Consider the following 57384-nt stretch of genomic DNA (forward strand, 5'->3'; position numbering starts at 1 on the left):
CATGCCCGTTTCTTCAGCAATCCGATGATCCGTAACAGGTTCACCATCAGATGCATTCTCAAGTTTTGAAACTGCATTCTCAATTATTTTTGCTTTCTGTCGCACAGAACGAGGTATCCAATCCATGTTCCTTATCTGATCAATGACAGCACCTCTAATGCGAATTTGAGCATATGTTTCAAATTTAACATTTTTATCTGGATCAAACTTTTCAATAGCATCTATTAAGCCAAAAATACCATAGCTCGCCAAATCATCAAACTCCAAATGATTTCCGTAGGTCGTGTAAAGGCGACCTGCGACAATCCTAACCAGTTCTATGTAGATTTCAATCAACTGATTTTTAGCTTCTGCTGATTTGTTCTTTCGATACTCCTGCCATAGGACATTTTGATCCATAGACAATCCCTCCTGGCATCAGGTATTAAAGTTCTTTTTTCCCTTTTCCAATTGCTTTAATTAGTAACACGCCTGAATCCGGATAGATTTCAATGGTTCTACCAAAATTTCCTCCCGTATCTTCCGCTAACAGTGGGATATTATGTGTTTTTAATAAGGATTTTGTCGCCAGCACATTTCGAGCTCCAATCTTCATCATATCTGATTGATTATCAAAGGAAAACATCTGTGCTCCACCAGCAATTTTAGCGACTAATTTATTTCGACTTACACCTTTTTTTACTAATTCATCTAACAATACTACCATTGCTGTATCAGCAAATTTCGCTTTATTGGCATTGTTTTTTATTTGGGTGCTATCTGGCAGCATAATATGAGCTAGTCCAGCTATTCCCTTGCCAGTGTCATAAAGAGCAATCCCAACACAGGATCCTAATCCTAGAGTTGTCAAAACTTGTGGTGATTTTGCAACTTTAAGATCTGCCATGCCTACCTTAATTATATCCTGCATTCATCCACTCACTCCCAGGCTCTGTAATAAGACATCAAAAGAGTTTGCGTCTGGGATCAGAAAGAAATTCGCTTTCATCTCCTGATGACCATCAAACAGGGTATTTTCAATCATTAATACTCGATCACTGATAGTACCGAACTGGATAGCTGGAACACTCAATATTGCTCCTGCCATATCAATGCATAGAGAAGGTGTGGTTAGCTCTACTCTCAAGTTCGTTAGAGAAGCCAAGGATGAAATATAGGCTCCCGATAATATGTTCCCTATTTCCTGGAGAGCAGATTGCTCCATTTCATCTAATTTAAAATTATCTTCAGTGGCTATGGTTTCTGCAGGCTTTCCCATCATAAAACCAGTAAGATTTCTAGCTGAGCGTGTATCTAGTAATACCATAATATTACCTACGATCTCACCTTTCATTCCAAAATAGATTCCGGCAACAATGTTCTCCTCTCCACCTAAGATCATTGGAACATCTTGAATATCAAGGATTTTTACAACCGGTACCTGCATATCGACTTTTTTTTGAATCATTACCGCTAATGAAGTCGCAGCATTTCCTGCACCTATATTTCCAATTTCTTTTAAAACGTCTAGATGTAAACTATTTAAATCATCAACCGAAAAATTCAAAGAAGTAAACTCCTTTCTTTAGCTCTCAGATTTCTCCAAACCTAGCATAGCATGAATATCCAAAAGAATAATCATTCGATCATCGACTTTCCCAATGCCTTCCACACTGTCTTCGTCAACAATACTAAGCACTGTACCAGTGTTTTCAATCTGACTTTTTGGAATGTTTAAAACTTCCGATGAGCTATCTGTTAGTATACCTACGGTCATTTCTTGAACTGTCAGAATAATAATTCTGGATTCATCAGTAATAGGTGATAAAGGAAGGTTAAAACGCTTTCTCAAATCAATTACTGGCACTATTTCTCCACGAAGATTGATAACTCCCAAAACGTATTCTTCTGAATTAGGAACTCGTGTGATAGACGTTACTTTTTCAATTATTTCTACATAATGTATCGATACCCCATAAGATTCTTCAACTAATCGGAATATAACAAATTGATCTACATCCTTATGCACTTCCTGCTCCTGTACGTTCATGCTTATCCCTCCTAAAACAAAGAGTTTGTATCGACGATCAGTGCAACCGTACCATTACCAAGAATGGTTGCACCGGCAATTCCACGTATTGCATTCAAATATTTACCCAATGATTTAATGACAATCTCTTGTTGTCCAATTAATTCATCCACCACTAATCCAAAAGTGCGATCACCATGGCTAACTATGACAACGGTGTATTCATGGCTAGCGATTTTTTCTTCAGATGGAGGAACTGTCAAAATTTCTGATAAACGAAGAATGGGCAAGGTGGATTGTCTGAAAAGGACTACTTCTTTGCCTTGTATCCTACGAATTTGGTTTTCTTGAATCGTTGATATTTCACGTATATTGTTTAATGGTACTGCATATTTTTCGTTTTCAACATTGACAAGCAATGCTTGAATTATAGCTAAGGTTAATGGCAATCTTATGGTAAAGCGACTACCTACATTGGGTTGTGAGTCAACCTCCACTTCTCCCCCTAGATTTTCTATCTTTGTTTTCACAACGTCCAGCCCTACACCTCGGCCAGAGAGATCCGAAACCTTATCCACTGTACTAAACCCAGGATGAAATAGAAACTGAATCAACTCTTTTGATTCCATTAATTGACTTTGGGATTCTGAAATCAAACCATTGGCAATTGCTTTCGCTTTCACTCTTTGAGTGTCAATGCCTTTTCCATTATCTTGCACTTCAATCACTACCGTATTGCCATCTGGAAATGCAGTTAAGTTTAGGGTACCAGAACGTTCTTTATGATTTTGAATTCGCACATCAGGTTCTTCTATTCCATGGTCCATTGCATTACGTATCAGATGAATTAATGGATCTCCAATTTCATCTATGACAGTTCGATCTACTTCCGTATCTTCACCAGTCATAATAAGATTGATTTCTTTGCCTAGCTCCTTAGAAAGATCACGTACCATTCGAGGAAAACGGTTAAATACACGTTCTATAGGAACCATTCTAACTTTCATGACTGCATCATGCAAGCTAGTTGTAATACGTTCTAACTGTTCAGTTGTATCACTAATGGACTTTTCTTGAGTCATTTGGTGTGCATCTTCTAAGCGAGTTTTAATAATGATGAGTTCGCTGACTAGATTCATTAAATTGTCAAGTCTTTCAATGTCAACACGAACTGTCTTACCTGTGCGAGTTTTTTTAGAACTTTCACCCTCTTTATCAGCCTTTTTGGGCGAGGCCTCTATCAATTCAGGTGCATTAACAGACTCTACTTCCACATCTTCTACTTTTGATGATTGAATATTTTCGGAATTAAGCGCTTCTATGACAACTGTATCTAACTCTGAAATACTGTTGAGCTGATCTTTCATTTCTGATTCTTCGTTTTGAGTAATAATAATTAGTTCAAAACTCTGGTCAAATTTTTCATCTTCAATATCTTCAATGCTAGGCTCAGAATGAATAATTTCGCCATTATGTTCCAAGGTACTAAAAACTATATACGCCCTTGCTGATTTGAGCATACATTTTTCATCTAATGTTATGAATATACGAAACACATTATAATTTTTTTCTTCTGCTTTCTCAATCATTTCCATCACGTGCTCATCAGCTTTAAAGGCAGCTTGTTCTGGAACCGACAAAGAACTGCTTTGAGTTGATTCTTCCTCCTTGAGTCCAACAATAGATTCGCCACTTACTTTCTTTTTTAACTCCCGGGTTAACTCCTCAGAAATATTTTCTCCTTCTAACTGATCAGATTCAATATGGTTGACATACTGTTCTAATTGATCTAAACATTCAAATAGCAAATCTACCACTGACTCGTCAATAGCAATAATATCATTGCGTACTTGATCCATCAAGTTTTCCATTTCATGGGTCAATTGCAAGACATGGTTAAACCCCATTGTGCCAGACATGCCTTTTATTGTGTGTGCGATACGAAATAATTCGTTCAAATGCTGCTTATCCGAAGGGTTTTTTTCCAAAATCAAAAGAATTTCATTCATCTTTTGTAAATGCTCTTTTGACTCATCAATAAACACATCAAAATATTGACTAATTTCCATATTACAGACCTCCTGTTCTGTTTACAATCGCTTGCGTAATTTTGCTGAGTGGTATGACTTCATCCACTACGCTGGCTAAAACGGCACTTTTAGGCATTCCGAATACAACGCAACTGTTTTCATCTTGAGCAATGACAAAACAATCCTTAAGCTTCCTTAGGTCCTTCAAACCATTTGTACCATCAGACCCCATACCTGTCATTATAACACAAATCGCTAGATCGTAGTTATTTTTGGCTAGGGAACGAAACATTGGATCAGCCGATGGTCTATGTCCATTCACCTGATTCTCTTGATGTAGTTTTATTTTCTGTATATTATTAATTGTAGACACTTCCATATGGTAATCCCCTGGAGCTATGTATACTGTTCCAGGTTTAATTTGCTCTCCATTTTGTGCCTCCTTCACGTGAAGGACAGAAGTTTGATCCAATCGATCTGCTAATGATTTAGTAAAGCCAGGTGGCATATGCTGAACCACAAGAACTGGTAAAGGAAAACCAGCAGGAAGGTGAGGAATAACAGATTGAAGGGCTTTAGGACCACCTGTTGATATTGCAATGGCAAGAATCCCATTGTCCCCCCTAGAAATCATAGTATTATGTTTTGGGATGACCGTTTTGAACAAGATTGAATTTTTTTTATTTTCAATCACTTTAGCTTTCAAGGGTTTTAAATTGGCTTCAGAGGCTGTTTTCAGTTTCTGGTATAAATCATTCTTAAACTGATTTCCACTAATAATTCGAGCAGCAGCAGGTTTTTCTATGAAATCAACCGCACCTATTTCTAGTGCTCTTAAGGTTTCAACAGCACCGTCCTTCGTCAAGCTACTAACCATAACGACGGGCGTATGAAATCGTTTAATAATTATTTCAAGAGCATCTAGGCCATTCATAATTGGCATTTCAACATCTAGTGTAATGACATCAGGTTTTAACAACTCCGCCTTTTCAATAGCTTCAGATCCGTTCCGTGCTTTACCAATCACTTTAAATGTTGGGTTGACATCTAGTAAATCTGAAATAATCTTACGCATAAAAGAAGAATCGTCTACAACTAGCACTCGAATCTGCTTATTTTGTGTTTTCATTCTAGATCAGTCCTTTTTTTCTCAATTCACCTTGTTTCTGGAATATAAATGCAACTAGCTTATTTCGATTTTGTTCTCCAATGTCATCAAAATGTATACCCATTTCATACCTATTATCCTCAATTCTTCTATGAATTCTAATAATAATAGCAGCCACCGAAATAATTTCTTCTTCCATAAATAAGGTGCACTCAATTTTTTCACCGATATAAAATGACTGATCCGATAATACCTTGATACCTCCTCCACTTAAATCCAATGTAAGCGCAGAGGATTCCGTATCTTTTTCCAGGCTCTTTATCTTTACTTTTATCATATAGTGCAGTCTAAAAAAGTCTCTTCGTTGTTTCTTTTTCGGTTCAGCTAGTCGAATTATTTCAAAAGCATCTAACCTTTCAAGTTTCGTTTTTCTTAAACATTCTGCTCGAAAAGTATATATACCATTTTCGTTAAAGAAAATAATATTTATTTTTTGATTTTTTCTTAAATGATATTCCAGTCCTTTGTTCATTGGAACGGATATGTAAACAGATTCCTCTCCAATTTCCAATACCTGGGAATAAAGAACTTTGGTATCATCTGGATTGTTTCTGTTTTCAATTTCTATGTCTATTTTATCTCCTATGGTCAACAATTGCTGCACTCAGTGCCACCTCCTACTTAAAGATTCCAATAAATTTTTTGATAAAGCTAGGTTCCTGCTCTATCGAAGATAAATCCAGTGATGATGAATCAATAAGTTTTTTCGCAATTAATTCAATACAACGGGATGCGTTGGATTTTGGATACATCACTAAAAACGGTGTTTGTGCTTGTACGGATTTCTTAATTCGATGATCATCAAAAACAACGCCTAAAAAATGAATTGTAAATTTCAAAAATTTATTGCTGGCATTTGACAATTTTTCAAAGTTAAAGGTTGCTTCTTCATGACTCTCTGCTCTATTCACCACCACTGAAACTTTAGTTTGATTCGATTCTTTAGATATTGCTTTGATCATAGCATACGCATCTGTTAAAGAAGTTGGCTCCGGAGTCGTTATGACTATCGTTTCATCGCTTGCATTTACAAAAGATAAAATATTTGTATTCAGACCAGCGCCTGTATCAATAATCACTACATCAAAGAGGCTGTTAAGCTCATTAAATCGGTGAATAATTCGTTGCATTTTCTCTTCAGACATTTCCAGTACATTCATAAGACCAGAACCACCAGAGATAATTTTTAAGCCTTCTGGTGCCTCACCAAGGATTTTTTCCACAGGAAGGTTTTCGTCCATAAGGTTCATGAAGGTGAATTTTGTTACGGTTCCAACCACAACATCTACATTGGCTAAACCAAAGTCAGCATCAATCACTACAGTCCTTAAACCCAAACGCGAAAGTGCAATCCCTGCATTAATAGAAAAATTTGTTTTTCCAACGCCTCCTTTACCACTAGTGACGCAAATATATCGCGGTCTACTATTTGGTTGAGGATTAAGCTCATCGATCTCAACAATGGACTTTTTTTCTTTAATTCTATTTTCCACTAAAGCTCTTAATTTGCCTGCCTGATCTGTCATTTAAAAGACTCCTTGATAAGTAGTGTAATTACTTTGTCAATGGTCACCACTTCAATATCATCCGGTACACTTTGACCTGTCGTCATGAAAGAGATAGGTTTTTTAGTAATGGCCGGAACATTCAAAATAGGTCCATATGCAGTTGCTTCATCAATTTTAGTAATAATAATCTTATAATCTTCAAGGAATTCATAATGCTTTAATATTGATTGTATGTCATGGTTCCTAGTTGTGCAACTTAATAGTAAGTATACATCTTTTTGAGGCAAACAATCCAAGAGTTTTTTAAGTTCCTCAATTTGACTTTCTTCTTTGTGATTTCTGCCAGCCGTATCAATAAAGATTGTATCTTGATCCTTTAAACGAGATAAAGCTTCGTGTATTTCATCTGTTTGGTAAATGACTTCAAGAGGTATGTTAAGAATATCACTGTAAGTTTTCAGTTGTTCAACAGCTGCAATACGATAAGTATCCGCACTTATCATTCCAACTTTTTTCCCTTCGTTTAAAGTTGCTCTTGCTGCAAGTTTTGCAATGGTTGTCGTTTTACCAACCCCTGTAGGTCCAACAAAAACAATGATTTTATTTTGTGGATCATACGGCATTATTCGCACATTTTCTTCCACAAAGCGGCTGAAACCTTCCGCTATTTGACGATCTGATGCAATATCGTCTGAACACAAGTGCAAAGGCTCAATTTCCTCTCTAATTTGGGCAGAGATTTGTGGATCTATTTCTTGATTTTGTAATAAAACTTCTAAAATATTTTCTTTAATTTCCTCTTTTTGATCATGGATATTTTGAGGGATACTTATAGATTTCTCATTATTTTCCATGATTTGAGATAACATTGTTTTTATGCCCTCCAGTTCATTTTCTAGTGATGCTGGCTGATTATGAACTTTTTGTCTAGAGGTAGTTTGGGATGATGACTCTCGGATTGATTCTTTCTTTCTTGTAACTGGATTTGGATAGGCTATTTCACTCTGTTCTTCTCTAGCCGCCACAATTTCAATCACAGGTTTTCTAAATAAACCAAAAATCCCTTTTGGTTTTATTTTGCGTTGATGAATAATCACCGCATCTGAACCCAGCTCCATCCGTACTTTCATTAGAGCTTCTTGATTATCTTTGGCTATAAATCGTTTTATTTTCATTATAGGCTCACCACCCCTACAGACTCAATTTCTACAGTTGGATCTATTTCGTTATAAGATAATATAATTAGATCGTTGGATAACTGTTCTGATATCCGTTTAAAATAAAGTCGAACGATAGGAGCTGTCACCACTATTGGCTGTTCTCCCATAGAAATAAGCTTTTGTACTTGTTTGGATAAGCTGTTAAGGATTTGTTGAATTAAATCTGGTTCTAAGGAAACATAAGTGCCACTTTCCGTCTTTTTTAAGGAGTCCATAATTTTTTGTTCTAAATGCTTATCAACAATCACTACTCGGGATGGTCGAGCTGACATAAACTGTTTTGTGATAGCTCTACTAAGTCCTTGGCGTACATATTCTGTCAACATATCCGTGTCCCTAGTGATCGTTGAATGATCCGCTAAGGTTTCCAAAATTGTCACCATGTCCCTTATGGATATACTTTCTTTTAGGAGATTGATCAACACTTTTTGAATGTCACCTAAAGACATGAGGTTTGGCATTAATTCATCCACTAAGGCCGAATTCTCTTCTTTGACATTATCAATGAGTTTCTTAACATCTTGGCGGCCCATTAATTCAAATGAGTGTTTTTTAATAATTTCTGTCAAATGGGTTGCTATTATAGATGGTGGATCTACGACCGTATATCCTGCTGTTTCCGCTTTTTCGCGTTCTTGTTCCGTGATCCATTTGGCAGGGAGTCCAAAAGCAGGTTCTACCGTATCGATTCCTTCAATATCTCCTTCTGCCATTCCTGGATTCATTGCCATATAGTGATCAAACATTATTTCTCCAGATGTAATTTCAATCCCTTTTATTTTAATCACATATTGATTTGGTTCTAATTGAATATTATCTCTTAAACGGATCATTGGAACAATAATCCCAAGCTCTAAAGCACATTGTCGTCGGATCATAATTAAACGATCAAAAAGGTCACCACCTTGACTCGCATCTGCCAAAGGCAATATCCCATAACCAAACTCTAGTTCAATAGGATCTACGTTTAATAGAGGCATTACATTTTCTGGCTTTCTCTTTTCCTCTAATTCTTCTTCTACAGCATCAGCTGGTTCTTCAACTGGTAACTGGTTCATTTCACGCCGCAGACTTATTCCAAGAATTAAAAATACAATTGACAATGACATAAAGGGAAATGTTGGTAGAGGAGTGATGGCAAAGAAAAACAATACTCCTGAGATAATGAGCATGACGGTTGGTTGTTGGAATAATTGTTTTAATACATCGCCGCCCAAATTACCTTCAGATGCTGCTCGCGTAACCACAATACCAGTTCCTGTTGATATTAAGAGGGCAGGTATTTGCGTCACCAACCCATCCCCCACCGTAAGCATTGTATATACTTGAATTGCTTCGACAAAAGACATCCCACCGATGGCAACTCCAATCACAAATCCTGCAATAATATTAATTAAAGTAATTAATATTCCAGCTATAGCATCGCCTTTTACAAATTTACTAGCACCATCCATGGCACCGTAAAAATCAGCTTCTTGCTGTATTTTTTTTCTCCGGTCACGAGCTTGAATATCGTCTATTAATCCGGTATTGAGATCTGCATCAATAGCCATCTGTTTTCCTGGCATAGCATCCAAAGTAAAACGCGCAGCTACTTCAGCTACTCGCTCTGAGCCTTTCGTAATTACCAAAAATTGAACTAAAACGATGATGACAAAGACAATAAATCCAACAATGGCATTTCCTTGCATGACAAAATGACCAAAAGTATCGATAACACTGCCTGCATCCCCTTGAGATAATATATATCGAGTTGTTGTAATGTTCAAAGAAAGGCGAAACAAAGTGGTTACTAAAAGAATCGAAGGAAAGATGGAGAAATCCAGAGCTTCTTTTATGTACATGGATAATATAAGAATTAGTAAGGCTAATGATATATTTAAGCTGAGTAACACATCCACAGCACCAAGCGGGATGGGAATCACGATAATAACTACAATAGCAATAACTGCTAAAACAACAAAAATATCCCCTTTGTTCACCTAAGACCCCCCTTTTTTTGATTGATTTAGTTGATAAACATATGCCAGTATTTCAGCAACCGATTCATATAAGTCAGGAGGGATTGCATCACCAATACCTACTGTTTCGTACAAAGTTTTTGCTAGATAACGATTTTCCACCGTAGGAACGTCCTTCTCAAAAGCAATTTTTTTTATATTTTGCGCTACTAAATTTTGACCTTTTGCTAAGACCAACGGCGCAGTATGTTCACCTGGTGAGTATTTTAAAGCGATGGCATAATGGGTTGGGTTTGTTACCACTACATCTGCTTTAGGAACTTCATCCATCATTCGTCGCATGGATATTTGCATCTGTTTTTGCCTTATTTTCGATTTGATTTTCGGATCTCCTTCAATTTGCTTTTGTTCATCTTTTACTTCTTGTTTACTCATTTTCAACTTTTTTTCATATTCATATCGCTGATAAAAGTAATCTAAAATCCCAAGTAAAACCAATATTATTCCAGCACGAAACCCGATGTTAAAAGTAATTCGTCTAATTATAGCCACGGTTTGTTCCACATCAAGCATGGTAAGACTAAAGATTGTTTGTAGCTGTCCTGCTAAATAGACAACTACAATATACGTAATAAATCCAATTTTTACTAGAGACTTAAATAATTCCATAACCTTTTCCATGGAAAACAGTTTTTTTAATCCCTTTATTGGGCTTAACTTGTTCAGTTTTGGTTGCAATGGTTTAGTAGTCAATAAAAAACCAACTTGCATATAGCTGCACAGTAATCCAATAACTAATACAACCGCTGCCAAGGGCGAAATAATTATAATTAAATTTATAACAATCCCAAAAACTAATTGATGTATATTGGAAATACTATATAAATTTTGATCTAACATCAGATTTTCATATGTGTTAATGGTTAAAACACTCATCCTGCTTCCATAGTACCCAGAAAGCAAAAAAAGCAGGACAAACGCAGCAAGCAGAGTGAAAGCTGTGTTAACTTCCTTGCTAAATAGCACCTGTCCTTCTTCGCGTGATTTTTTTCTTTTCCGCGGTGTTGCTTGCTCCGTTTTTTCTTGATCAGCAAAAAGCTGAAGATCAATCAACAGTATCATGTAACCATCCCTATGCAAGGATTCGCATAAAATTATAAATCCCATAGAATATTTGCTCGAAAAAACTTTCTGAAAAAGGTATGATTGCTTGCAGTGTGATCCAAATTGTAAGAAGACCCACAATAATTCGTAGGGGCATCCCCACAACAAAAACATTAATTTGAGGCATTGTTTTAGCGAAAATTCCTAAGACTACGTTTGCTAGGAAAGCCGTCATCATCACAGGGGCGCTAATCACAAAAGCTAACACAGTAATATTTCTGAAAATGACTACCATAAATTCAACGACATTAAGGTCAATGGTTAGTCTGTGCCCTATCGGAAGAAACTGGTAGCTATCGTAGATCGCCCTTATAAACATATGATGCCCATTAATCCCTAGAAATAGCAAAATGAAAATAATGTTGTAAAAATTACCAAATATAGGAACTTCCATATCGGTCAGTGGATCAATAACATTCGCAAGAGCAAAGCCTGTTTGACGATCCATAATCGTTCCTGCTAAGAAAAACATGGCGAAATAAACAGAGCCTATAAACCCTATTGCGAGTCCTATAAGTAGCTCTTGAATCACATAATAAGCAAATAAGACAAGGTTTTCAAAAGCTACTAATGATGAACCACCCACCAACGGTAAGAGTATAAATGAAATCATTACCGATGCACCAATTCGTGCCATCATTGGTATATTCTCATTTCCCATTACTGGCATAATAGCAAAGAACCCAGTAACCCTCACCAAAATAAGCAAGAAAGTATCAATTTGTGTCAGCAGAAAATCTAAAATCATCATCAGAACCCTTCAGTATTTATTGAATAAAACGGCCCAAATCCGTAAATAATTCATTGGTGAAATTGATGATTAAGGATAATAGCCAGGGTGAAAAAATAATGACAGAGGCAAATACAGCCACTATTTTAGGCACAAATGTTAGAGTCTGTTCTTGAATAGAGGTGATTGTCTGAAAAATACTAACCGTTAAGCCTACAATTAACCCAAAGCCTAACATAGGCGCTGACATCAATAAAATAGTTAACATTGTTTGTTGGCCTAACTCAATAATCAGCCCTTCATCCATGCAACCCCTCCTTAATTAAAGCTTCCTACCAAAGAGCGAATAATAATGTTCCATCCATCCACCATTATAAATAAAAGTAATTTAAAGGGTAAAGAAATCATCGCTGGGGGAAGCATCATCATCCCCATAGATAGTAGCGTACTGGCAATCACCATATCTAAGACAATAAAGGGTATAAAGAGTACAAAACCCATTTGGAAAGCAGTTTTAATCTCACTAATAATGAAAGAAGGTATCAATACACTGTTAGAAATTGAATCCAGATCCTCTGTAGGAGCTTCTTCTGCAATCTCCATAAACATAGCTAAGTCACTTTCTCTGGTCTGTCTAAACATAAACTCTCTTATAGGTTGCATTGCTTCTTCAAAGGCTTCAATTTGATTAATATCCTCATTAAGATAAGGTTGAAATGCATTTTCATTAATATCTGCAATGACTGTTCTCATGGTAAATAGTGTTAAAAACAAAGCTAATCCTATAATAATTTGGTTAGGAGGCGTCGTCTGAGTCGCTAGTGCTCTTCGTATAAATCCGAGGACAATAACAATTCTAGTGAAGCTAGTCAGCATGATTAAAATGGCTGGTGCAAGGGATAACACTGTAAGCAATAAAAGAATTTGAACCGTTGCAGCAACTTCCTCAGGGCCTTCTGCTTCATTGAAGTTGATATCAAAACCTGGTATTGGGATTTGAGCAGCTTCTGCTGTAATGGGGATACTAAAAAAGGTTAGGAAAAGAATGAACGCTATTACTAGTATCATGGACGAGTATTCAAATCGATTTTGCTTTTTTTTGAGGGTGAATTCTCTAATCCTTATCACGCTTGTGTTCATTCTCCTTTCTACCTATCCAGCAGCTTCTTAGACTATCTACGATAGCGTAGGGTCCAGATCTATTTGAATATCCTTGATTTTTTTCTTGCTCCAAATCCCATCTGCTCGTTGATTTTTTCCACTCTTCGTAGCTCATACGATCAAGCTGTTCGAGATTTTTTCCGTTAGTTGCCATCACATACACATGCTGTCCGATTTTCACCACAGAGATCACTATACCACCTGGCAACTGGGTCCTCTCTAGCATACTAATACGACGCCCTTTAGCTAAGCTGCTGGTTTTTTTTCCAATCCAAACCGTCGTATAATAAGCAGCTAAAATAATTCCAACAGTTGTTATGAGGTATAGGAACATTGAACCAATAAAATTAGCACCCAAATCCAACACCCATTCTGTTATCCAATAACTTTTTGCACAGCTTCCAGCACTCTCTCCGCTTGGAAAGGCTTAACAATAAAATCTTTTGCACCTGCTTGTATGGCTTCTATAACCATACTTTGCTGACCCATGGCTGAACACATAATAATCTTAGCATTCGGATCGATTTCTTTAATTTTTTTTACTGCTTCAATACCGTCAACCTCAGGCATGGTTATGTCCATAATGGTTAATTCTGGTGTTAGTTCTTTAAATTTTTCAATGGCAATAGCCCCATTTTCAGCTTCCCCTACTACTTCCATGCCATTCTTCGTTAAAACATCTTTGATCATCATTCTCATAAAAGCTGCATCATCAACTATTAAAATTCCATTTGCCATTCTTGTTCCTCCTTATGTTTTGTTCTTAGTGATCGGAAAGATCAAAAACAATTAACTGATCTTGGTCAGTTATTATATCATATCTAGCCGTAAAAATAATCTATCAAATTTTAGAAAAGCGTTTATTGGGGTTTACAATATCTGTAATTCGAATTCCATAGTTCTCATCAATCACTACAACTTCGCCTTTAGCTACATATTGACCATTCACCATAATATCTAAGGGCTCCCCTACAATACGATCTAGCTCAACAATGGTTCCAGGACCAAATTCCAATACTTCGTTGATTTTCTTAACAGTTCTTCCTAGCTCCACGGTTACTTTTAGTGGTACGTCCTGAATGAGAGAAATATTCTCTGGTATGCCCCTTCCAGCAGGTTCCTCATCAAAAGACTGAAACTGAGCTGGTTCAACATTTACATTCTTTTTGACCTGTCTTGGTGGTTCTGGTTCTTCATCAAAATTAAGATCAAAATCTTGACTCTTTTCATTCGCTGCTACCGACTGAGTTGGAGATGGTTTTTCATAGGATGGTTCTGGAGTAGATTCCGGTGGTGCTGCTACAGATTCATCACCACTCTCTGGCATAAGTGTTCTTACCATTTCCCTGGCGAAATCCAAGGGAATCAGTTGCATAATCTCACTATCGATTAAGCCTTCAATTTCCATTTTAAAAGATATTCGAATAAGATTTTCATCGAGATTAGAAAAATATTCATTTAAATCAGGAGTTTTCATATCCAAACGAAAAGGTTTTGGTGGGCTTATATCGATTTTTTTCATAAACATTTCAGACAACGAAGTGGCAGAAGAACCTACCATCTGATTCATAGCTTCTGCTATAGCGCTCAAATGCAAATCTGAAATTGGTTCATCGGTTTTTTCAGGTTCTTGACCCATCATCAGGTTTGTAATAATTTTGACATCATTTTCTCTTAAAACCATAAGATTAGTGCCTTCAATACCCTCTTTATACCCTACTTCCACAGCAACAAAAGGTACTGGGTACTCTTCAGATATTTCCTTTAAAGACATCAGTGAGACTTTAGGTGTCGTAATGACTACTTTATGATTTAGCAATGTCGATAGGGTTGTAGCAGCAGTTCCCATACTAATATTGCCAATCTCACCTATCGTATCTTTTTCCTGATCTGTAAATCGCACTTCTTCCGTATTTTTTTCCTTATCTTGATCCGACGACTCATCACCACCACCATTAAGCAGCGCATCTATTTCTTCCTGGGATAACATATCACTCATCGTCTTCCTCCCCTTTCAATTCCTTGCCCACAATCTTGACTGCTAGCTTGTTGCTACTCGTACCTGGCACGGCCGTATATTTCGCTTTATCACCAACGTAAAGCAATACTTCGCTTTCCACCGGAGTGTCAAGTTCAATCACATCGCCAATCTGTAATTGAATAAAATCTTTTACTGTAATATGGGTATGAGCAATTTCAGCGATAATATCCACATTGGTTTTCTCTATCCGATTTTGAAGTTTTTGTCGATCTTCTTCCGTCACAGTCTTGCTAACGCTAGCAAACCAAAACTTTGTACTGAGCTTGTCAATAATTGGCTCTAAGACGATATGCGGCAGGCAAATATTAAGCATTCCTTCAACATCACCGATTTTCAGGTTTAGTGTCACTAATGCAATGGTTTCATTAGGTGAAACAATTTGAGCAAACTGTGGGTTTGTTTCAATTTTTTCAAATCGTGGGCTCAATTCTATTACATTTTCCCAAGGGTCAATTAATAATTCTGATACCTGGCGTTTTAATCTTTTAAGCAGTGTTAACTCGATTTCTGTAAAAGTTCTACTTTCATTAAAGGGTTTTCCGCTGCCTCCCAAAATACGATCAATAATATTAAATGCAATGACTGGCGATAAATCAATGATGACCTGTCCTGAAAGCGGCTCAAAATTCACAATAGATAATACGGCTGGATTCACAACAGAATTACTGAATTCGTAATACGTAATTTCTTCTACATTGATAACTTCTGCGTGAATGTACGTACGCAAATAGCCAGAAAGAAATGTATTAAGTGCTCTAGCAAAATTCTCATGAATGATTTGCAATGTTTTCAGCTGGTCTTTTGCAAGTTTTTTCGGGCTCCTAAAGTCATATAATTTTACTTTCGACTCTTCTTTTTCATCCCTCATTTCATCTGCATCTACTTCACCGCTACTTAATTGAGACAGCAACGCATCTATTTCATTTTGGGACAGTACGTCTGCCAAAGTTGCCACCTCCTACTGAACGATATAGTCAATAAAGTAAACATTGGTAACTTCATCAGAATCAACAGCTGCTGAAATTATTTCAATTAATTCCTGTCGAAGAGCTTGTTGTCCATCAGGCGTCAAAACATCATCTGGCGATTTGTTAATGAGCGTTTTTATAACACGATCTCTTAATACTGCATTCTTCTCTTCAAAAACTCCAATCAAATTTCTATTGGTTGTTTCTAGCACAATTTCGCCATTAAAGAAACTACGTTGATTCCCTAAATTTGTTGAAAACTCGCCTATATTATGTTCATAAGTTGGTAGGGGTTGGTCGTTATCTGTGCTTCTGAAAACAAATAAATAGAGCAATGCCCCCACCAAAATAGCCGTGATTAAAAAAGCAATTAGGGAAATGATAACAATTTTTTTCAGTTCCATAAATTCAACTCCTTGTTGTTACATATCATTATAAAGTACCACTGGAAAACTCTGAACGAAGCACTACCAAGTCCACCCTTCGATTTTGCGCCTTATTCTCTGGTGTATCATTAGGCGCCACTGGCTGGTATTCTCCATATCCTGCAGCTCTGAAGCGTAGGGGCGTAAGATTAAGTTCTTCAATCATATGCCGTACCACCGTAGCAGATCTTGCAACAGATAACTCCCAATTCGTTGGAAATGCAGCGCCAGGTCTTAGAGGATCCGAATCTGTGTGGCCCTCGACACTAATTCCTTTGTCTAAAAACTCAGGTTCAGAAAGTACCTGTCCTATAAAAGCTAAAATTTCTTCCGAAGCAGGTTTAATCTCTGCTCTTCCAGAATCAAACAAAACATTGTCCTGGAATCGAAGTACTAACCCTCTTGTTTGAAGTGTTACTAATACGTCTGCCTGTAGCTCCCTTTCTTCCAGAAACTCTTCCAATCTTTCTTTTAAATGCCTAAAATCCTCGAGTTCTTCTAGCTCTTTTAGGGTTAAATCATCCATAGCTGCTTCAGAAAGAACTTCACTAGGTTCAATGGTTCGACCTGAATCCAACACCCCTACAGCTCCTTGAAAAGATCGCACAAAAGCATCCAGCTTCGCAACATCTATTTCAGAAAAAGCAAACAAGAGAACAAAAAAGCAAAGCAGTAATGTGACCATATCTCCATACGTAGTCATCCACAATGGTGCGCCTGGTTTTTGTTCTTCTTGAGGTTTTTTGCGAGCCATTATGTTTCCTCACCTTTCTCTTTCTGTTGATTAATTTCTTCTCTGATTTTAGGAGGTAAGAAAGCCTTGAGTTTTTCTTCTATGATCCTCGGATTTTCACCAGCTTGGATTGAAAGCATTCCTTCTAACATAATTTCTTTCAAAAGCACTTCTTCTCTACTTCGGATTTTGAGTTTATTGGCTATGGGTAAAAACAAAAGATTGGCCAACAAAGATCCATAAAACGTTGTAATAAGAGCAACCGCCATGGCAGGTCCAATTGTAGAAGGATCATCAAGTTGACGCAACATGTTGATCAAGCCAATAAGGGTACCAATCATTCCAAAAGCCGGCGAAAACGCCCCTAAGGTTTCGAAAATCCCTTGACCTTCTTTGTGTCTTTCTTCTACAAAAGAAAGCTCTGTCTCTAAAAGATTCCGAACAAGTTCTGGATCCGTACCATCCACTACCAACATAACGCCTTTTTGTAAAAATGCATCGTCTATTTCTCCAGAAGCTTCTTCCAGGGCTAGCAATCCTTCTTTTCGAGCCGTATTTGCCAACTCGATGATTTTTTCAATAATAGATCCAGCTTCTAAAGTATTTGTAGAAAAGGCTTTTTTTACTACTTTCATTGCTTCTATTACTTTAAATAATGGGTAGGCTACAAAGGTAGCAGAAATAGTTCCTCCAACTACAATTAGTAAGGAAGGTAGATTAAGATATGTAATGATTTCTCCGTCCTGCATAATCCCCATAACAATAAAAATTAATCCAACGATTATACCGGCAATGGTTGCTAAATCCAAAACAGCACCTCTTTTCCTTTTTGCATTAAAAATCTTTTTTGAAATTTTGTTGATGTATTTTACGCTTGTACTCAATAACTTTATCTACCAAAGTGGTTGCGTTCTCCATTACTAGGATTTTACTCCCTGTGGTTAAGGTGATTACAGTGTCAGGAGTCTCTTCTACATACTGAATGAGTTCAGCATTGACAATCATTTCACTCTTATTCAATCGCGTCAATTTTATCATAAAATCACCCTATTATGTACTGGAGATTCAACAAGTTGGCTGAACCTCCAATATCAATTTTTATATTTCTTATCGTTTCATGTTTACTACTTCTTGTAACATTTCATCACTGGTCGTAATAATTCTTGAATTCGCTTGGAATCCACGCTGTGTCGTAATCATATTAGTAAACTCTCTAGAAAGGTCTGTATTGGACATTTCTAAGGCAGAAGGATTAAGTGCACCAAGGCCACCAGATCCAGGAGTACCCACCATAGCTTGACCAGAGTTGTTTGATGCACGATATAAATTACTCCCATCTTTTTCTAAGCCAGCTGGATTTCGAAAGTTCGCTAAGGCTACCTGCCCAATGACACGAGACTGACCATTGTCAAAGACACCTGTAATTTCACCACTTGAAGCAACACTAAAATCCACTAAACTCCCTTGCTTATATCCATCAATATCTAAAGCAGCTGCTGTTGATTCGTTTGCAAACATAGTGAGCTTAGAATAGTCGATACTAAAATCCAATTGGCCAGCTCCATTTGTAGCACCAGCACTTATCGATAAATCTTTATTAAAGCCACCCTCATGATTCACCATCTTCCCATCTTCATTAAAATAAACACGGTGCTGTGCTGGGTCACCTAAATTATCAGGATCCGGATCCAAAGGATCAGCCGCTCCAGTAAATGGATATAATGTGCCATCATCACCAACGTAAAAAGTTAATACATCAAAAGCACTCACGTTGATGTCTTCTCCATCCACTTCAACTTGATCCTCTTGTGGAGTTTTTATAAACACCTGCTTTATTTGATGTTCTCCGCCTAAATTATCATATACTTCAAAAGTCGTTTCTCTTGCCACATACTGTTCTTGGCCAGATCTTATGCGAAAGTTATCCTCATCATTTAAAACTCCGTTTTCTCCAACAATTTCAGCTCCTGTAAACGTTGACGTAGTACTATCTAGATTCCCTTCAAACCCTACATTGTTTGTTTGTTCTGCGTCAAATGTTTGAGCTCTTGAAATAACAAGCCCTTCTAAATTTGTTCCAAGCACACCATTTTCATCCGCCATATATCCTAAAACCCTCATGCCACCAGGGGTAACCAGGTTGCCTTGTCTGTCCAGGGCGAAATCCCCAGCCCGTGTATAACTCTTATCTTGAAAGTTCGGATCTGAAGAAACCATAAAAAATCCGTCTCCGTTAATCATCATATCCGTATTAACACCTGTCGTTTCAACGGCACCACGAACATGTAATGTATCCATTGAGTTAACAGTCATACCTAGGCCAACTTGCTGAGGATTGGTACCTCCTCGACCTCCCTGGGGAGATCCTGCACCCGCGAGAGTTTGGTTGAATACATCCTGAAACGTGGTTCTATTGGCTTTAAATCCTACGGTATTAACATTAGCAATGTTATTACCAATGCTGTCCATTCGCAGCTGATGGGCGCTCAAGCCCGAAACAGCTGAAAACATTGATCGCATCATATTAAATAACCTCCTGTATTTTGTTTCACTTCCTCTGTCAGTCAGAAGTGACAAGCCTCCACATGGTGGTCCAGCTTGATCATAGTTAATTTAAATTTTAAACAATTACTGCTCCATCAATATTGGTGAATGTTTGTTCCTTAAGTTGATCTTCCACCGCTGCCGTGATCACTGTTTTATTCTGAACACTAGCTATAAAAGCCCTGTTATCCATCATAATAAGGGTTTCACGAATGCCTTTTTGTGCTGCTCGATTCAAGCCTTGATCCAGTCGTTTCAATTCTTGTGCTGTTAATTGTATGTTGCGCTGCTGAAGTCTCTCTGCTGCATGCTTAGAAAACATGACACCTTCCTTTTGCTTTAACTGATTCGCTAAAACATCGCCAAACCCTTTACCATCGCAGATAGGCTTGTGAGTAGACCTCCCCTGTTCCGTATTAAGCGGAATAGGATTAAATCCTTTCTGTATCTTCATCCTGAAATCATTCATGATCTCGCCTCCTGGCTACCATCTGATCGATGGTCTATCTGCTGGTCTCATAGATCATCCTTTATTGTTTATTCTTCTTCTGGTGCCTCTATTTCTACTTCGACGTCCTCATCAGGTGCATCTTCTTCATCAACATTTCCTGGATTTTCTGCCAAGTAGGCTTCCAGAACTTCTGCTAAATACCCTATTTGAACAGCAACCGTTGCATGTCCTTCCACCATATTATTATTCATAATTTTCATATGCTCCATCATGTTTTCATGATTGCTTTTCATTGATTCATTCATGTTTTGCATTTGTTCTAAAGAACTAAATTGAGCCATTTGGGCAATGAATTCACGGTCTTCCATAGGGTTTAGTGGGTCCTGATTACTTAACTGAGTGGTTAGTAGTTTCATAAAGGCGTCTTTATCAAGATTGTCGTTATGCGTATTTTTTGTGGCCTTCGGGTCATAAATATTGGAATTCCCTATTCCTTGAACATTATTATTCGGCATTTTAAATCTCCTTTCATTCATCATTATCCCAAGCGATCAAAGCCTTCTGAACTGATATAAGGATTATGGCTAATGTCAGATGGATTTATTTTCCCAATCATTTGACCTGAAGATTCCCCCTCCGAAGAAATTCCTCGTTTGCGTTTTCCTTTAGCCATTTCATATTGGAATTCTCTTTGTTTTTCATATGCTTCAGGGTCTTTTCCAACAAACACTTCTAGTCCAAGAACATTAATTCCTTTACCTGCCAAAGCATCTTTTAATTGTCCAAAATTGTTTTCAATCATATCCCTAGCATAAGCAGTTTCTGCAAATATTCTAGCAGTCATATTTCCGTCTTGGCTGGTTAGTTGAACCGTAAGTTTCCCTAAATGTTCAGGAATCAACTGCATTTCTAGGCGGCTTTCACCCTTATCGTGAAGCATACTGATCTTTGTGACTAATTCATCCATCATACGATTTTGAATTTCTGTCTTTTCAGTTTTTACATCTTCTACCAACTGATGATTTTTTTCTAATAAAGCTTCGATTTCTTGGAAAGGAATCGTTATTTCATTATCTAGCTTATTCTCTGTTTGCACCAGTTTTTGCTCCGCCATAGAGATAAAACCATCTTTTTCTTGGGATCCACCCTGTTCTTTGCCTTCCTTCATCTCCGGGTCTAGGTTTAATTCCTTCGAGATTTTGGTTGTTTTTCCCTCCCCATCATTTTGATGAGATTCACTGACTTCTCTTAAAGGCTTTCCCTTATCCCCATCTTCTTTCAAAGATTTGATCTGTTGCACATTGTCACATGTTAATTGGTTAAAAATCTTTTCTTTACCAGATTCATCTGCGTCTAACCGATCTTGGATTTGTTGTAAACTTTTTGTTAAGGCATGAATAAATTCATTTAATTCGCTTTCCAAACTAATCTGATTTAAAGCATCTTTTAATTCCTCTAAACTTCCCGAAATCAACTCAACCACTTTTTCAAATGATTCAGAGTCAGACCATCCACCAGCTATATCCATTTTTTGAAAGACTTCTATAAGCTCTTCAAAAACAAACATTTTCTCAGAATCACCCTGGTTCAATAATGCCATCAACTTCTTTAGTTGATCATCGGTTAACCTTTCAAAAAGAGCTTCCAAGTCTATCTCTTCTGCAACATTATCACTGACTGAATCTAGTTTTTTCATCATCTGTTTAATGTCTTTTTCTGATATCGTTTTTTTTGTCTGTCCAATTGCTTTAGAAACTCGATTAGATGGAACACCTTTATGCGAATCATGGCGGCCTATGTTGTTAACCTTAGTCTCTGACGCAAACGAACTATCTTGTTGAAGCCAGCGACTAAAAGTTTCTTGTGCAGATTTGTTTGGCATTGAAAAGGATCTGTCTTCTTGCGGCTTCATAGTGAAATGAACGACATTCGATATTGAAACACCCATTTTTTTCACCTCCTTTCAGGTAGTTATCTATCTTACTCTCTATAAAGCTTCTGAGAGAGTAAAGCAGCTCGCGGGGTACTAAGTTCTCCCATTAAAGCTGAAACATCAGCTGTTCTCATGCCACGAAGAACATCTAGCACCAAGTTTTCTTCTGTCTTAACAATCTGTTCATCCTGAGAAAAAATCTTTTGTTCAATAATCGTATTGCTAACTAACATTCTCTCTACTAAGGGAGCAAGTTCCTCCATTTCCATCCTTTGGTACACATCCACCAAGTCCCGAACTTTTTGTTTGTAGTTCCGATGAAAAGTAACAGATTCACCTAACTGACCTGTTTTCCCTTGTCGTGCATCCACTAACTGTTCCAATTTCAACATTTCGTCATAGAGCGGTTGAATCAAATCAGCATCATCTACTTGAGAAAGAATTCGTCCCCCTTTTTCAAGTGGAAACTGATGGTATAAAAAAGCCAGTTCTTGAAGAGTGAAACTTTCTACTCCTCCCATAAGGGGTAGAATTTCTGCAATTGATTTTTTACTGTAAAGGTTTGCTTTTTCAAGCAATTCAGCTTCTCTCGATAGCTTATTTTCAATTTTACGATCAATTTCTGAGCGAAGACTAGATGGCATTCCAACCCTGGCTTGTTGAGCTAAGTTTTCGTCAAGATAGCGAAGATAATCAGCTGAAAGCTCCGTTGGAAATTGGTTGAAAATAGCAGCAAGTTCATGATTTCTTATTTCACCTGCGGCATAAAGACGCTCCATTTCTTTTATTCCTGCCGGGAGGGACTGAGAACTGAGATAATCAGCAATTTCCGAAGTAAAAGCCTCTTGATCTTGTTCAATTTCTTCTAAAATACGCTGCAAGCTACCATCTTGCAGAAGTGCTCGTTGCAGTTTTTCATTGATATTAGCCATTTTACGTGGGTTTTCACGACTCATCCTATGTCTAATTTCATGGTAAAGTTCTTCATCTTCCCCGCGTAGGATAAGTAATTTATCTACAATTCGATCTTCATCTAAGCCAATATAATATTTCGCTATTTCCTGCTTTAAATCATCCTGTTCGTCCAAGCTTGGAATAGAGCTAAAATGGTTTCCTACCGGGCCTGGGATATGAGAAAACACGTCATTCGTAGTATGACGAAATGTATCACTGGTGCTATAGAGGATGCCAACTGTTATCACTGGGATTAGCAAAACGACTAGTGCAATGATAATTATAATTTTATATGATCCAGATTTTTTTTCTTGCTCTTGGATTTCTTCAGCCATTGGAGCCTCCTTATTTGGTGGCGCTTCTATGTGATACAAACTGGTCTATTTGAGAAGCTTCCAGTTTTTTTTCTTCAGCTCTGTAATGTTCATAGTCTTTTTCCTTGATTTTTTCAAATTTACGCATTTCTTTTTTTGCTTCTACTAGTTGTAATCGGCATTTTTCAACGTGTTCTTCAGCTTTTAACAATGCTATTTTTTGAAGCTCTATCATATCCATCAGCCATTGTATTTGATTAGACTTCAACTGCATCTCATGAATTCGCTGCTGTTCACCAAGGTTTTGATTCCACTTATTAATCGCTACCGAATGTTGATTCTTTAGGGAGAGAAGCTTTTCTTTTTCCAATTCCATTTGCGTTACAGCTTCCCCCATCACTTGTTTCGCTTCTTCTTCTCGCTTTTCTTTGTATGACAGAATAACATCAAATCGGAACCGGAATCTGGAATCCATATAGTTCAGCTCCTTTTAAGCATTTAATAGACTTTTCAATTCATCTAATGTTTCTTCATAGTTGCTTTTGTCATTAACATCTTGCTGCAAAAAGGAATTAATAGCGTCAATTTTATCAATGGCAAAATCAATGTTTCGGTTAGAACCCCTGGCATACGCTCCTATACTGATTAAATCTTCCGCTTCCTGATAGGTTGATAACACTTCTTTCACGTCATTCGATGCTTTAATCTGTTCTTTAGAAACTATATTTGGCATAACACGACTTAAACTTGCTAGCACATCAATAGCTGGAAAATGTGTTTTATTAGCTAATTTTCTCGACAAAACAACATGACCATCTAGGATTCCCCTTACAGCATCAGCAATAGGTTCATTCATATCATCACCATCTACTAGCACTGTATACAAACCAGTAATTGAACCCTTGGAAGAAGTTCCGGATCGCTCGAGTAGCTTGGGTAGTACCGAGAAAACAGAAGGGGTATACCCTTTGGTAACGGGTGGCTCTCCAATGGCAAGCCCAATTTCACGCTGCGCCATAGAAAATCTCGTAATAGAATCCATCATTAGCATCACATTAAAGCTCTGATCCCTAAAAAACTCCGCTACAGCACTAGCTAGTAGGGCGCCTTTCATTCGTATTAAAGGGGGCTGATCCGACGTAGCCACAATAACAACCGATCGTTTCAATCCATCTTCTTGTAAATCGTTTTCAATAAATTCTTTGACTTCACGTCCACGTTCTCCAATTAGAGCTATTACATTGACATCTGCTTGGGTATTTCGAGCAATCATTCCTAGTAAGGTGCTTTTTCCAACACCACTCCCAGCAAAAATACCAATTCTTTGGCCCTTTCCACAGGTTAACATAGAGTCAATGGCACGAACCCCTAAAGGCAGTGGTTCCTTTATCCTGGTTCGCTCGAGGGGATTCAAAGGTTGACCCATCACTGGATAAGATTTAGATGCTTGTAGAGGTCCTTTATCATCCAATGGATTGCCAAGACCATCCAGCACTCTTCCTAATAAATGATGACCAACATTCACCTCTAGTGTTGCCCCAGTAGCCTCCACACGGCTTCCAGGACCAATTCCTTCCATATCACCTAAGGGCATTAGCAAGACTTTCTTTTCTTTAAACCCCACTACCTCTGTCAACAAAGTACTTTTTTTCCTGAAAGTGTCAATTTTGCATATTTCACCAATTTTCACAGATGGACCATTCGATTCAATTGTTAAACCAATTACTTGGGACACTTTTCCGTAATATTTAATCAGGTCCATATGATCAAGTGCTTTTTCATATTTTTTTAGTGAAATTGCCATGGTCTATTCCTCACTCTTCAATAAATCTAAGAAAACGGACTCAATTTTTTTAATTTGTGTTTCAACGCTGGCATCCACCTGTCCCGATACAGTCTCTATGACAACACTTCCAGGGCCAACAGATGGGTCACTGCGAATCTCAATATCACGAATTCCATCCGCCATCAGGTAAATTCGATTTTTATACGCATAAATTAAATCATAATCAATGTCACTGATGTGAATAATCAAGCTTTCTGTATAATTACACTCCTTGAGACCTTCTTCAATCAAATTAAACGTAAGTTCCTGGTTTTCTTGAAGCTCTGCTTGAATAACACGTCTAACGGTTTTGATAACAAGATTGACCAGTTCTTCTTCTAAATCCTTAAGCATTGCATTTTGCTCTTCAAAAACCTGGTGCTTTAAAAGAGCAGCTTCATCTACAAGTTTCTTCATTTCCTCATATCCATGCTGTTGACCTTTTTCGAAACCATTGTCATAACCTTGTTTGTATCCTTTATCTTTTGATTCTTCAATTATTTGGTTGCTTCTTTCTTGAGCTTCCAGTATTATTTGTTCCGACTCTTCTCTTGCTTTTTTTAACATCGTCTCTCTTTCGTCTTCTGCTTGTTCAACCATTTCATCTATTGCAGCCTGTTGATCTTCAATGTTCATAGCTATTTCTTCTGATTCTAGATCAGACTCTGAAGGTTCAGGCTTTCTCACAATAGAAGTCTTAACCTCTATTCGCCTCCCTTCACCAACCTGAATCTGATTAGACTTGTATATTTTAAACAATGATGTCATCTCCTCCACCACGAGCAATAATTAACTCGCCTGTTTCTTCCAGTTTTCTGATGACATTAACAATTTTTTGCTGTGATTCTTCTACATCTCTTAATCGGATAGGTCCCATAAATTCCATATCTTCTTTGATCATTTCAGCCATTCGTTTGGACATGTTTCCAAAGAATACATCAGCCAATTCTTCAGTAGCTCCTTTGAGAGCAATAGCCATATCATTATTATCAATTTCACGAATGAATCGCTGAATAGAAGCGCTATCAAGATTTATAATATCCTCAAACACAAACATACGCTTTCTGATTTCTTCTGCCAGCTCAGCATCTTGTATTTCCAGAGTATCCATTATGTTCTTTTCCGTTCCGCGATCTACAGCATTAAGAATATCAACTATCGATTGAATACCTCCAGCGCTTGTATAATCTTGATTCACTAACGATGAAAGATTCTTTTCAAGAACCATTTCTACCTCTTTAATCACTTCAGGAGATGTGCGATCCATGGTAGCAATTCGTTGAGCTACTTCTGTTTGTTTTTCTTGCTCCAAAGAAGAAATAATCTGCGATGATTGATCTGAAGGTAAGTATGCCAGGATTAATGCAATAGTTTGTGGGTGCTCATTTTGAATAAAGTTAAACAGATGGCTGGGATCTGCTTTTCGAGCAAAATCAAAAGGCTTTACTTGCAAGGATGCCGTTAGCTTGTTAATAATATCCATGGCTTTTTGGGACCCCAATGCCTTTTCCAGAACATCTTTTGCATAATTAATCCCACCTTCAGAAATATACTCTTGAGCCACACAAATCTGGTGAAACTCTTCCAAAATTTTTTCTTTCACGTCTGGTGGTACCCTTTTCATATTTGCAATTTCCAAAGTCAATTCTTCAATTTCTTCATCGTTTAAGTGTTGGAAAATTTTCGAAGAATACTCTGGACCCAAACTGATCAAAAGTGTTGCTGCCTTTTCTTTTCCTGTTAATTCAGCTTTTGATCCGCGTTTGCTCATACTCGACACCTCTAATCTTCAGAAAGCCAATTGCGCAGTAGGTTGGCGATTGCTTCTGGATTCTTATTCACAAGCTTTTCAATCGATTGCTTTACTTCAGAACCTGCCATATCCATGTCTACATCCTCATGTGAGTCTATGGCTGGTAATCCTTCTTCAATTTCTTCTTCTATATCTTTCTTTTTAATGAACTGACGATAAATAACGATGCCTATGGCCGCTACCAAAAGAGCCACAATCACCCATAGCCACCAAGGGATTAAGGTTTCTGGGTCCGCATCAAAATCTGGTAAGACTGGTGTTTCAAATTGCTGGACACCTACTTGCACGACACGAGTGTCTAGTCCAGCGGCAGCTGAAATAATATCCATCAGTTCAGTCCGTTCCTCATCTGTCATATCTCCATCTGGAAGGGCATCGCTATTAAGGTAAACAGCAACGGTAATATCCTGGACCTGCCCTTGTGCTCGAACAATTTGCTGTCTTAGTTCGTTGATCTCATAATTAATAGTCCTACTGGCTTCCTCATATGTTGAAGTATACCCGTCCTGTTCAACATATTGCACAATATCTTCGGTGTTTGGATCTGTACCAGGAACTTCTCCAGCTCCTACGGATTCCGAACGTATATCCAATTGTTGTAGGCTTCTTGCAATCCCATCTGTTTCATCTTCTATAGGGGGCGAAAACTCAATAATTTCTGTGACATCAGTATCAAATCCAAGTTTAACATTAGCCATAACCACTACATTCCCATATCCATATACCGTAGACAGAAAGTCAGTTACGCTGTTCTCTAAATTTTGTTGTACGGTTTTTTGTAGTGTTAATTGGTTTCCCACATCCATGCTAGCATCTGATGCGTCCCTATCTTGACTAAGAACACGTCCATCAGGTCCGTGAACGGTAACATTATTATGATCAAGCCCATCAACAGCGTTGGCCACTAAAACCGCAATACCGTTTATGCTTTCGGACTCAAGTTGGGTATTACTATGTAGATCTAAATATACAGAAGCACGGGCTTGTGTTTGTTCGTCTACTAGGACAAAACCAGAACGTTCTGGAATAGCAATATTAACCACAGCTTTCCTAACACCTTGAATTTCTTCTATAGTGGATGCTAGAAAATTCCTTTGCGCCAACTGCATACGCTGAGCCCTTTCTTCACTGGTCATCATGAAAGAACTCCCAGTAAACGCATCCTCAAATGAAAAACGAGAGGAAGGTAGGCCCTCTGTAGCAACTAACACCTGTGCCTTTTTTTCATCTTTTAAAGGTACTTCAATTATCCTGCTGGTCGCTCCATGGCGAGCACTAATGCCATTGGCCTCAAGGGTTTCCATGACTTCTCCCGCCTGTTGCGGATCCAAATCATTGTATAACACTGTGTAATCTGTTCGTGTAAAATATAGAATAAGACCCGTTAGCAAAACCAACACTAAAATCGCTACAATTGCCATTATAATTTTTTGTTTACGGTCAAACTTTTCAAAATACTCATTCAACTGCGAACGTATCTTCTCCAATGATTCTGCCATTTAAGTTCGTTTCACCTCAGCTTTTCTGGTGTTGCTAAATTTGCATTCGCATTATTTCTTGATATGTATCCATTATCTTACCTCTTACAGCAGACATCATTTGCATTGATATATCTGCCTTTTGAGAAGCAATCATAGCTTCATGAATGTTTTCAACCTCTCCAATAGCAAGCTTTTCTGAATACTCATTGGAATCTAGTTGTAATTGATTCACGTCATTCACTGCTTGTCCAAGAAAATCTGTAAAAGAGTTAGTCTGTTCCTTCGTATTTTGATGAAAAAGACCAAGGCCCTGAACATTTTGATTCAAAACACTGTTTATGTGCATCTACATTATTCCTCCTAACGTCCAATTTCTAAAGCCCTCATAGCCATGCTAACGGTTGAGTTCATGGCTGTTATGTTGGCTTCATAGGCACGTGAAGCCGATATCATGTTAGCCATCTCGGTTACGGTATCGACATTGGGCATTTGTACATATCCTTCTTCGTTAGCGTCCGGATGACCTGGGTCGTAAACATTTTTGTAAGGAGACGGATCATTGTGAACGCCTGTCACTTCAACCCCTTGCTGATTTTGAGCAGAGCTAATACTCTTTCTTAAATGGTGAGAAAATGATTTTTTATCTGCTTTTTCCTGAAAGGTTACTACTTGACGTCGATAAGGAGTTCCATTTGCTGTTCTAGTAGTATTTGCATTCGCAATGTTTTTAGAAATGATATCCATTCGGAATCTTTCAGCCGTCAGTCCAGTACCGCTAATATTAATAGAGTTGAATATACTCATCTTTAACGACTCCCTTCTGATATAACAGTTCGCAACTTTTGAAACTGTCCATTGACACGAGTGGATAAGGACTGATACCAAAGTTCATTTTTGGCTCTTTCTGCCATTTCTACATCGATATCTACATTGTTGCCATCCCGTCTTGTACTGTAATTTTGATGCTGAACCCTCTGATGTTTAACAGATAAGCTATCTGTTTGTCCAATAGGGATATGTCGTGGGTTTGTGATGGTCCCGACTAGGGTGTTTCTTTTTAGCGAATCTTTTAAAAGTCCCTCAAACTCTACTGTATCCTTTTTATACCCAGGAGTATTAACATTCGCTATGTTATTTGCGATACTCTCATTCCTCGCCCATGATGCATCCATGGCTTTTGCCATTAAGTTAACGTTATTATATAGATTATTCATTCAAGCACCTCCTTGAAAACGCACACAATTTCTTATCGTTAATTATACCATATTTTTTCACTAATCAAACTCAACACGCATAAAAAAATGTCATTAACACACTTTATTATTGTATCATAATTTCTAGTTCGTTTCTCTTTAAAACACTCAATCCTACTGGTTAAGGACTAAAGTATTAGTGCACGATCAAAATCCCTTGAACATTATTAAAACCTACTCATCGTCAGCAGGAACTTTCATTGATCCACTGGAATATTGTACCATAAAACCCCTATTGTTTCGCCTTATAATTCTTAATTAAATTGGTTCAGGACTATAGTATTAGTGATTCTTGAATATATCGGTTCTGAATAACAATATTAGAGATTCTAAAAAGTTCTTGATAGTAAAAAGAAGCCATCTAAGTGACTTCTTTTCCGTTAAATCAATTGCTCACTATCGCTTTAATTTTTGCAGTTCCTCGAGCAGGTTTTCGTTCAATATTCTAATATGTGTTCCTTTCATTCCTAAGGAACGCGATTCAATCACGCCAGCACTTTCAAATTTTCTAAGGGCATTCACAATTACAGAACGGGTTATTCCAACTCGATCCGCAATTTTACTAGCTACCAATAAACCTTCCATACCATTGAGTTCGGTGAAAATATGTTCAACAGCTTCTAATTCCGAATAAGAGAGCGTATCGATGGCCATTTTTACTACAGCCTTTTGCCGTGCCTCTTCTTCCATAACTTCGGTTTTCGCCCTCAATATTTCCATCCCCACTACCGTTGCGCTGTATTCAACCATCACTAGATCTTCATCAGAAAATTCTTGATCATGTCTTGCTAAGACCATAGTTCCTAAGCGTTTCCCACTTCCATCGATTGATACAACAGTAACCAGCTTATTGTAACTTTCTACATCATACTTAAACATTTTAAGTAAAGCATCTTTTGTAATATTCGCTTGAGTTTCAGACACTTGTAATAACTGATCATTGTATTCATCAGGAAATCTTTTTTCACCAGTTTGCTCATCCAAAATAATTGGACAATCCGATGTATCCGTCAAACTTACCCCTAACACTTTTCCACGAGCACTAGCCACATACACATTGGCATCCAGAATATCACTAAGTGTTCTACACAGTTCATTAAATGAAACAGCATTATCACTGGATTTCTGTAAGATTTGGTTAATTCTTCTTGTTTTTTGAAGTAATGCAGTTGACATTAAATAACCTCCTTCAATTCTCTTCTCATATATTTGATTTGTTATTAGTATGCACTAATGAAATCCTAACACAATAATTCAAAAAATTCAATTATATTTTTCTTGTTCTTCCATTGATATTTTTCTTTTGTATCCACAATCTTTGTCGGAACATACAAACTGATCGCCTTTTTTAAATCGTTTTAACGTCATATAAGAGGCGCATTCTGGACACTTCTCTTCTACGGGTCGACTCCAAGAAACAAAACGACACTCTGGAAAACGGCTGCATCCATAAAACAATCTACCTTTCTTTGATTTTCTTTCCACTACTTCACCTACTTCACAAGCAGGACAGGAAAGACCTATTTTTTTTATAAAAGGTTTCGTGTTTGTGCAGTCTGGATAATTGGAGCAAGCAAGAAATTTACCATAACGACCGTATTTAATCAACATAGATGCATTGCAAGTCTGACAAATTTCGTCACTTTCTTCAACAAAATCAACTTCTTCAACTTGCTGATCTGCATATTCAATCATTTCATCGAAGGGACCATAAAACTCTCTAATAATTTCTTTCCACTCTTCTTTTCCTTCTTCCACCGCATCCAGTCTTTTTTCTAGCCCAGCAGTAAAATGAACATCTATAATTTTGCTAAAATAATCTTCTAGCAAAGTCGTAACTAAAATACCAAGTTCTGTAGGTTTTAAGTTCTTTGCTTCTTTCTCTACATACCCCCTAGATAAAATAGTACTAATAGTCGGGGAATAGGTGCTGGGACGACCAATCCCCAAATCTTCCATGGTTTTAACCAATGAAGCTTCTGTATACCTAGCTGGTGGTTGGGTAAAGTGTTGCTTTGGATAATCCTTGACAATATAAAACAATTGGCCTTTTTTAAGTTCTGGTAACAGCTGATCTTTAGATCTGCTTGCAAAAGAATACACCTCTAAAAAGCCCTCAAACTTCAAAATAGATCCATTCGCTTTAAAGGAGCATCCTTCGATATTCAAAACAGCATTAATGGTGTTGAATACCGCTGGAGCCATGCGACTGGCAACAAATCGTTCCCAAATCATTTTATAGAGCTTGTACTGATCATTGCTTAAGCTGTCTTTAATAGCAGAAGGGGTTCTCCGTACATCCGTTGGCCGTATGGCTTCATGTGCATCTTGGACAGAAGATTCGTTCTTTTTATTTTTAGTGGTTTTTAATTCAGAGGTGTATTCAGCGCCATATTGATCTATAATAAAATCTAGTGCTGCCTGATGAGCATCGTCTCCTATACGAATTGAGTCTGTTCGTAGATAGGTTATCAATCCAACGGTTCCTTCTTTTTTCACATCGATGCCTTCATATAATTGTTGGGCCACCGCCATGGTTTTTCGAGTTGCGAATCCTATCCGATTCGATGCTTCCTGCTGAAGGGTACTAGTGGTGAAAGGATCTGAAGGATTTCTCTTCTTTTCGCCTTTTTTTACCTCTGCCACTATAAGGGGGTTTTCTTCAATAAGATTAAGGATTCTTTGCACCTCATCTTTATTTTTAAGTTCCTTGATCCCTTTTTCGTCTTTTTGAAACTGTACTGTCATAGAGTTTTTTTGCTTATCTATCACATCCAAATCCAAGCTCCAGTATTCTTCAGGAATAAATTGATTAATTTCATCTTCTCTGTCCTTAATCATCTTAGTTGCAACTGACTGAACACGTCCAGCGCTAAGTCCCTTGCGTAGTTTTTTCCATAGCAATGGGCTCAGTTTGTATCCCACTAGCCTATCCAAAACCCTACGAGCCTGTTGTGCATCCACCAGATTTAGATCGATTTTTTGCGGGCTTTTCACAGCTGCTTTGATAGCATTTTTCGTAATTTCATTAAATACAATTCGACAAGGTTCATCGTCATCAATATTCAAAGCATTAGCTAAATGCCATGAAATAGCTTCTCCTTCTCGATCAAGATCCGTTGCGAGAAAAATCTTTTTTGCTTTTTTTGCTTCCTTTTTGATTTCATTTAAAATTGGACCTTTACCTCGAATTGTAATATAGCGAGGTTCAAAATCATTTTCTGTGTCTACTCCCATTTTACTTTTTGGTAAATCAATAATATGTCCAACTGAAGCCTTAACCGTATAATGACTTCCGAGAAATTTTTTGATCGTTTTTGCTTTTGCAGGTGACTCCACGATCACCAGTGACTTTGCCAAACTAACACCTCATTTATCCTTGTTTAAAAATTCATGCTCGATTATATCAGTTTACGGGCAGGATGTAAACAGCTTGCCAGCTATGGGCTGTATTAGACCTTTAAGTTCAAGGATTGATATCAAACTATTCATTTCAGAAACTGGTAAGCCTGTATGAAAAACCAATTCATCTATGGAAATCGCTTTGTCTCGAATTAGTTCTACTACCACTGCTTCTTTTTTACTTAATTTCACAGAATCCGGCACTGGAGTTCGTTGATTTTGCATGATTAGTTGTTTACTATACAGCTCGTCCACAATATCCTCAGGTTTCAAAACCATTTTAGCACCATCTTGTATTAACCGATTGGTCCCTTGACTAAGACCATGATTAATATGACCTGGTAAGGCATAAATTTCTTTCCCTTGCTCCATAGCAAATTCAGCAGTAATCAGAGAACCACTTTTAATGCCCGCTTCCAAAATAAATACCCCGTATGAAAGCCCGCTAATGATTCTATTTCTAGCAGGAAAAAAGTGTTTTTGCGGAGGTGTACCTGGAGGGTATTCGGATATAATAGTTCCCACAGCCTCTATTTCTTGGTACATCCGTCGGTTAGCTGCTGGGTAGACTTGGTCGATACCACAACCTAATACACCTATCGTATAACCGTCTGCATCTAAAGCACCTTGATGACTAGCTGTATCCACACCAAAAGCAAGTCCGCTAACAATCCCTATACCAAATTGAACTAACTGTCGCGAAAATTCTCCTGCAGCCCACTTTCCATAGGCTGAAGCTTTACGAGCGCCTACCATCGCAATCAGAGGAATATCATTTTTATATCTTCCTTTTATATAGAGCACATAGGGTGGGTCATAAATATGATGTAGCTCAGATGGATATTCCTTATCAAAAATCGTATATATGGTGAAGTTCTTTTCAATGGTCTTTATTTTCTCCACATATTCATCAGCGTTCTTGAGGATTCTATGGATTCTCTTCCTTTTTTCAGATGCCATAGGAAATATCTCCCGCAAACAGGATTCATTTAACTGCCAAAGGTTCTGAAAACCCTCAACATAATTTTCAATATTAAGCAAATCTTTCACCGCAGTAATACCTTCCAGATTTAGGCTGATAAGTGCCAATCTTCTTTGATCCATCTTCCTCAGCTCCTTTGGACATATGGAATAGATCTGAATTGAAGAGCTTCCGCCAAGTGCTTTTCTTTAATTTCTTCAGAAAAATCTAAATCCGCAATGGTTCTACTTACTTTCATAAGCCGATGATATGCTCGAGCACTAAGTTTCATTTTTTCAAAAGCTATCTGCATTAATTGAGCAGCCTCAGGTTCCATATGACAATATTGTTTGATCTGCGATGGACTTAAATATGCATTTCGTATGTCTTTTCCTGCATAACGTTGGCATTGAAATTCTCTAGCTTTCATCACCCTGTCTCTTATAGTGGCTGAAGACTCAGCAAATTTTGGCATGACTAAATCTTCGTATTCAATACGCCGAGCTTCGCAAAACAGGTCCATTCGATCCATTAATGGTCCTGAAATTCGCTGAACATATCGTTGTACTTGATGCGGAGCACAATGACAAACCCGCCCTTTTTCTTCAAATCCATAATAACCACAAGGGCAGGGATTCATAGCGCCAATCATCATAAAACGTGCCGGAAATGAAAAAGTTCCAGCAGATCTAGAGACTGTTACATTACCATCTTCCAGCGGTTGCCTCAAAATTTCTAAAGTTCTTTTATCAAATTCAGGTAATTCATCTAGAAACAGTACTCCATGATGACTCAATGAAATTTCACCAGGCCTTGGCACACGTCCTCCACCCGTCAAAGAAACCGCTGATGCCGTATGATGAGGGTCACGAAAAGGTCGAGTCTTTAAAGATCTTACATTCTTTTTTAGCAATCCAGACGCACTATAAATCGCAGCTACATCCATAGACTCCTCAAAATTCAGTTCCGGCAATATGCTGGGAAGTCTTCTAGCAGCCATGGTCTTACCAGATCCTGGTGGCCCTATCATCAATAAATTATGACTTCCAACGGCTACAATTTCCATAGCTCTCTTCAAACTATCTTGACCACTTATATCACAAAAGTCTTCCTCACTTTCTTCTGTATGAATTTCATCCTCGATTGTACCACTGGTAACTCCAAAGGAAAGGCCTCTTTCTAAATCAGACACTAACTCCTTTAAGTGAGTAGCAAAGTAACATTGAATACCTTCTACTAACATGGCTTCCTGCCGATTACCCCAAGGTAGGATCATACACCGATAACCACGAGATTTCATTTCAAGTATCATGGGCAGTAATCCATTAACTTCCATCACAGTCCCGTCTAAAGAAAGTTCACCAATGACAACCGTGTCCTTCAGTAAGGCCCCTTTCACCTGATCTGTAGAGGCAAGAATTGCCATGGCTATAGGGAGGTCAAAATGAGTCCCCTCTTTACGAAGATCCGCAGGTGCTAAATTAACTGTGACTCTTTGCATAGGGAATTCCATATGGCTGTTGTCGATCGCCGCCCTTACTCTATCCCTAGATTCTTTAACAGCTACATCTGGCAATCCGACAATGTTTACAGCTGGCAGGCCATTAGCAGTATCTACTTCTACGTCAATTTTATCTGACTGTAACCCTATCAAATTGGCAGTAATTACTTTTGCTAACACGGTACCCTGTCACACCCTCTCCACAGTGCTTTTTTAGAATGCATTGAGAATATGTTGAATATACCATGGTTCTCTATCCTGATACACTTCAATCACATCGAAACGAATTTTGGTTTTTGTTTTTTTATATTGTTTTATGTATATCATCGCCACATTCCGAATGGTTAGCTGTTTTTGCGGTGTTACCGATTCTCTAGGAAGTCCATATTTTGATGATTTTCTGCTTTTCACCTCTATAAACACCAATGTATCCTCGTGAAAAGCAACTAAATCAATTTCACCTATTCGAGTGCGATAGTTTTCACAGAAGATGAAATATCCTCTTGATTCTAAATACTTCTTTGCTTTTATTTCGCCCATTTTTCCTAATGATTTCATCATTTCCTAATCCCTACTTTTCTGCTAGGATTTTTTTCAGAAAACTTTTTCGATGACCTTCAGATGGACCATATTTCAAAATAGCTTCCCGGTGTTGTTTTGTTCCATAGCCTTTATGTTTATCCAAGCCGTATAAAGGATATTCTTCATTCCATTGCTGACACCTTCGATCTCGATAGACTTTAGCAACAATTGACGCCGCAGCAATTCCATGGGATTTATCTTCGCCTCTAAGAAGGGATTCTTGAGAATATGGTAAATCCAAAGACTCTGCATCAATGAGCATATGCTCTGGTTGAATCCTAGTTCCTTCCTTTGTTTTGAGATTAAGAACTGCCATTTTCATCGCTTTGCGAGTTGCTTGTTTAATATTAATTTCATCTATTTCCGATGCTTCTACTGTTCCAATTCCAATAGCCAGTGCTTGACTTTGAATAAGGTCATACAGTAATTCTCTCTTTTTCATCGATAGTTTTTTGGAATCCTTAACGCCTTCGATATATAAATAGGGAGGTAAAATAACCGCTGCGGCTACCACGTCTCCAAACAGACATCCCCGACCTACTTCGTCACAGCATGCAATTTTTTGGTAGCCATTATCCCATAATTGTTTTTCAATCTTTAATTGTTCCATTAAGTCCTCCTGAAACTTTGGGTTCTTCGAGGGATATACGTCCTAATTTCCCTCCTCTAAACTCATCCAAGATGATATTAGCAACTCGTAAGTAATCAATTTCCTCAGCTTTTAAGATGCATCCTCTTCTTTTAGCAATAGTTTCCATCACCTTAACAGGCTCTTTTATATTCTCAAATTCTCCATAACGTTGAATTAAGAATTTTGGATAAAGCCTGAGTAAGTCTTCCAACAATTTATATCCAAGAGTCTCTACATCCAATATTTCATCCTTGATAGCCCCTGTTTGAGCTAGTCGAATTCCCGTCTTCTCATCTTCAAATCTTGGCCACAGGATACCAGGCGTATCTAATAGTTCTATCGTTGATTGAATTCGGATCCACTGCTTCCCTTTAGTAACTCCAGGTCTATCTCCTGTTTTCGCTCGTTTTTTACCTGCCAACAAATTAATTAACGTGGATTTCCCTGCATTAGGTACCCCCACAACCATTACTCTTACAGGACGAGGTATTCGACCTCTTTTTTTCAATTGTTCTGATTTTTCTTGATACAGAATTTGTAGATGTTGCATTACTTTAGAGGCCGTCTTATTCTCTATTGCATTCACGTCTACTGCGATTTTTCCATGTTCAGCAAAATATTTCAGCCAATTTTCAGTCGCTTTTTCGTCTGCCAGGTCAGATTTATTTAATAATACTAACCTTTTTTTATGAGCAACCAATTTTTCGATCTGAGGATTTTGACTACTTTCTGGAATACGTGCATCCAATATTTCCACCACAACATCAACCATTTTTAATTGTTCTTGCAATAATTCTTGGGTTTTTTTCATATGGCCCGGGTACCAATTTATTTTCATCTTGCCATCACTTCCATCATGTAAAATAGTCTTACAGTTTTAAAAGGGACTGATCAACAGTCCCTTTTAATTACTTCTTTTCTTTAATTTTAAAAGCTGCTTTACCAATACGTTTTCTTATATAGTGAAGTTTAGCTCTTCTCACTTTACCACGTTTTGCAACTTGAATTTTATCAATCTTAGGGGAATGAACCGGGAAGGTTCTCTCTACGCCAACACCTGATGCAATACGTCTCACAGTAAAAGTTTCACGAATTCCTCCACCTTGTCTTTTGATGACAATTCCTTCAAAAACCTGAATTCGTTCTCGGGTGCCCTCTTTTACTTTCACGTGGACTTTCACAGTGTCACCAGTATTAAAAACTTCCAGATCTTTTTTAAGTTGAACTGCTTCTAATGATCTGATTAATTCCATTATTTGTTCCTCCTTCCTATAAAGACGTTCATAAGCATTGAATGCCAGAGGAGCGTCTGTATTAACGGTGCTATTATAGCATTTACATTTGGGGATAGCAACTACATTTCACCTTTTTCCAAAGCTTCTTGAATTTTACTCAGTAGTGCTTTTTCATCTTCAGTCAGTTGTTTTTTTTTCAGCAGATCAGGTCTTTTTAACCATGTTTCTTTTAGGGATTGAATCTTTCTCCACTCATGAATTCTCGCATGATCTCCTGACAACAGTGCCTCCGGAACATGGATTCCATTGTACGTACGTGGCCTAGTATAATGTGGGTATTCAAGCAATCCATTGTAAAAAGATTCTTCTTCATAACTCGCTTCTTGCCTAAGAACACCAGGCAACAAGCGAACAACCGAATCAATCATAACTGCTGCTGGTAGTTCTCCACCCGTCAATACATAGTCACCAATAGAAATTTCATCCGTTACTATTTCGTCGATCACGCGTTGGTCAATACCCTCATAGTGGCCGCATAAAAAAATCAATGCATTTTCTTGTGATAACTCCATCGCTAGATCATGATTAAAAACCCTTCCTTTTGGTGTACAGTATATGGTTCGAAGATTTTCATCTTTTTGTATTTTCTCCCGTAGAGCTCGGTGTGCATCTATTATGGGTTGAGGAGTCATTACCATGCCATATCCACCACCAAAGGGATAATCATCAACATTGCTGTGCTTATTTGTAGAAAAATTGCGTATGTTTACAGATTCAATGTCAACAACACCATTTTGTTGAGCTCGTCCCAGAATGCTATACTCGAAAACAGAGTCTACCATTTCCGGGAATAAGGTTAATACCTTAATGATCATGTGATCAATCCTTCAATAGGATCTATAACAATACATCCTTTTTCCATTGAGATGTCTTGGACAAAAGCTTTGACCAAAGGTATCATATGGTGTTTGTTTGGTTCAACTGATTGAACCATCAATATATCGCTGGCACCAGTTGGAAGGACTTGATCAACCGTTCCAATAAATCGGTTGTTCACATCATAAACTTTCAACCCTATTAAATCTGCAATGTAATGCTGATCCTCTGACAACTCTCTTCGCTGGGTTTCATCAGTATAGAGATATTTACCTTTCATTGCCTCCGCTTGATTCATCGTATCAACCCCCTCCAGAAACAGCAGAACATCTTTTGGGCGTATGACAACATCGCGGATGATATGGCGTTTTTCTGGATCTTTGGTGTATATCCATTGTAATTCCAAAAATCGTTCCAGATCATCTGCCAAACACTTAACTTTTAAGCCACCTCGCACACCATGAGTATTGCTCACTACCCCTGCTTTTAAGAATTGCATTCTTCCGCCTCCAGAGTACCAACCGCAATGGCAGGATTAAAGAATTTCTACGATCACTTTTCTGCTTTCGCCAGTGGAAGCTGCTTTCACCACTGTGCGAATAGCTTTCGCAATACGTCCTTGTTTGCCAATAACTTTACCCATATCTTCTGACGCTACCTTTAGTTCAACGATAATGGATTGATTGCTTTCAATCTCTTTAACGCGAACTTCTTCAGGATGGTCTACAAGTGATTTTGCAATCAACTCTACTAAATAGCCCATGACTCCATCCTCCTTAGAACTCAAAACTATTCAAGAACCCCGTTCTTTTTGAACAGAATCCGAACCGTTTCAGTTGGTTTTGCACCATTGCTCATCCACTTTTTCGCTTTTTCTGGGTCTACTTTGAATTGCTTCGGTTCTGAAACTGGGTTATAATATCCGATTTCTTCAATGAATCTACCATCTCGAGGAGCTCTGCTGTCGGCTACCACAATTCGGTAAAACGGCTTTTTGTTTGCACCCATACGCTTCATTCTTATTTTAACAGCCATGATTTTCTCACCTCCTTCAAAGTATCTCTTTAGAACTTATTTAAAATCCTGGAAAAGGTAGTTTAAACTTACCACCTTTTTTGGCTCCTTTTTCCATGTCCGTAAATTGCTTCATCATTTTTCTGGTTTGTTCAAACTGCTTTAAGAGCTTATTAACTTTCTGAATACTTGTACCACTCCCTACCGCTATCCTCTTTCTCCTACTTCCATTGATAACACCTGGATTTGTCCGTTCTTCCTTTGTCATCGATTGAATGATAGCCTCTATATAAACCAACTCTTTTTCATCTACATCCAAATTTTTCAATTGCTTTCCACCAGCACCTGGAATCATTTCTAAAATATCTTTCATAGATCCCATGTTTTTCATCTGCTGCAGCTGATCTAAAAAATCATCAAATGTAAATTGTTGAGTTCGCATTTTTTTTTCTAGCTCTTGAGCTTTTTTCATATCCAAATTGGTTTGAGCTTTTTCTATAAGACTTAAAACATCACCCATTCCAAGAATTCTCGAAGCCATCCGATCTGGATGAAATGGTTCAAACTCTTCGATTTTTTCTCCCATCCCCACAAACTTAATAGGCTTTTTTGTGACAGCACGGACGGAAAGTGCTGCACCACCACGTGTATCCCCATCTAACTTAGTAAGAATCACACCATCAATTCCTACCTTTTCACTAAAGGATTCCGCTACATTTACTGCGTCTTGTCCTGTCATGGAATCCACAACCAAAAGAATTTCTTGTGGCTTCACTGCTTCTTTAATACGTTGAAGCTCATCCATTAAATCTATGTCTATATGCAATCGTCCAGCCGTATCGATGATCACTAGATCGTTCCCGTTCTTTTTAGCTTCTTCAATGCCCGCTTTAGCAATATTCACTGGATCCACCTGATTTCCCATGCTAAAAACCGGCACATCTATCTTAGACCCTACTGTTTTCAATTGTTCTATAGCTGCAGGACGATATATGTCCGCCGCTATTAGTAAAGGTTTCTTCTGTTGGTTTTTCAATTGATTTGCCAACTTACCACAAGAAGTAGTTTTACCAGACCCTTGTAGCCCAACCATCATATATATTGTTGGTGGTGAGGAAGAAAAGGTAACTTTGCTCTGTGTGCTTCCCATAAGCAAGGTCATTTCTTCATTCACAATTTTTATCACCTGTTGGCCTGGAGTTAGGCTGTCTAAGACTTCACCACCAACTGCCCTATCCTTAACACGGTTTATAAAGTCTTTCACTACTTTAAAGTTAACATCCGCTTCAAGTAGGGCTAATTTAACTTCTCGCATGGCTTCTTTAACATCCGTTTCTGTTAACTTACCCTTGCCTTTCAACTTATCAAAGGTATTCTGCAGTTTTTCCGCTAATCCTTCAAAGAGCATTGGATCACCCCTTTATTGAATACTCATCTCTTTTAATTGCTTTAACATATGAATCATTTCATCTAAGGAATTCATGGTTTTATCTTTCATTACATCCATCAAAATTTCTTTTCTAAACATGATCATTTTTTCTTCTATAATTTCAATCATTTTAATTTGTTGTGTGTGCTTTTCCAGCAATTTCATTTTAGTTTCATATTTTTCCAGGGTGCTTTCCGTCCGTCTTAGATGATCGTAAACGGCTTGACGCGAAATAGATAAAGTTTCTGCTATTTCAGCCAAAGAAAAATCTTGTTGGTAATATAAATCCATCATAGCTTGCTGTTTTTCCGTAAGCAACAGCTGGTAAAAATCATAAAGAAGTACCATACGCATGTTTTTTTCTTCCATTATCTCACCTATCCTATTTACTGTAAAGGCTTTTTACTTTACAGCACTTTTGCATTATACAAAATAGAATAGAAAAAGTCAATACCCATCTCATTTTTTTCAATGGATCATTGATCTAATAAGGCTGACACAAAATTTTCTGGATCAAAAGGTTGTAGATCATCAATCTGTTCACCAACTCCTACAAATTTCACTGGCACTCCTAAAGTCTGGGTAATTGGTATAATAATACCTCCTCGCGCCGTTCCATCTAGCTTTGTTAACACAATCCCTGTTAAAGGTGCCACTTCACCAAATGTTTTTGCCTGTTGTATGGCATTTTGACCCGTAGTAGCATCTAATACTAATAGAACTTCCTTCTTTGCTTCTGGATATTCTCGATCCAATATGCGAAAAATCTTTCCCAGTTCATTCATCAAATTCTTTTTGTTATGCAACCTACCTGCCGTGTCGCAAATTAAAATCTGATTCTTTTTTGCTTTTGCTGAATGAATAGCATCGTAAATAACGGCTGCTGGATCAGATCCTTCCTGATGACGAATGACCGTCGCATTAGATCGCTGTCCCCATATTTCCAGCTGTTGAATAGCTCCCGCCCTAAAAGTATCTCCTGCAGCCAGCATAACACTCTTTCCCTGCTGTTGACAGTATGCGGTTAACTTTCCAATAGTTGTCGTTTTCCCTACTCCATTCACCCCAACTACTAGAACAATTGTAGGATCTTCTTTTATGTTTAATTGATGTCCTCTCTCGACAGACAACAGTTCTACCAACACTTCTTTCAGTAGCCCTTTTACTTTTGAAGCATCTTCCACTTTAGACTCTCGAACTTTTACTTGAAGCTTTTCCATAGTCATCATTGTAGCATCATAGCCTAAGTCTGCCATAATCAGCAATTCTTCCAATTCTTCAAATAACTCATCATCAATTTTATTATATCCTATCAATAAGGCGTCTAACTTGCCAGTAAAGTCTTTCGTAGTTTTACCAAGGCCTTCTTTTAATCGTTGAAAGAAACCTTTCGCTTTCGATTTTGCTTCTTTTTCTTCTTTTTCTTCTTTTTCTTCTTTTTTCATAGGATTAAAACCATTAAAAAACATTGATAGTTCCCCTTCCTTTATCACTTATCCAGCAATCATTTTTTCATCCAAATCTGCTAGTTTTAGGCGTAGTAGTTTTGAAATGCCTTTTTCTTCCATTGTAATACCGTAAAGTGTATCCACACGTTCCATCGTCAGCTTTTTATGCGTCACCACGACAAATTGAATTTCCTTAGAAAGATCTACCAAAAAGTCAGCAAAACGTCCTACATTAGCATCATCTAATGCTGCTTCAATCTCATCTAATACACAAAAAGGAGATGGTTTCACCAACAAAATTCCAAATAGCAGAGAAATGGCTGTCATTGCTTTTTCTCCACCTGATAACAATGATAAATGCTGAAATTTTTTCCCTGGCGGTTGAGCCACAACATCCACCCCTGATTGTAAAATACAATCAGGATTATCCAACACCAGTTCTGCATTCCCCCCGTTAAAGAGTTGTTGAAATACCTTTTTAAACGATACTTGTATTTTTTTAAATTGTAATTCAAATTGTTGTACCATCTTTTCTTCTAATTCTTTAATAATATCTTGCAGCGAATCTCTTGCATCTTCCATATCTTGTTTCTGTGTCGTTAGAAATGTGTGCCTTTCTTTAACTCGACGATATTCTTCTATAGCTCCTACATGAACTTCACCTAAAGATTGCATTTCTTCTTTTAATCCTTTCAAGGAATATGAGTTCATAGAAGGCAACGGCGGTCTCTGCATACGTTGTTCAGCCTCATCTAGGCTATCTATATTATAAAGCGCTAGTTTCTCCAAAAGTTGTTGAACTTCCCACTCCTTTTTAGATATTTTCATTTGGATCTGTGTATAATGCGCCCTAATGGATTCTACTCTTTTTCGAAGAGTTTCTAATTCCCCTAATTGATTGATACGCAAATGCCTATAGTCTTCTTCCTCTTGTTGTAACTTATCTAATATTTCTTTTTGATATTGTTGCTTCGATTCCAATTGCTTTTGCTCTTTTGTTAATCGATCTAATTCATTTGAGACTCCCTGCAAATCTTTTTTAATTTGTATTATCTGTACTTGGATCTGTTCTTTTTTAAGATACTCTTGTTCCTTCCGAGCTACCAGTTCTTTTTTTTCATTCTGAAAGGACACATTTTTTTCTCGAAACTCTGCCATTTCAACTCGTAGAGAAGTATTTTTGTCGAGCATTGTTTCTAGATTTTCCTCTTCTACTTTCAAAACTTGAATTTCTTTATCCACTGCTCCTCTTTCAGCCTCTATTCTTTTTTCTATCTCTTCCCTGTGGAGCAGAATTTTTTCTTCTTCTGACCCAAGATAGCTTAGATTTTTTTCTAAATCTTTTTTTTCAGAATTTAATCGCTGACTAGCCCCTTCCAATTCCTTCACATTAATACAAAGGTTATCCACAAAGCTTGCAATTCTAATATCCTGTTTTTCCAATTCATCTAGTTGTTTATGCAAATCTTCTAGCAATGATTTGCACTGAAATACCTGCTTCTGTATAGATTCCATTTTTCCAGATTCATTTTCTAATTTCTTTTGAATTCGACACACTTCATGACTCAACTCATCAATCTCTCTCTTCCGAAGCAACAATCCATCCTGCTGTTTTGAATGACTACCTCCCGTCATAGATCCTCCTGGCATAATGAGTTCACCCTTCAGGGTTGCAATCTTGATCTGTTGTTTAAATTTCCTACTAATTTTCATGGCGATTTCCAGATCTTCTGCAATAACCACTCTCCCTAAAAGATTAGAAAAGACCGATTTATAAGGTTCAGGGAAATGCACTAAATCTAGAGCACATGTAGCCTCGGTAAAACCAGACAGTACGCTGTACTCATTTTGCTTAAAGCTACGTACTTGTATGGTTTTTATTGGTAAGATTGTAACTCGTCCCTGATTCGTTTTTCTTAAAAATTCAATTATCTTTCTCGCTTGATGATCATATTCTGTCACCAAAAACTGTATGGATTGGCCTAGAGCTGTTTCAACGGCTATTTCATATCCTTGTGGAACATCCAGCAAATCCGCTACAACACCATGAAACCCATCAGATAGTTCTGTTTTTTCTTCAACAGCTTTCAACACATTCTTCACGCCTCTTTGAAAGCCTTCAAAATTTTTCTCTAAATTGACCAATAAATTTTTCTGTTGTGTTATACGCTGTAATTCTTGTTTTAGCATCATTAATTCATTTTGCATCAAATTAAATTCTTCTTGCTTTCTAGAGTACTTCTCTTTTTCACTTGAAATTCTTATCTCCAACTGTTTCTTTTGCTCTGCAACTCTCTTTTTTTCATCTTGGTTTTTCCGATATAAATGTTTATTAGATTTCAACGAATCACTTTTTTCTTTTATTTCTTTTAACAAATCAGACCAACGATGATGAGCAGTTTCTTTTAGTGTATGAATACGCTCAAATTGATTTTGATAACTATTTAACTTCTTTAAAGCTTCTACAACATCAGTTTTGTTCTCTTCTACTTGGTTTCGAATTTTTGCCACCATTTTTTTTTGACGTGTTATCAATTCCTGACTCTTTCGAAACGCCTCCTCTTTGTTTTTTTGAACTTCCGAGGCATATAGACTCTTCTTTTTCAAGTCATCCAATTTTGTTTCAACGGTCTGAAAGATTTTCGCTTGCTCTTCTAAGGTTTTTTCTAGAGTCTTTATTTGTTGCTGTTGATGTTGTATCTGTTGCATCTGCATTTGTTGTTGAAGGCGATTCTCATCCAGTTCAGACTTCTTTGTTTCCAATAAATTTCTTGACTCTATCATCACAGTCCGCAAACACTCTAACTTATCTTCTTTCTTCCTTAAAGCGTGTTGCAATGACTCTTCCTGTCCTACCAGTTGATCCATTTCCTTCCGAACTCCATATAACCGATTCTGGTTTTCTTCAATGGCCTGCTTCTGATTGTTTATGCTGTTAAACACTTCGGAGACTTCTAAGTAATCTATTTTTTCCTTAAGTTCTAGATAGGTCTCAGCTTTACTGGCCTGTTGAGATAAAGGACTCAAATGCTGATCTAATTCGAGCAAAATATCCTTAATACGAAGTAGATTATCTTCGGTTCTTTCAATTTTTTTCTCTGCTTCTTCCTTACGAGTTCGATACTTAACGATACCAGCAGCTTCATCGAATAATAGTCTTCTATCTTCCCCTTTTTGGCTGAGAATTTCATCAATACGCCCCTGACTGATCATGGAGTACCCTTCCTTACCAATTCCGGTATCCATCAAAAGTTCTTTTACATCTTTTCGCCTGCAGGGACTACCATTGATTAAATACTCGCCTTCTCCAGATCGATAGACTCTTCTGGTTAAACATACTTCTTCATAAGGAATTCTTAATCCTTGGCTAGCGTTATCTAAAACAATAGATACTTCGGCCATGCTCTGGGGTCTTTTTCTATCTGTTCCAGAAAAAATTACATCTTCCATTTTGTATCCACGAAGATTGCGAGCGCTTTGTTCTCCTAAAACCCATCGAACTGCTTCCGTAACATTACTTTTTCCACATCCATTGGGGCCTACTACGCCAGTCACACCTTTATCAAACTGAAAATCTACTCTATAGGCAAATGACTTAAATCCTTTTATTTCCAACCGTTTTAAATGCATCAAGCTTCTTCCTTCCTAAAACAATCTTTCAATGGCTGCTTTTGCTGCATTTTGTTCTGCTTCTTTTTTATTTTTTCCAGATCCTTGACCAAGAATTTTTTGTTCCGATTGTACTTCCACAAAAAAAACTTTGCTATGATCTGGTCCTTCTTCGTTTACCACTACGTATTCCATCCGTCCTTTTCCAGAACTCTGAATTAATTCTTGCAACTGAGTCTTATAATCTTTCATTAAATTCCCGCTAGCTGCCAAATCTATCATATCTATAAAGTGATTCAACACAAACCGACTAGCTTCTTCATAACTACTATCCATATAAATAGCCGCTATTAAAGCTTCCATTCCATCTGCCAAAATAGAATCCCTATTTCTACCCCCACTAGATTCTTCTCCTTTGCCTAGCAATAAGTATTCTCCCAGGAATAAAGTTCGAGCTTTTTGTGCTAATGAAACTTCACAAACCACATTAGCTCTGACTTTCGTCAGTTCTCCTTCCGGCAGTTTTTGATAGGACTTAAAAATATACTGACTGATAATAAGACCAAGAACAGAATCACCCAGAAATTCAAGTCGCTCATTATTGGCAATACGATTTTGTTTCCATTCATTAGAAAAAGAACTATGAGTTAATGCTTCCATAAGTAACTGTTGATCATCAAAATGATATCCAATTTGTCTTTGCAGATGTTCAATACTATCTTTCCATTGACTTAAGGCTTTCATTTTTCATCACCTACAAGATCCTCCCCATATTTCTCTTGTGGATGGTTTTTCCAGAATTGATCTTTTTTATCAATTCGATGAATAATTTTGTTCACTAAATCTGCTTCATATCCAATTTTCGCTTGCTTCATTGCATTTTTAATGGCTTTCGCATTTGAACTACCATGAGCCTTAATTAGCAGTCCATTGACACCTAGAAGAGGAACACCACCATGTTCTGTGTAGTCAAATTGTTTTTTAAAAGAATGTAATGCTGGCTTTATCATTAATCCCCCTAATCTGCTTTTCCAATTGGATACTATTGCCTCTTTTAAACCAGCTGAAAAAGTTTGAGCTACGCCTTCAAAGAGTTTTAAGATAATATTCCCTGTAAACCCATCACACACAATAACATCAGCAGTTCCTGTTGGTATGTCTCTAGCTTCGATATTCCCCTGAAATGACAAGTCAGAATTCTTAAGTATCGCGTAGCTTTCTTTTGTTAAGTCATTGCCTTTACCTTCTTCAATCCCCACGTTGGCCAGATATACTTTCGGTGTTTGTTTATTTAAAATGGTATTCATATAGAGGCTTCCCATTAGTGCAAATTCATATAAATGTTGAGGTTTGCACTCTGCATTAGCTCCTGCATCGACCAAAAGCGAAATTCCATTTGGTGTCGGAAATGGAACAGCTAAAGCTGGACGTGAGATCCCTTTGATGCGCCCAATAATAAAAAGACCACCCGCAAGCAAAGCTCCTGTGTTTCCAGCAGAAATAATTGCGTCCGCCTTCCCTTCCTTCACCATCTGCATCGCTACTACCAAAGAAGAATTTTTCTTTTTCCGCAAAGCTGTAGATGGCTTGTCACTGTTTTCAATGGTTTCCGAACAATGAACCACTGAAATAGCATTACCTTTATACTGAAGATTCTTCATAGCCTGCCCAATCAGTTTTTCATCTCCCGTAAGTATCACATCTAGTTGAAATTCACGAACGGCTTCAACCGCTCCAGCCACCGTGACTTCTGGACCAAAATCACCGCCCATAGCGTCTAACACTATTCTCATCTTGACTCCTCCTGTTCTTCTAATGTCACCAGAATAAACTTACCCCTAAAAACCTGCTCCTGGTTGGCATAAGTCATAACATGAACAAAGTGTTTATTCGATCTTACACGTACCACCTCTGCCTTAGCAATCAGTTTTGTCCCTGCATTAACAGGTTGGATATATTTGATATTCGAAACTCCAGTTATGGCTTTACTGGCATCAATGACTGCCATAGCCAAGGATTCTGCTTGAGAAAAAATATGGTGACCACGAACTAATTTTGTTTTTCTAAAAGCCATGTCTCGATTTGTTTCAAGAATTGAAATACCGCCTTTTCCAAGAGTCAAATCAATGAGCTCTCCTACAATTTCTGCTCCAGCCATGCTTTTTACCTTTTCATAATTATCAGCCGCAACAGACTTAAGCCTTGCTCGCAATTCAGGAATACCCATCTCAAGACGATCTAGTCGAATCGTCTGAATGCTGACATGAAAATGTTCTGACAAATCCTCATCTGTTAAGAAAGGATCTTCACCAATCAACTGATCCAATTGAAGTTGACGTTCTTTTTTAGTCCGCTTTTTTATCCCCACCATGATTCCACCTCATTGTTTGTTAGTACCAGATACTAGCATCAGTATACCCGAGAATTTATCTGTAAGCAAGAAGACATGATGCAACATAAAAAGAAGCGGCAATGCTAAATGCATTACCGCCGTTTCATTACTTTGTTTCAATTACTTCCTTCCCTTTGTAGTATCCGCAATCCGAACAAACGTAATGTGGGAGCTTAGGCTCATGACATTGTGGACATTCTTGCACCGAAGGAGCCGTATACTTTGAATTTGCAGCTCTTCTGGAATCACGATCGGATTTTGATGTTTTTCGCTTTGGTACTGGCATTGTGACACCTCCTTATTATTCCTGATACCAGTCTTTCAATTTGGCTAGCCTTGGGTCCGTTTCCGGTTTTTCAATGGCTTTTTCGCATAAACAGCTATTGTCTTTTGCTGGCTTACCACATTGACTACAGATTCCTTGGCATTTTTCATCACAAACTATTTTAATTGGAATCCCCAAAATAATTTGTTCATGAACTATGCTTTCCAAATCCAACTGTTCTTTTTCATAAAAGAGCACATCTTCTTCCAATTCATTAACGGACGATTGATCCCTACTCTTTAGGGAAATCAACTGAAAGCTTTTGTTAATTGCTTTTTCATGACAGATCAACCCTAAACACCTAGCACATTTCATTCCAATGGTGTAGATAATCTGCAGATTCATGTAAAGCGCATCTTGCACTTTGTAGAATCGCACTTTTACTTCTGCTGGTCTGTCAAACACCACCGGATCACCATAGTAATCCTGATCCGGTACTTCATAGGTGGTTTGATACTCATAGGAATATTGTTCACTTTTGAAAACTACGGATAACTGAAACATTCAACAACCGCCTTCTTTATCAACAGAGAAATTATATGGCGAAGAGAAGATTTTGTCAAGTGTTATCACTCGACATTATTATACCAGTGACTTCGTCTCCCGTGCAATCATTAATTCTTCATTCGTGGGCATTAAAACAATTTTTACTTTCGAATCATCTGTGCTAACAATGGTTTCCTTCCCTCTCACACCGTTATTTTTGCTATCATCAATAACAGCGCCCATAAACCCTAATGTTTTACATATTTCTCTTCTAGCTACATCAGAGTTTTCACCTAATCCTGCCGTAAAGACTATAGCATCCAAAGCACCCATTTCAGCAGCATAAGCACCAATGTATTTGGTTACTTTTTTATAAAAAATCTCCAGAGCTATTTTGGCTCTTTCATTTCCTTCATCGGCAGCTTCTTCTAAGTCTCTGAAATCACTGCTGACACCTGATATCCCAAGAACACCAGACTTTTTATTCATCACATTATTCACTTCATCAATAGACATATTCTCTTTATCCATCATAAAAGCAATAATGGCAGGATCAATATCTCCACAACGAGTTCCCATGACAAGACCTTCTAATGGTGTAAAGCCCATGCTAGTATCTAAAGATTCACCATTCTGTACGGCGGCCATACTAGCACCATTGCCTAAGTGGCAAGTAATCATACTAAGCTCTTCCAAGGGTTTCCCAAGCATTTCTGCGGTTTTTAGCGCAACGTATTTATGAGATGTACCATGGAAACCGTATCTCCTAATTTTATGGTTTTCATAGTATTCATAAGGTAGTGCATATAAGTAAGAAGAAGGTGGCATCGTTTGATGAAAAGCAGTATCAAAAACTCCCACCATAGGTGTTTTGGGCATAATTTCCTGGCAAGCATAAATACCCATCAGATTTGGTGGATTATGCAATGGTGCCAATTCAGAACACTCTTCTAACGTATCGATGACTTCCTTGGTAATCATTACAGATCCAGAAAACTTTTCTCCACCGTGAACGACCCTATGGCCTACAGCTTCAATTTCATCCATGGTAGTTACTACTCCATATTTGCTATCTAGTAATGCGTCAACCAGTACTTTAATAGCATCTTTATGATCTTTTAACTCTGTTTTAATGACTTCTTTTTCTTTATTAGCAGGCTCGTGTTTAACAAAGGAACCTTCTAAACCTATCCTTTCTGCAATTCCTTTTGCTAACAATTCTTCCGTTTCCATGTTAATAATCTGATACTTTAACGAAGAGCTTCCACAATTTAAAACTAGTACTTTCATTAATAAAACCTCCCAGAACTTTTTATAGTGAATTAAACAATCGGCCATGCTAACATTTCAATCATAATAAAAAAATGAAATGATTTCAAGTTTTTGCAAGGTTAAATGTAAAACTATGATAAAATATAGAACTACTTCACCACATTCATAGAATATAAAGGACTGAATATTATGCGTATTGTTGGTTTAATTACTGAATATAATCCATTTCATAATGGGCATCTATATCACTTGACTCAATCAAAACTACTCACAGGTTCCACCTATAGTGTCGCAGTCATGAGTGGCCACTTTTTGCAACGCGGAGAACCCGCTTTGCTAGACAAATGGTCCCGAGCAGAAATGGCTGTTAAGGCTGGCGTTGACCTTGTGGTAGAACTACCTGTCATTTATTCTTGTTCAACAGCAGACCAGTTTGCTAGAGGGAGTGTTTCTCTACTAAATCAAATGGGGATCATCGATGCCCTTAGTTTCGGTAGTGAGTCTGGGGATATGGAATTATTCCAAAACATCGGAAAACTCCTCGCTAATCCTCCAAAGACAATAGAGTTAAGCCTTCAAAAGCACTTAAAAAAAGGCTATTCTTTTGCTCGTTCTCAGCAATTATCACTTCAAGAATATGATAACTCTCCTAAATGGAGATCTTTTTTTCAACAACCAAACAACATCCTTGGCATGCTATATACCAAGCACCTTTATCTTTCTAATTCTAGGATTCAAGCCTATACAATTCAGCGTATGGGAGCTGGTTATCACAGTACTGAATTACAACAAATCAGCTCTGCCACTGGCATTCGAAGACATATCAAAGAAAATACTTCTTTGCATGCATTGAAAGAAACCATGCCCGTAACAAGTTTTCAAATTTTAGAAAACTATTTGATGAAGCATAAGAAGTTTGTGATGTCCGAAGATTTTAATCAAGGATTAATGGTCCTATTAAAACGAATGTCCGTAAATGATTTTAAACAATTGACAGACGTCACAGAAGGATTGGAACATAAATTAATCGAATGTACTCATCAATCATTGCAGTGGCAAGAATTTTGCCACTGCGTAAAATCAAAGCGATACCCATATACTCGGATTCAACGAATGTTAATGCACATTCTTCTTGATATCAAAAAATCGGATACCACCTATTGGTACCAGCATGGAAAACCTGAGTACATTCGCATTTTAGCATTTAATCAGCAAGGTAGGCGATTAATTAATCTTTGTAAAAAGAATGCTTCCCTACCTATCATCACTAAAACAGCAGATTTTCATCCCCCTAACCCAAAAGCTTCTAACCAACTTGAACTAGATTTTCGAGGAACAGATCTACATGAATTAGCTGTCTCATCTCCCAAAATAGCAAAAGGCAGGTCTGACTATTTAAAGAGTCCCAGTTACCTGCCTTAATCATTTAAGCCCTTCATTTTTATGTGTTTGATTTCATCTGGTTTAATTCTTTGCGATTTTCTGTGATGATTTCCAACATCTCTCTAGCTGTTCCTTCTGCATCTTGTAACAGCTCATCTGTATATTCTCTAGCACTTTGCTTCATATCCCTTGAAGCCTGTTGAGCCTGCTGAAGGATTTCCTCTGCCTTGGCTTTCGCCATTTGAACAATTTCATCTTCTTCTACGAGAGCTTCCGCATGCTTGCGAGCTGCGTCTATCGTTTGTTCTCCTTCCATCTGAGCTTCCTGCAATATTCGTTGTCTTTCTTCTTTAATCCATTGGGCCTGCTTCATTTCATCTGGTAAATGGATCCGTACTTCTTTAATTATTTCTAATAATTCTCCTTTATCAACCATAACTCGGTTCGCAAAAGGGATGGTTGATCCACTTTCAACAATATCTTCTAACTCTTCAAGCAGTTGCAATACATCCAACGCAATCCCTCCCAAATATCATTTCTGGTTAAAATGTTGTCTCACATCTTCTTCAATAGACTCCGGAATTAGGTCTTTAATACAACCACCTAGCTTTGCCACTTCTTTCACCACACTAGAACTCAAATATGAATACTGGCTTTGTGTCATTAAAAACATAGTTTCTACTCCATCGTCTAGTTTTCTGTTCATAAGGGCCATTTGAAACTCGTATTCAAAATCTGAAACCGCTCTAAGCCCTTTGATAATGACTTTCGCTTGGTTTTTGCGTGCAAAAGCTACCAAGAGGCCAGAATATGATTCCACCCTTACATTAGGGATGTTTCGTGAAGCTCTTTCAATAAACTCCACTCTTTGTTGAAGGGAAAACATGGGTTTTTTAGAATTATTAGCCATCACAGTTACAATTACTTGTTCGTGAATAGATGCGGCTCTCTGAATAATATCCAAGTGCCCATTGGTAATTGGATCAAAACTTCCAGGATAAATAGCTATTGTCATTCTATTTCTTCCTTCCTGTAATAGGAAATTATAGTACACCCATATTTTTTTTGTTTAAACCGATAGAATGAACCTACTTTTTCAGGTGATCTTTCTGACTTACCATGCTCTGCTACTATAATACCATCTTTGTTAAGCATATCATAGGAAGATAATTGTTCTAAGGTTGATTGAATCAATTCTCGATGGTATGGTGGGTCCATAAAAAGCAAATCCGCCTTGATTCCTTTTTGAAATAACCATGGAATGCTTGCCTTTACGTCTTTCTGAAGAATAGTAACACATTCTGAAAAATTTGTTTTCTGAATATTTTCTCGAATGCAACTCACATGCTCTTCATCCCATTCTATACAGTAGCCATGGGAAGCACCCCGCGAAAGGCATTCTATCGTCAAATTTCCTGAACCTGCAAACAAATCTACGACGATGCTGGAAAAAATTTTTTGCTGGATGCTGCTAAAAACCCCTTCTTTCACTCGATCCGCCGTGGGTCGAACTGATTCTCCTTTGGGAACTTTCAATAGATGTCCTTTAGCGCTCCCTGCTATCACACGCATAGTCTTTCTCCATTATTCCAAGGAAAAAATATAGTAGTATAACGGTTGTCCACCTTCATACAACTCCACCTCCAGATCAGGATAAGCGTCTTCAAGTAATCTCTGTAGTTTTTCTGCTTCTTCCAACTCTACCTCTTCTCCATAGAAAATCGTCAGGATCTCATCTTCATTTGATACCATTTGACGAATCAACTCAGAAGCCACTCGGGAAATATCCTTACCTGCAGAGCGGATTTCTTTATCACTTAGACCAATAAGTTCATCTTTTACAATGTTAATTCCATTGAAGTTGGTGTCTCTTACTGCATAGGTTACCTGTCCAGTTTTGACATTTTGAATCGCTTCTGACATAGCTTCCGTATTTGTTTCTGCATCTTCCAATAGATTAAAAGCCAAAACAGCCGCAATTCCTTGAGGAATCGTTTTCGTTGGAATAACCGTTACCTTTTTATCGGTTATATCCCTAGCTTGATTTGCAGCCATGATGATATTGCTATTATTAGGCATAATAAAAATATGCTCTGCATTAATTCTGTCTAAAGCTTTTAAAAAATCTTCTGTACTTGGATTCATGGTCTGTCCGCCTTCAATGATGACGTCCACATTAAAATCTTTCATAATTTTCGCAAGACCTTCCCCCATGGCTACCGTAATCATTCCATAATGATTTAATCCCTGTTCTTCATCAAGTGTACTTTCAATAACCTTATGGCGGTGTTGTTGCCTCATATTATCTATTTTTATATCACTTAAACTTCCTAATTCCATAGCCGCTTCCATGACTCTTCCAGGATGATTGGTATGAATATGTACTTTTACTACATGTTCGTTTCCTACTACCAGCATAGAGTCGCCTTCTGAGCTAATTTTTTGGCGAAATACATCTGTGTTTACATTCTCAGCGTTAATAATGAACTCTGTACAATAACCAAATTCTAGTTCTCCATGATCCACTTCTTCGTAATGTACATCGTCTATATAACGAATCGTATTCTCTGTCTTAATCTCATCAACATCGCCTGTAATACCAAGCAATGCTCCCTCTATAATGGCTACTAGCCCTTTACCTCCTGAATCAACAACTCCAGCATCCTTTAAGACTTTCAGCAGTTCCGGGGTTCTATCAAGAGATTCCTTGGCTTTTTGAAGCACATTTTTCATGAATTTTTCAATGTCTTGATCAGTTTCTGCTAGCAACAAAGCTGCATCCGCACTTTCTCGTGCTACTGTTAAAATCGTCCCTTCTGTTGGCTTCATTACTGCCTTATAAGCCGTATCCGATGCATTTTTCATAGCTACAGCTATTTCTCTTGCTGTTATTTGCTTTTTATTTTTTAAACTCTTAGCAAAACCACGGAAAAGTTGAGATAGAATAACTCCCGAGTTCCCTCTAGCTCCCATCAAAGAACCGTTCGCTACAGCTTCAGCCAAGTCGAAAATGTCTTCACTCTCTTCTTTTTTCATTTCTTTCAAGGCGGATTCCATGGTTAAAGACATATTCGTACCAGTATCTCCGTCTGGGACTGGAAAAACATTTAGCTCATTGATTAATTCCTGCTGATCCAATAGCACTTTTCTAGCTGCTGCCATCATATTTTTAAAGACTTTGCCATCCACTGTCTGCATTTCAAAACCATACCTCCTTAAGTTACTTGTGCACACGCACACCCTGAATGTTAATATTGACCTTTGTCACATTCATTCCTGTTAGGGTTTCAATATTATATTTGACTTTTTCAATGATATTGTTAGCTACAACAGAAATACGCGTCCCAAATTCTATGATTACAAATAAATCAATCTGTATTTCATTTTCATTTGTATGGACTTTCACACCTCTATTGGACTGCTCCCTCTTAAACAACTCGACCAGTCCACCAGCGGCAGTTTTCGTTACCATCCCTACTACTCCGTAACACTCCATAGCAGAAAGACCAGCGATGGACGCCAGGACATGGTCATCGATAATTGTAGTTCCATATTGATTGGCTAACTTTCCGGGCATATATTGTTCCTCCTTATCATCATTACTGCATCATCTTTTCGAAAGACCTAAAAAGATCTTTATTTGATTTCTGCTAAATAGGTTGCCAAAAAGCTAGTTTTATTGTATAGTAAACGGACTGATAGTTCAAGGCTTCGTGCTAATCCATATACTATTTTCAGTTAAGATACAGCATATTAAAGTTACTTATTGCAAAATCAATTAATATGTGATAGTATTACAATGTTTTAAAGGTCGACCTTTCTTAAAGGAGGTGTATCATCTTGGCTAAAACGTGTAGCGTATGTAACAAAGGAAAAGTTTTCGGAAATAGCGTCAGTCACTCAAATCGTCATAATAAACGAGTTTGGCTGCCAAACCTTCGAAAAATAAAAGCGGTTGTAAACGGTTCCACTAGAAGAGTCAATGTCTGCACCCGGTGCCTTCGGTCCGGAAAAATCGAACGAGCTTTGTAATGGTGATGAACCAACAGTAAATGCCTCTTGCCTGATGTAAGTATCAGATAAGGGGTTTTTTATTCCGAATAGCTAATAAACCGCCCCCCACTATTTTAATAATAGGATTATCTTTTTTCACCACATTACTAATGCATAAACTTGTACCTTGAGTCATTCTTTTTTCGAAAAGTGGGTATTCAAACCCTTCCAATGTGACCCTGATTTCACTTTCACTAGTCGGTACAAAAGAAACCACTTCTCCTCTTTTCCAGTTTAACTGTTTGTCTTTCCATAGATATAAAACTTCAAAATCACCGTCATCAATTTGGCCCTCCACACCAGCATCTGCAATTTTTTTTAGCAAAAAAATATTACTTAAACTGTGATCTAATCGAGATCCAACTGCACCAACAATTGTAATAAGCTCTGGGTTTTTGTCTAGAGCAACTTCAATAGCTAGTTCTGTGTCTGTGAAATCTTTTCGCGTTTCGTATCGATTAACAGGAGTAAGACTGGACTCAATCCAAATCATATCAACTTCATGTACCGAGTCCATGTCCCCAACCATCAAATCTGGCTTTTTTTGAATCCTATGTAGATATCGAGCTGCTCCATCTACACAAATCACATAATCGTGACTTAGGATTATTTTATTTAAATAATCCAAGTCATTAATTTGGCCATTAGTAACAATTAGGGCCCTCATTTTTTCATTCCTCCAACTATTTTTTTCCTGTAAGAGCTTCTTTTTTCAACGTTTTTACCGCACAGCTTGGACTTTCAGCGTTAAAAATAGCTGATCCCGCTACAAAAATATCTGCTCCCGCTAAAGCAACCTTTCTTATATTTTCAACATTGATTCCACCGTCGACTTGAATTTTTGTTTTTAACCCTCGTTCCTTGATTTCCTCTTTTATCATTGTGATTTTTTTCAGCATTCCTGGAATAAACTGTTGACCTCCAAAGCCTGGATTTACAGACATGATCAAAACCATGTCCAATTGATCCAGCACATACTCTAAAACAGACTCTGAAGTAGACGGATTTAAGGCAACACCCGCTTTGGCTCCAGTAGTTTTTATTTGATTAATCACACGATCTAAATGCGTACATGCTTCTGCCTGAACTGTTATGATGTC

The 57384-nt window shown here is 37.7% G+C and carries 66 protein-coding genes (2 of these 66 only partly in view); 2 read left to right on the forward strand and 64 right to left on the reverse strand.

Going from position 1 to position 57384, the window contains the following annotated elements; genetic code table 11:
* From ACZ47N_RS00550 to ACZ47N_RS00830, 57 genes are all read right to left on the reverse strand, one after another.
* Positions 1-399 carry the 5' portion of a FliA/WhiG family RNA polymerase sigma factor gene (locus ACZ47N_RS00550; protein ID WP_464887189.1) on the reverse strand. 330 nt of this gene lie to the left of the window's left edge, so 399 of the gene's 729 nt are visible here — the first part of the coding sequence; its start codon is at positions 397-399; its stop codon lies beyond the left edge, outside the window.
* A 25-nt stretch (positions 400-424) separates the two neighbouring features.
* A complete protein-coding gene (locus ACZ47N_RS00555) occupies positions 425-910 on the reverse strand; it encodes a chemotaxis protein CheD (protein WP_464887190.1) in 486 nt (161 codons plus the stop codon).
* Positions 911-1546: a chemotaxis protein CheC gene (locus tag ACZ47N_RS00560; RefSeq protein WP_464887191.1), complete on the reverse strand. Its 636-nt coding sequence runs from the start codon at positions 1544-1546 to the stop codon at positions 911-913. It abuts the gene before it with no gap.
* 18 nt (positions 1547-1564) lie between these two features.
* Positions 1565-2029: a chemotaxis protein CheW gene (locus ACZ47N_RS00565; protein WP_464887192.1), complete on the reverse strand. Its 465-nt coding sequence runs from the start codon at positions 2027-2029 to the stop codon at positions 1565-1567.
* An 11-nt stretch (positions 2030-2040) separates the two neighbouring features.
* The gene (locus ACZ47N_RS00570; protein ID WP_464887193.1) at positions 2041-4077 is read right to left on the reverse strand and encodes a chemotaxis protein CheW; all 2037 of its coding nucleotides are present in this window, start codon (positions 4075-4077) and stop codon (positions 2041-2043) included.
* Between the two features lies 1 nt (position 4078).
* Complete coding sequence (locus tag ACZ47N_RS00575; RefSeq protein WP_464887194.1) at positions 4079-5167, reverse strand: protein-glutamate methylesterase/protein-glutamine glutaminase; 1089 nt, start codon at positions 5165-5167, stop codon at positions 4079-4081.
* Position 5168: 1 nt separating this feature from the next.
* On the reverse strand, positions 5169-5810 hold the full coding sequence (locus ACZ47N_RS00580) for a flagellar brake protein (RefSeq protein ID WP_464887195.1): 642 nt from the start codon (positions 5808-5810) through the stop codon (positions 5169-5171).
* A gap of 13 nt (positions 5811-5823) precedes the next feature.
* Positions 5824-6732 (reverse strand): MinD/ParA family protein, encoded by a 909-nt coding sequence (locus ACZ47N_RS00585; RefSeq protein WP_464887196.1) that lies wholly within the window; start codon positions 6730-6732, stop codon positions 5824-5826.
* A complete protein-coding gene (gene flhF / locus ACZ47N_RS00590; protein WP_464887197.1) occupies positions 6729-7889 on the reverse strand; it encodes a flagellar biosynthesis protein FlhF in 1161 nt (386 codons plus the stop codon). The genes ACZ47N_RS00585 and flhF overlap by 4 nt, the downstream gene beginning before the upstream one ends.
* Positions 7889-9916: a flagellar biosynthesis protein FlhA gene (gene flhA / locus ACZ47N_RS00595; RefSeq protein ID WP_464887198.1), complete on the reverse strand. Its 2028-nt coding sequence runs from the start codon at positions 9914-9916 to the stop codon at positions 7889-7891. The genes flhF and flhA overlap by 1 nt, the downstream gene beginning before the upstream one ends.
* Positions 9917-11017 carry a flagellar biosynthesis protein FlhB gene (gene flhB / locus ACZ47N_RS00600; protein WP_464887199.1) on the reverse strand — a complete coding sequence of 367 codons (1101 nt, stop codon included), beginning with the start codon at positions 11015-11017 and terminating at the stop codon, positions 9917-9919.
* Positions 11018-11027: 10 nt separating this feature from the next.
* Positions 11028-11810 (reverse strand): flagellar biosynthetic protein FliR, encoded by a 783-nt coding sequence (gene fliR, locus ACZ47N_RS00605; RefSeq protein WP_464887200.1) that lies wholly within the window; start codon positions 11808-11810, stop codon positions 11028-11030.
* A 16-nt stretch (positions 11811-11826) separates the two neighbouring features.
* Positions 11827-12096, reverse strand: coding sequence for a flagellar biosynthesis protein FliQ (gene fliQ, locus ACZ47N_RS00610; RefSeq protein WP_464887201.1), 270 nt, complete (start codon positions 12094-12096; stop codon positions 11827-11829).
* Positions 12097-12107: 11 nt separating this feature from the next.
* The gene (gene fliP, locus ACZ47N_RS00615) at positions 12108-12929 is read right to left on the reverse strand and encodes a flagellar type III secretion system pore protein FliP (protein ID WP_464887202.1); all 822 of its coding nucleotides are present in this window, start codon (positions 12927-12929) and stop codon (positions 12108-12110) included.
* Positions 12904-13308: a hypothetical protein gene (locus ACZ47N_RS00620; RefSeq protein WP_464887203.1), complete on the reverse strand. Its 405-nt coding sequence runs from the start codon at positions 13306-13308 to the stop codon at positions 12904-12906. Before ACZ47N_RS00620 ends, fliP begins: the two co-directional genes overlap by 26 nt.
* A gap of 17 nt (positions 13309-13325) precedes the next feature.
* Entirely contained in the window at positions 13326-13688 is a 363-nt protein-coding gene (locus ACZ47N_RS00625; RefSeq protein WP_464887204.1) for a response regulator, read from the reverse strand.
* Positions 13689-13791: 103 nt separating this feature from the next.
* Positions 13792-14949: a flagellar motor switch phosphatase FliY gene (gene fliY, locus ACZ47N_RS00630; RefSeq protein ID WP_464887205.1), complete on the reverse strand. Its 1158-nt coding sequence runs from the start codon at positions 14947-14949 to the stop codon at positions 13792-13794.
* A complete protein-coding gene (fliM, locus tag ACZ47N_RS00635) occupies positions 14942-15937 on the reverse strand; it encodes a flagellar motor switch protein FliM (protein WP_464887206.1) in 996 nt (331 codons plus the stop codon). The genes fliY and fliM overlap by 8 nt, the downstream gene beginning before the upstream one ends.
* Before the next feature lie 12 nt (positions 15938-15949).
* A complete protein-coding gene (locus ACZ47N_RS00640) occupies positions 15950-16363 on the reverse strand; it encodes a flagellar basal body-associated FliL family protein (RefSeq protein ID WP_464887207.1) in 414 nt (137 codons plus the stop codon).
* Positions 16364-16391: 28 nt separating this feature from the next.
* Positions 16392-17138, reverse strand: a complete 747-nt coding sequence (locus ACZ47N_RS00645) for a flagellar motor protein MotB (RefSeq protein ID WP_464887208.1) — start codon at positions 17136-17138, stop codon at positions 16392-16394.
* The gene (locus ACZ47N_RS00650) at positions 17138-17926 is read right to left on the reverse strand and encodes a flagellar motor protein (protein ID WP_464887209.1); all 789 of its coding nucleotides are present in this window, start codon (positions 17924-17926) and stop codon (positions 17138-17140) included. The genes ACZ47N_RS00645 and ACZ47N_RS00650 overlap by 1 nt, the downstream gene beginning before the upstream one ends.
* 25 nt (positions 17927-17951) lie before the next feature.
* Positions 17952-18155: a flagellar FlbD family protein gene (locus ACZ47N_RS00655; protein WP_464887210.1), complete on the reverse strand. Its 204-nt coding sequence runs from the start codon at positions 18153-18155 to the stop codon at positions 17952-17954.
* Between the two features lie 69 nt (positions 18156-18224).
* Positions 18225-19640, reverse strand: coding sequence for a flagellar hook protein FlgE (locus ACZ47N_RS00660; RefSeq protein ID WP_464887211.1), 1416 nt, complete (start codon positions 19638-19640; stop codon positions 18225-18227).
* Positions 19641-19737: 97 nt separating this feature from the next.
* Positions 19738-20130 carry a TIGR02530 family flagellar biosynthesis protein gene (locus ACZ47N_RS00665; protein WP_464887212.1) on the reverse strand — a complete coding sequence of 131 codons (393 nt, stop codon included), beginning with the start codon at positions 20128-20130 and terminating at the stop codon, positions 19738-19740.
* 68 nt (positions 20131-20198) lie between these two features.
* Positions 20199-20627: a flagellar hook assembly protein FlgD gene (locus ACZ47N_RS00670; protein ID WP_464887213.1), complete on the reverse strand. Its 429-nt coding sequence runs from the start codon at positions 20625-20627 to the stop codon at positions 20199-20201.
* A gap of 23 nt (positions 20628-20650) precedes the next feature.
* Positions 20651-22060, reverse strand: a complete 1410-nt coding sequence (locus ACZ47N_RS00675; protein ID WP_464887214.1) for a flagellar hook-length control protein FliK — start codon at positions 22058-22060, stop codon at positions 20651-20653.
* Positions 22061-22092: 32 nt separating this feature from the next.
* Positions 22093-23334: a hypothetical protein gene (locus ACZ47N_RS00680; RefSeq protein WP_464887215.1), complete on the reverse strand. Its 1242-nt coding sequence runs from the start codon at positions 23332-23334 to the stop codon at positions 22093-22095.
* A gap of 10 nt (positions 23335-23344) precedes the next feature.
* The gene (gene fliJ, locus ACZ47N_RS00685; RefSeq protein ID WP_464887216.1) at positions 23345-23788 is read right to left on the reverse strand and encodes a flagellar export protein FliJ; all 444 of its coding nucleotides are present in this window, start codon (positions 23786-23788) and stop codon (positions 23345-23347) included.
* A gap of 15 nt (positions 23789-23803) precedes the next feature.
* Complete coding sequence (fliI, locus tag ACZ47N_RS00690) at positions 23804-25117, reverse strand: flagellar protein export ATPase FliI (RefSeq protein ID WP_464887217.1); 1314 nt, start codon at positions 25115-25117, stop codon at positions 23804-23806.
* Positions 25118-25120: 3 nt separating this feature from the next.
* The gene (locus ACZ47N_RS00695; protein WP_464887218.1) at positions 25121-25897 is read right to left on the reverse strand and encodes a FliH/SctL family protein; all 777 of its coding nucleotides are present in this window, start codon (positions 25895-25897) and stop codon (positions 25121-25123) included.
* Complete coding sequence (fliG, locus tag ACZ47N_RS00700) at positions 25890-26909, reverse strand: flagellar motor switch protein FliG (RefSeq protein WP_464887219.1); 1020 nt, start codon at positions 26907-26909, stop codon at positions 25890-25892. The genes ACZ47N_RS00695 and fliG overlap by 8 nt, the downstream gene beginning before the upstream one ends.
* 11 nt (positions 26910-26920) lie before the next feature.
* A complete protein-coding gene (gene fliF, locus ACZ47N_RS00705) occupies positions 26921-28450 on the reverse strand; it encodes a flagellar basal-body MS-ring/collar protein FliF (RefSeq protein WP_464887220.1) in 1530 nt (509 codons plus the stop codon).
* A gap of 34 nt (positions 28451-28484) precedes the next feature.
* On the reverse strand, positions 28485-28778 hold the full coding sequence (gene fliE, locus ACZ47N_RS00710; RefSeq protein WP_464887221.1) for a flagellar hook-basal body complex protein FliE: 294 nt from the start codon (positions 28776-28778) through the stop codon (positions 28485-28487).
* 14 nt (positions 28779-28792) lie between these two features.
* Entirely contained in the window at positions 28793-29236 is a 444-nt protein-coding gene (gene flgC, locus ACZ47N_RS00715; RefSeq protein ID WP_464887222.1) for a flagellar basal body rod protein FlgC, read from the reverse strand.
* A 2-nt stretch (positions 29237-29238) separates the two neighbouring features.
* The gene (gene flgB, locus ACZ47N_RS00720) at positions 29239-29646 is read right to left on the reverse strand and encodes a flagellar basal body rod protein FlgB (RefSeq protein WP_464887223.1); all 408 of its coding nucleotides are present in this window, start codon (positions 29644-29646) and stop codon (positions 29239-29241) included.
* A 435-nt stretch (positions 29647-30081) separates the two neighbouring features.
* Positions 30082-30861 carry a GTP-sensing pleiotropic transcriptional regulator CodY gene (gene codY / locus ACZ47N_RS00725; RefSeq protein ID WP_464887224.1) on the reverse strand — a complete coding sequence of 260 codons (780 nt, stop codon included), beginning with the start codon at positions 30859-30861 and terminating at the stop codon, positions 30082-30084.
* An 87-nt stretch (positions 30862-30948) separates the two neighbouring features.
* Positions 30949-33045, reverse strand: a complete 2097-nt coding sequence (gene topA / locus ACZ47N_RS00730; RefSeq protein WP_464887225.1) for a type I DNA topoisomerase — start codon at positions 33043-33045, stop codon at positions 30949-30951.
* A 51-nt stretch (positions 33046-33096) separates the two neighbouring features.
* A complete protein-coding gene (dprA, locus tag ACZ47N_RS00735) occupies positions 33097-34191 on the reverse strand; it encodes a DNA-processing protein DprA (protein WP_464887226.1) in 1095 nt (364 codons plus the stop codon).
* A gap of 5 nt (positions 34192-34196) precedes the next feature.
* Positions 34197-35729: a YifB family Mg chelatase-like AAA ATPase gene (locus ACZ47N_RS00740; RefSeq protein ID WP_464887227.1), complete on the reverse strand. Its 1533-nt coding sequence runs from the start codon at positions 35727-35729 to the stop codon at positions 34197-34199.
* A 33-nt stretch (positions 35730-35762) separates the two neighbouring features.
* Complete coding sequence (locus tag ACZ47N_RS00745; RefSeq protein WP_464887228.1) at positions 35763-36110, reverse strand: YraN family protein; 348 nt, start codon at positions 36108-36110, stop codon at positions 35763-35765.
* Between the two features lie 10 nt (positions 36111-36120).
* Positions 36121-36741, reverse strand: a complete 621-nt coding sequence (locus tag ACZ47N_RS00750; RefSeq protein WP_464887229.1) for a ribonuclease HII — start codon at positions 36739-36741, stop codon at positions 36121-36123.
* Positions 36722-37573 (reverse strand): ribosome biogenesis GTPase YlqF, encoded by an 852-nt coding sequence (gene ylqF / locus ACZ47N_RS00755; RefSeq protein WP_464887230.1) that lies wholly within the window; start codon positions 37571-37573, stop codon positions 36722-36724. The genes ACZ47N_RS00750 and ylqF overlap by 20 nt, the downstream gene beginning before the upstream one ends.
* A gap of 97 nt (positions 37574-37670) precedes the next feature.
* The gene (gene rplS / locus ACZ47N_RS00760; protein ID WP_464887231.1) at positions 37671-38015 is read right to left on the reverse strand and encodes a 50S ribosomal protein L19; all 345 of its coding nucleotides are present in this window, start codon (positions 38013-38015) and stop codon (positions 37671-37673) included.
* A gap of 101 nt (positions 38016-38116) precedes the next feature.
* Entirely contained in the window at positions 38117-38872 is a 756-nt protein-coding gene (gene trmD / locus ACZ47N_RS00765) for a tRNA (guanosine(37)-N1)-methyltransferase TrmD (protein WP_464887232.1), read from the reverse strand.
* Entirely contained in the window at positions 38869-39372 is a 504-nt protein-coding gene (gene rimM / locus ACZ47N_RS00770; RefSeq protein WP_464887233.1) for a ribosome maturation factor RimM, read from the reverse strand. Before rimM ends, trmD begins: the two co-directional genes overlap by 4 nt.
* A gap of 36 nt (positions 39373-39408) precedes the next feature.
* Positions 39409-39636 carry a KH domain-containing protein gene (locus tag ACZ47N_RS00775; RefSeq protein WP_464887234.1) on the reverse strand — a complete coding sequence of 76 codons (228 nt, stop codon included), beginning with the start codon at positions 39634-39636 and terminating at the stop codon, positions 39409-39411.
* Between the two features lie 26 nt (positions 39637-39662).
* Positions 39663-39908: a 30S ribosomal protein S16 gene (gene rpsP, locus ACZ47N_RS00780; protein ID WP_464887235.1), complete on the reverse strand. Its 246-nt coding sequence runs from the start codon at positions 39906-39908 to the stop codon at positions 39663-39665.
* A gap of 40 nt (positions 39909-39948) precedes the next feature.
* Positions 39949-41295, reverse strand: coding sequence for a signal recognition particle protein (ffh, locus tag ACZ47N_RS00785; protein WP_464887236.1), 1347 nt, complete (start codon positions 41293-41295; stop codon positions 39949-39951).
* 12 nt (positions 41296-41307) lie between these two features.
* Positions 41308-41685: a YlxM family DNA-binding protein gene (gene ylxM, locus ACZ47N_RS00790; RefSeq protein WP_464887237.1), complete on the reverse strand. Its 378-nt coding sequence runs from the start codon at positions 41683-41685 to the stop codon at positions 41308-41310.
* Positions 41686-41792: 107 nt separating this feature from the next.
* On the reverse strand, positions 41793-42785 hold the full coding sequence (gene ftsY / locus ACZ47N_RS00795; RefSeq protein ID WP_464887238.1) for a signal recognition particle-docking protein FtsY: 993 nt from the start codon (positions 42783-42785) through the stop codon (positions 41793-41795).
* 24 nt (positions 42786-42809) lie between these two features.
* The gene (gene smc / locus ACZ47N_RS00800) at positions 42810-46394 is read right to left on the reverse strand and encodes a chromosome segregation protein SMC (protein ID WP_464887239.1); all 3585 of its coding nucleotides are present in this window, start codon (positions 46392-46394) and stop codon (positions 42810-42812) included.
* A gap of 15 nt (positions 46395-46409) precedes the next feature.
* Positions 46410-47117, reverse strand: coding sequence for a ribonuclease III (rnc, locus tag ACZ47N_RS00805; RefSeq protein ID WP_464887240.1), 708 nt, complete (start codon positions 47115-47117; stop codon positions 46410-46412).
* Positions 47114-48166, reverse strand: a complete 1053-nt coding sequence (plsX, locus tag ACZ47N_RS00810) for a phosphate acyltransferase PlsX (RefSeq protein WP_464887241.1) — start codon at positions 48164-48166, stop codon at positions 47114-47116. The genes rnc and plsX overlap by 4 nt, the downstream gene beginning before the upstream one ends.
* Complete coding sequence (fapR, locus tag ACZ47N_RS00815; protein WP_464887242.1) at positions 48163-48744, reverse strand: transcription factor FapR; 582 nt, start codon at positions 48742-48744, stop codon at positions 48163-48165. The genes plsX and fapR overlap by 4 nt, the downstream gene beginning before the upstream one ends.
* Positions 48745-48871: 127 nt before the next feature.
* Positions 48872-49051 carry a 50S ribosomal protein L32 gene (gene rpmF / locus ACZ47N_RS00820; protein ID WP_464887243.1) on the reverse strand — a complete coding sequence of 60 codons (180 nt, stop codon included), beginning with the start codon at positions 49049-49051 and terminating at the stop codon, positions 48872-48874.
* Positions 49052-49066: 15 nt separating this feature from the next.
* The gene (locus ACZ47N_RS00825) at positions 49067-49594 is read right to left on the reverse strand and encodes a YceD family protein (protein WP_464887244.1); all 528 of its coding nucleotides are present in this window, start codon (positions 49592-49594) and stop codon (positions 49067-49069) included.
* A gap of 78 nt (positions 49595-49672) precedes the next feature.
* On the reverse strand, positions 49673-50866 hold the full coding sequence (locus tag ACZ47N_RS00830) for an acetate kinase (protein WP_464887245.1): 1194 nt from the start codon (positions 50864-50866) through the stop codon (positions 49673-49675).
* 171 nt (positions 50867-51037) lie between these two features.
* Here ACZ47N_RS00830 and ACZ47N_RS00835 point away from each other — a divergent pair, with 171 nt between their 5' ends.
* Positions 51038-52270, forward strand: coding sequence for a nucleotidyltransferase (locus tag ACZ47N_RS00835; RefSeq protein ID WP_464887246.1), 1233 nt, complete (start codon positions 51038-51040; stop codon positions 52268-52270).
* A gap of 19 nt (positions 52271-52289) precedes the next feature.
* On the opposite strand, the gene ACZ47N_RS00840 is transcribed toward ACZ47N_RS00835, so the two are convergent.
* Genes ACZ47N_RS00840 through ACZ47N_RS00860 form a run of 5 tightly spaced genes read right to left on the reverse strand, consistent with a single transcriptional unit; the run spans position 52290 to position 55808 of the window.
* Entirely contained in the window at positions 52290-52745 is a 456-nt protein-coding gene (locus ACZ47N_RS00840) for an ATP synthase subunit B family protein (protein ID WP_464887247.1), read from the reverse strand.
* Positions 52746-52763: 18 nt separating this feature from the next.
* Positions 52764-53246 (reverse strand): pantetheine-phosphate adenylyltransferase, encoded by a 483-nt coding sequence (coaD, locus tag ACZ47N_RS00845; RefSeq protein ID WP_464887248.1) that lies wholly within the window; start codon positions 53244-53246, stop codon positions 52764-52766.
* Positions 53243-53803, reverse strand: coding sequence for a 16S rRNA (guanine(966)-N(2))-methyltransferase RsmD (rsmD, locus tag ACZ47N_RS00850; protein WP_464887249.1), 561 nt, complete (start codon positions 53801-53803; stop codon positions 53243-53245). Before rsmD ends, coaD begins: the two co-directional genes overlap by 4 nt.
* A 12-nt stretch (positions 53804-53815) precedes the next feature.
* Complete coding sequence (locus ACZ47N_RS00855; RefSeq protein ID WP_464887250.1) at positions 53816-55429, reverse strand: DAK2 domain-containing protein; 1614 nt, start codon at positions 55427-55429, stop codon at positions 53816-53818.
* A 22-nt stretch (positions 55430-55451) separates the two neighbouring features.
* Complete coding sequence (locus ACZ47N_RS00860; RefSeq protein ID WP_464887251.1) at positions 55452-55808, reverse strand: Asp23/Gls24 family envelope stress response protein; 357 nt, start codon at positions 55806-55808, stop codon at positions 55452-55454.
* Positions 55809-56071: 263 nt separating this feature from the next.
* Between ACZ47N_RS00860 and rpmB the strand changes: the two genes are divergently transcribed.
* Entirely contained in the window at positions 56072-56263 is a 192-nt protein-coding gene (gene rpmB / locus ACZ47N_RS00865) for a 50S ribosomal protein L28 (protein WP_464887252.1), read from the forward strand.
* Positions 56264-56306: 43 nt separating this feature from the next.
* On the opposite strand, the gene ACZ47N_RS00870 is transcribed toward rpmB, so the two are convergent.
* Positions 56307-56951, reverse strand: a complete 645-nt coding sequence (locus ACZ47N_RS00870) for a thiamine diphosphokinase (RefSeq protein ID WP_464887253.1) — start codon at positions 56949-56951, stop codon at positions 56307-56309.
* Between the two features lie 16 nt (positions 56952-56967).
* Positions 56968-57384: the 3' portion of a ribulose-phosphate 3-epimerase gene (rpe, locus tag ACZ47N_RS00875; RefSeq protein ID WP_464887254.1), read on the reverse strand. Its footprint extends 249 nt past the window's final position; only the last 417 of its 666 coding nucleotides appear in the window; its start codon lies beyond the right edge, outside the window; the stop codon is at positions 56968-56970.

This window comes from Tindallia texcoconensis, from assembly GCF_055383815.1.

Coding starts and splice junctions, on each gene's coding strand:
- ACZ47N_RS00745 (WP_464887228.1), bottom strand. CDS start 36,110: ATGATGAAATCATTAGGAAAAATGGGCGAAATAAAAGCAAAGAAGTAT.
- rpmF (WP_464887243.1), bottom strand. CDS start 49,051: ATGCCAGTACCAAAGCGAAAAACATCAAAATCCGATCGTGATTCCAGA.
- ffh (WP_464887236.1), bottom strand. CDS start 41,295: ATGCTCTTTGAAGGATTAGCGGAAAAACTGCAGAATACCTTTGATAAG.
- flgC (WP_464887222.1), bottom strand. CDS start 29,236: ATGAGTATATTCAACTCTATTAATATTAGCGGTACTGGACTGACGGCT.
- fliF (WP_464887220.1), bottom strand. CDS start 28,450: ATGGCAGAATCATTGGAGAAGATACGTTCGCAGTTGAATGAGTATTTT.
- fliI (WP_464887217.1), bottom strand. CDS start 25,117: ATGGCAATTTCACTAAAAAAATATGAAAAAGCACTTGATCATATGGAC.
- ACZ47N_RS00825 (WP_464887244.1), bottom strand. CDS start 49,594: ATGTTTCAGTTATCCGTAGTTTTCAAAAGTGAACAATATTCCTATGAG.
- fliR (WP_464887200.1), bottom strand. CDS start 11,810: ATGATGATTTTAGATTTTCTGCTGACACAAATTGATACTTTCTTGCTT.
- ACZ47N_RS00775 (WP_464887234.1), bottom strand. CDS start 39,636: ATGGGCTATTTAGTAGAGTTGATTGCAAAATCACTTGTAGACCATCCT.
- fliP (WP_464887202.1), bottom strand. CDS start 12,929: ATGAACACAAGCGTGATAAGGATTAGAGAATTCACCCTCAAAAAAAAG.
- ACZ47N_RS00830 (WP_464887245.1), bottom strand. CDS start 50,866: ATGAAAGTACTAGTTTTAAATTGTGGAAGCTCTTCGTTAAAGTATCAG.
- fliE (WP_464887221.1), bottom strand. CDS start 28,778: ATGCACATAAACAGTGTTTTGAATCAAAATGTTCAGGGCCTTGGTCTT.
- ACZ47N_RS00660 (WP_464887211.1), bottom strand. CDS start 19,640: ATGATGCGATCAATGTTTTCAGCTGTTTCGGGCTTGAGCGCCCATCAG.
- ACZ47N_RS00625 (WP_464887204.1), bottom strand. CDS start 13,688: ATGGCAAATGGAATTTTAATAGTTGATGATGCAGCTTTTATGAGAATG.
- ACZ47N_RS00670 (WP_464887213.1), bottom strand. CDS start 20,627: ATGCCGAATAATAATGTTCAAGGAATAGGGAATTCCAATATTTATGAC.
- ftsY (WP_464887238.1), bottom strand. CDS start 42,785: ATGTTTTTTAATGGTTTTAATCCTATGAAAAAAGAAGAAAAAGAAGAA.
- fliY (WP_464887205.1), bottom strand. CDS start 14,949: ATGAGTGATATGTTATCCCAGGAAGAAATAGATGCGCTGCTTAATGGT.
- coaD (WP_464887248.1), bottom strand. CDS start 53,246: ATGACAATAGCTATTTATCCTGGAAGTTTTGATCCAATTACCAATGGG.
- flgB (WP_464887223.1), bottom strand. CDS start 29,646: ATGAATAATCTATATAATAACGTTAACTTAATGGCAAAAGCCATGGAT.
- rpsP (WP_464887235.1), bottom strand. CDS start 39,908: ATGGCTGTTAAAATAAGAATGAAGCGTATGGGTGCAAACAAAAAGCCG.
- trmD (WP_464887232.1), bottom strand. CDS start 38,872: ATGATCATTAAGGTATTAACCTTATTCCCGGAAATGGTAGACTCTGTT.
- ACZ47N_RS00855 (WP_464887250.1), bottom strand. CDS start 55,429: ATGCAGACAGTGGATGGCAAAGTCTTTAAAAATATGATGGCAGCAGCT.
- dprA (WP_464887226.1), bottom strand. CDS start 34,191: ATGGATCAAAGAAGATTGGCACTTATCAGCCTAAATCTGGAAGGTATT.
- flhF (WP_464887197.1), bottom strand. CDS start 7,889: ATGAAAATAAAACGATTTATAGCCAAAGATAATCAAGAAGCTCTAATG.
- ACZ47N_RS00860 (WP_464887251.1), bottom strand. CDS start 55,808: ATGCCCGGAAAGTTAGCCAATCAATATGGAACTACAATTATCGATGAC.
- rsmD (WP_464887249.1), bottom strand. CDS start 53,803: ATGCGTGTGATAGCAGGGAGCGCTAAAGGACATCTATTGAAAGTTCCC.
- ACZ47N_RS00575 (WP_464887194.1), bottom strand. CDS start 5,167: ATGAAAACACAAAATAAGCAGATTCGAGTGCTAGTTGTAGACGATTCT.
- ACZ47N_RS00750 (WP_464887229.1), bottom strand. CDS start 36,741: ATGGAACAATTAAAGATTGAAAAACAATTATGGGATAATGGCTACCAA.
- ACZ47N_RS00835 (WP_464887246.1), top strand. CDS start 51,038: ATGCGTATTGTTGGTTTAATTACTGAATATAATCCATTTCATAATGGG.
- ACZ47N_RS00555 (WP_464887190.1), bottom strand. CDS start 910: ATGCAGGATATAATTAAGGTAGGCATGGCAGATCTTAAAGTTGCAAAA.
- ACZ47N_RS00665 (WP_464887212.1), bottom strand. CDS start 20,130: ATGAATGATTTCAGGATGAAGATACAGAAAGGATTTAATCCTATTCCG.
- ylqF (WP_464887230.1), bottom strand. CDS start 37,573: ATGAAAAAAACCCAAGAATTATTGCAAGAACAATTAAAAATGGTTGAT.
- ACZ47N_RS00570 (WP_464887193.1), bottom strand. CDS start 4,077: ATGGAAATTAGTCAATATTTTGATGTGTTTATTGATGAGTCAAAAGAG.
- ACZ47N_RS00645 (WP_464887208.1), bottom strand. CDS start 17,138: ATGGCTCGCAAAAAACCTCAAGAAGAACAAAAACCAGGCGCACCATTG.
- rimM (WP_464887233.1), bottom strand. CDS start 39,372: ATGCAATTCTTAAAAGCAGGGGTAGTGAGCAATACTCATGGTGTGCGA.
- ACZ47N_RS00655 (WP_464887210.1), bottom strand. CDS start 18,155: ATGATAAAATTGACGCGATTGAATAAGAGTGAAATGATTGTCAATGCT.
- codY (WP_464887224.1), bottom strand. CDS start 30,861: ATGTCAACTGCATTACTTCAAAAAACAAGAAGAATTAACCAAATCTTA.
- ACZ47N_RS00680 (WP_464887215.1), bottom strand. CDS start 23,334: ATGGCTGAAGAAATCCAAGAGCAAGAAAAAAAATCTGGATCATATAAA.
- smc (WP_464887239.1), bottom strand. CDS start 46,394: ATGCATTTAAAACGGTTGGAAATAAAAGGATTTAAGTCATTTGCCTAT.
- ACZ47N_RS00675 (WP_464887214.1), bottom strand. CDS start 22,060: ATGGGTGTTTCAATATCGAATGTCGTTCATTTCACTATGAAGCCGCAA.
- fapR (WP_464887242.1), bottom strand. CDS start 48,744: ATGGTGGGGATAAAAAAGCGGACTAAAAAAGAACGTCAACTTCAATTG.
- ACZ47N_RS00640 (WP_464887207.1), bottom strand. CDS start 16,363: ATGGAACTGAAAAAAATTGTTATCATTTCCCTAATTGCTTTTTTAATC.
- flhB (WP_464887199.1), bottom strand. CDS start 11,017: ATGATACTGTTGATTGATCTTCAGCTTTTTGCTGATCAAGAAAAAACG.
- ACZ47N_RS00585 (WP_464887196.1), bottom strand. CDS start 6,732: ATGACAGATCAGGCAGGCAAATTAAGAGCTTTAGTGGAAAATAGAATT.
- fliG (WP_464887219.1), bottom strand. CDS start 26,909: ATGAGCAAACGCGGATCAAAAGCTGAATTAACAGGAAAAGAAAAGGCA.
- ACZ47N_RS00565 (WP_464887192.1), bottom strand. CDS start 2,029: ATGAACGTACAGGAGCAGGAAGTGCATAAGGATGTAGATCAATTTGTT.
- fliQ (WP_464887201.1), bottom strand. CDS start 12,096: ATGGATGAAGGGCTGATTATTGAGTTAGGCCAACAAACAATGTTAACT.
- plsX (WP_464887241.1), bottom strand. CDS start 48,166: ATGAGAATAGTGTTAGACGCTATGGGCGGTGATTTTGGTCCAGAAGTC.
- rplS (WP_464887231.1), bottom strand. CDS start 38,015: ATGGAATTAATCAGATCATTAGAAGCAGTTCAACTTAAAAAAGATCTG.
- ACZ47N_RS00870 (WP_464887253.1), bottom strand. CDS start 56,951: ATGAGGGCCCTAATTGTTACTAATGGCCAAATTAATGACTTGGATTAT.
- fliJ (WP_464887216.1), bottom strand. CDS start 23,788: ATGGATTCCAGATTCCGGTTCCGATTTGATGTTATTCTGTCATACAAA.
- rnc (WP_464887240.1), bottom strand. CDS start 47,117: ATGAAAGCCTTAAGTCAATGGAAAGATAGTATTGAACATCTGCAAAGA.
- ylxM (WP_464887237.1), bottom strand. CDS start 41,685: ATGGAAGAAAAAAACATGCGTATGGTACTTCTTTATGATTTTTACCAG.